The sequence below is a fragment of the Streptomyces sp. NPDC001604 genome (assembly GCF_042893475.1).
Taxonomy (GTDB): Bacteria; Actinomycetota; Actinomycetes; order Streptomycetales; family Streptomycetaceae; genus Streptomyces.
The window spans coordinates 1-54,998 of the sequence record NZ_JBIAUY010000030.1 but is presented as its reverse complement, the minus strand read 5'-3'; the positions used below and the strand labels follow the sequence as shown (position 1 = coordinate 54,998).

Below are 54,998 nucleotides of genomic sequence, written 5' to 3'. Positions count from 1 at the left end.
TATGCGGGCATCGCCTACACCTACGGCGTGACCTCCTTCGTCACCTGGTCCTTCCCGATCGCGCTGGGCATCGCCATCGGCTCGAAACTGTTCGCGCCGCGCATCAACCGGCTGCGCTCACGGCTCCATGTGGCCTCCCCGCTGGAGTACCTGAAGAACCGTTACGACCTGAAGACGCAGCAGGCGCTGGCCTGGTCGGGCATGCTGCTGAAGATCGTGGACGTGGGCGCCAAGTGGGCGGCGATCGCGACACTGCTGTCCGTCTTCACCGGCATCACCCTCAACCAGGGCATCCTCATCACCGGCGCGATCACCGCCGTCTACTGCACCATCGGCGGTCTGTGGGCGGACGCGCTGACCGAACTCGGCCAGTTCGTCATCCAGTTGCTGGCGGGCATCTCGATGTTCGTCGCCGTCGTACTGAAGCTGAACGACAAGGGCATCGGCTTCTTCGGCGCCTGGGACGAGCCGGCCCTGCATGGTCACGGGAAGCCGCTGGTCGGCCCGTACGGAACGGTGTTCCTGCTGGCGTTCCTCTTCATCAAGCTCTTCGAGTACAACGGCGGCATGCTCAACCAGGCCCAGCGCTACATGGCGACGGGCAGCGCCCGCGAGGCCGAGCGCTCGGCACGGCTGTCGGCGGCCCTGTGGCTGGTCTGGCCGGTGGTCCTCTTCTTCCCCATGTGGATGTCGCCGCTCCTGGTCCACGCCCAGAAGCCGGACGGCTCCGACTCCTACGGCCTGATGACCGAACAGCTGCTGCCGCACGGCCTGTTGGGCTTGGTCATCGTCGGCTTCTTCTCCCACACCATGGCCATGTGCTCCTCGGACGCGAACGCGATCGCGGCCGTCTTCACCCGGGACGCGGCTCCGGTGCTGTCCCGGCGGGCGCGGGAGTGGGGTCAGCGCTCCGGGCTGATCGCGGCCCGGGTGACCACGGTGGTCTTCCTGGCCCTGTCGATGGCGGTGGCGACGCAGGTCAACTCCCCCACCTTCAAGGACATCATCACGGTGGTCATCAAGTGGGTCGCCGGACTGATGGGCCCGATCGCCATCCCGATGATGCTGGGCCTGCTGCGCCCGTTCCGCCGCTCCGGCCCCACGGCCGCGCTGACCAGCTGGTCCATGGGCCTGCTCGCCTTCTGGCTGGTCAACTACCCCATCAACTGGAACGTCCACGGCGGAGTCCCGCTCCAGTACCAGGTCTCGATCCCGCTGGCGGTCTCCCTGCTCCTCTACATCCTCATCGGCTACCTCAGGCCCGAGGACACCCCGGAGCGCCTCGCCGTCATCGAACGCATCAACACGGACGACGACGGCACGGCCGCGGCGGCGATCCCCACTCCGGCGGGTCCTGCGGAGGACACCGTGGGCACGGCGGCGAAGGAGTAGCGCCGCAGAGCTAGGCTCGCGGATAGCGGGCGAGCCACCCGGGGGACGACCCCGCCGGCCCGTGCAGCGCGGGCCCCTGTGTCATCTCCATGGCGAAGTCGTCGGCCAGCTCCAGGAGCGTCGGACGGCCTTCCAGTTCGGCCAGCCAGGCCGGGGGGAGGGCCGTTTCGCCGTGCAGAGCGCCGAGGAGGCCGCCGGTGAGGGCGGCCGTCGCGCCCGAGGGGCCGTCCTGGTTCACCGCGAGGCACAGCCCGTGCCGGAAGTCCTCCCCCACCAGTGCGCAGTACACGGCGGCGGCCAGCACGCCCTCCGCCGACCCGTCCCCGGCCAGCTCCTCGACCCGCGCGGGCGTGGGCATGCCCTGCCGTACGGCGCCCAGCGCATGCTGCAGCGCGTCCGACACCGGCTGGTGCCCCGGCCGGGCGGCAAGCAGCGCGAGCGCCCGCTGTACGGCTCCGTCGAGGGTCTCGCCGCGGGCCAGTCCGTGCACGACCACGGCGTACGCGCCCGCCGACAGATAGGCCACCGGATGCCCGTGGGTCTGCGTCGCGCACTCCACCGCCAGCTGGGCCACCAGCTGCGGCTCCCAGCCGACCAGCAGCCCGAAGGGCGCGGAGCGGGCGGCCGCCTCGGGTCCGGTCTCACCGGGGCTCTTGGGCGCGTCCAGAGTCCCCATGTGCTCGTCCCCGAACCCGAGCAGCAGCGAACGCGCCGGGTCCCGCCGGGCGTACAGCCACTCCTCCCGGGCCAGCCAGCCGTCGTCCTTACGGCGCTCGTCGGGCCCCCAGTCGCGCTGGGTGGCCGCCCAGCGCAGATACGCCCGGTGCAGATCGGTCGGCGGATGCCAGGCACCGGTGTCGCGGCGCACCTGCGCCCGTATCAGCCCGTCGACGGTGAACAAGGTCAGCTGCGTGATGTGGGTGACGGCACCGCGTCTGCCGTATGCAAAGGCGAAGTCCGCGAGGCCCTCGGCCCCGTACGCCTCCCGGATCCCGTCGAGATCCAGCCCGTCGACGGGCGCCCCCAGCGCATCCCCCACTGCGGCCCCGAGCAGCGTCCCCCGCACCCGGCTCCGAAAGTCCTGCTGCTCGACACGGCCCCATATGGCCCCGGCTGGCGCATTCACCAAGACCTCCCCAATGGCTCCGCCCGTCGCATGACAGTTCAGCACTGTAATCGAACGGGAACGGTCGGTTTAGGGGGCGGAGGGGTATGCGAGACATGACAGGAGTGGTCCTGAGTGACCCTGAGTGCTCAGTTATCGGCTGATGCGGCAACCGATCGGGACCAGCCCGATCGAATGAGTCTGAGCAGTCAGGCCGAGCAGCCCGTCGTCACCCGTACCAAGTGACATTGCAGACGTAGATGCACTCGTGACGCGGTACGGCCAGGAAGCTGATGATCCGCGCCCTGCGAGGAGGTCGATTTCACGCAGCCCGCCCTCCCGATCGAAGGGCCTGCCAACCTTCACCGAGTCACGACCGAGGGCGGCCAGCTCCACGGACGGCGCGCAGCTCGCGTTCGCAGACGCCTCGGGGGCCGAGTTCGTTACGTACGCAGCGGAAGTTGAGTGCTGGGCGGGGCAGTTGGGCGTCCGCGCCGCCCCGTGAGGGAAGATGGCCGTCATGGCATCGACACCCCCACGCAGCGCACTCCACCTCAGCGCCACCCTTCTCACCGCGAGTGTCGCCCTCTACATCGCTCTCGTGGCCTTCGGCAACATCACCGACTTCGGTACCAATCAGGCGTTCGTGCAGCATGTGCTGGCCATGGACACGACGTTCAAGGACGACGACCTGATGTGGAGAGCCATCACCAGCAAGGGACTTCAGAACACGGCGTACGTCGCCATCATCATCTGGGAGACCCTTGCCGCACTCGTCCTCATATACGGCACCTGGCTCTGGGCCCGGCGTGACTACGCCCGCGCTCGCAGCATCTCCACCTACGGCCTGCTGATGCTCCTGCTGCTCTTCGGCGCCGGGTTCATCGCGATCGGCGGTGAGTGGTTCTCGATGTGGCAGTCGAAGACCTGGAACGGGCTGGAGGCGGCGACCCGCGTGATCGTGTTCACCGGGGTCGCACTGCTCGTCGTGCAGCTGACCGACCGGCGGACCGACTCGGCCACCTGACCAGGACCGCCCCGGCTACTCGACCACCGTCACCTTCGTCCCCGCCGAAGCGAACGTCCACAGTGCCGTCCCGTCGGCGACCCGCATCCGGATGCCGCCCGTCTGAACCCCCGAGGCGGGCGGCGGCGAAGCCCCGTCCACCGCGTTGGAGAAGGCGATGTTCACGCCGGATCTGACCGAGAAGTACACGATGTGTTCGATCTTCACGCCGTCGGAGCCGGTGATGGCGCCCCGGTTGCGGGCGCCGACCGTGTAGGTGCCCGGTTCCGGGCTCACCGTCCCGGGCCACACCGCGAACGCACGGCGGGCCGCGTCGCTCGCGTCGACCAGCCACACCGTCTTCTTCCCGAGGGAGTAGACGACGCGCCGCCCGGTCCCGGAGCCGCCCGGCACCGCGGCCGGGGCCGCGGACTTCGTCGGCGCGGGATGCGCGCCCGCCGACGCCGACGTGCTCGGCCGGGCGGCGACCACGTGGGGCTTCGGCCCCTTGTCGGCCTGTACGGCCAGGACGACGACAGCGGCGATCGCTCCCACCGTCAGACCGGTCACCCAGACCTTGGGGGCTGGCACGGCACGCATCTCCTCAGCTCCACATCCCCATGTCCTCGTGGAACAGGGGTCGGATCATCGTACTCAGTCCAGGACCGGCAAAAGTTCCGGCAAGTGCCCGTCCGAGACCGCCGCCGCCCGCTGCCGTTCCTCCGGCACCTCCCCGTACAGCGTCGTGCGCGGCTTCGCCGGCCGGCCGGCCGCGTCCGCCACCGCGATCAGGTCCTTGACCGACTTGTACGAGCCGTAGGAGGAGCCCGCCATGCGGGAGATCGTCTCCTCCATGAGGGTGCCGCCCAGGTCGTTGGCCCCGGAGCGGAGCATCTCGGCCGCGCCCTCCGTGCCCAGCTTCACCCAGCTGGTCTGGATGTTGGGGATGTACGGGTGCAGCAGCAGGCGCGCCATCGCCGTCACCGCGCGGTTGTCGCGCGTCGTCGGGCCGGGGCGTGCGATGCCCGCCAGGTACACGGGCGCGTTGGTGTGGATGAAGGGGAGCGTCACGAACTCCGTGAAGCCGCCCGTCTGCTGCTGGATGCGGGCCAGGGTCCGCAGATGGCCGAGCCAGTGCCGCGGCTGGTCCACATGGCCGTACATCATCGTCGACGAGGACCGGATGCCCAGTTCGTGCGCCGTCGTGACGACCTCGATCCAGGTCGCCGTCGGCAGTTTGCCCTTGGTCAGGACCCAGCGGACCTCGTCGTCGAGGATCTCGGCGGCCGTGCCGGGGATGGTGTCCAGACCGGCTTCCTTGGCGGCCGTGAGCCACTCGCGGACGGACATCCCCGTCCGCGTCGCGCCGTTCACGACCTCCATCGGCGAGAAGGCGTGGACGTGCATCCCGGGGACCCGGTACTTCACCGCTTTCGCGATGTCGAAGTACGCCGTGCCCGGCAGGTCGGGGTGGATGCCGCCCTGCATGCAGACCTCCACCGCACCCACGTCCCAGGCCTGCTGGGCGCGGTCCGCGACCTGCTCCAGGGAGAGCGTGTAGGCGTCGGCGTCCGTCCTGCGCTGCGCGAACGCGCAGAATCGGCAGCCGGTGTAGCAGACGTTGGTGAAGTTGATGTTGCGGGTGACGATGTACGTCACGTCGTCGCCGACGGCCGACCTCCGTACGTCGTCCGCGATGCGCGTGAGGGCGTCCAGTGCGGGGCCGTCGGCGTGCAGCAGGGCGAGGGCCTCCGCGTCCGTGAGGCGCGTCGGGTCGTCCGCCGCCGTCGCCAGGGCCGCCCGTACGTCCGTGTCGATGCGCTCCGGAAGCATGCCGGGCGCGGCCGCCTCGCGCAGGGCCGCCCAGTCGCCGTACACCTCGTCGAAGTCGTCGCGGCGGTCGGACGTACGGCCCTCGGTGTCGATGGAGGAGTGCAGGTCGGTGCGGCCGGAGGCGACGAACGCCTCCTCGGGCTCCTGCCACGGGTGGCCCTCGACGGCCGCGTCCGGTCGCGCGAGGCCGGTCTCCGGGTCGGCGAGGGCGCGGACGTGCGGGCGCAGCCGCGGGTCCAGCCAGGGCTCGCCGCGCTGGACGAACTCCGGGTAGACACAGAGGCGTTCACGCAACTCGAAGCCGACGGCGCGGGAGCGCTCGGTGAGTTCCTCGATCTGCGGCCAGGGGCGTTCCGGGTTCACATGGTCGATCGTCAGGGGGGACACTCCGCCCCAGTCGTCGATGCCGGCTCCGATCAGCCGCTCGTACTCGGAGTCGACGAGGTTGGGCGGGGCCTGGAGGTTGGCGGCCGGGCCCATGATGTGGCGGGCGACGGCCACCGTGGCGACGAGTTCGTCCAGCTCCGCGTCCGGCATGCCGCGCATCGCGGTGTCCGGCTTGGCGCGGAAGTTCTGGATGATCAGTTCCTGGATGGAGTGGTAGGCGCGGGAGATCCTGCGGAGCGCGAAGAGGGACTCCGCGCGCTCCTCGTACGTCTCTCCGATGCCGATCAGGAGGCCGGAGGTGAAGGGGACCGAGGAGCGGCCCGCGTCCTCCAGGACCCGCAGCCGTACGGCGGGCTCCTTGTCCGGGGAGCCGTAGTGCGGCCCGCCCGGTTCGGACCACAGGCGGGTGGCCGTGGTCTCCAGCATCATGCCCATGCTCGGCGCGACGGGCTTGAGCCGCTGGAAGTCCGTCCAGGACATCACACCGGGGTTGAGGTGGGGCAGCAGGCCCGTCTCCTCCAGGATGCGGATGGAGATGGCGCGGACGTAGGCGATGGTGTCGTCGTAGCCGTGCGCGTCGAGCCACTCGCGCGCCTCGGGCCAGCGGTCCTCGGGCTTGTCGCCCAGGGTGATCAGGGCTTCCTTGCAGCCGAGGGCCGCGCCCTTGCGCGCGATGTCGAGGACCTCGTCCGGGGACATGAACATGCCGTGACCGGCGCGGCGGAGCTTGCCGGGGACGGTGACGAAGGTGCAGTAGTGGCACTTGTCCCGGCACAGCCGGGTGAGGGGGATGAAGACGCTCTTCGAGTACGTGATGACGCCCGGACGCCCCGCCTGTTCGAGGCCGGCGTCCCGTACCCGGGCGGCGGACGCGGCGAGGTCGGTGAGGGCCTCGCCGCGGGCCTGGAGGAGGACGGCCGTCTCGGTGACGTCCAGGGCGACGCCGTCACGGGCGCGTTTGAGGGCGCGACGCATGGAGTTGTCGGTGGGGCCGGTTCCGGTCGCGGATGTCGTCATTCTTCGAGCATACGGTCGAGCCGATCAGTGCCCACGGGTCAGCCCAGCAGGGCCCCGTACTCGTCCAGCACCCGAAGCACCTCCGCCTCCCCCGCCGGCGGCAGCTGTACGACGACCTCCTCGACGCCGAGGTCCGCGTAGTGCGCCAGCTTGCCGGGAGTGGGGAAGACCGCGTACGGGACCACCTGCAGCGCCGCCGGGTCGCGGCCCGCGTCCGCCCACGCGGCGCGCAGCACCGGCAGCGACTCGGTCAGTCCGCGCCCGCCGATCGGCAGCCAGCCGTCGGCGTACTCGCAGATGTGGGAGAAGAGCTTGGGGCCGGCGGCCCCGCCGACGAGGGTGCGCGGGCCGACGACCGGGCCGCGCGGCTTCTGCACCGGCTTGGGGTGGGCGTACGAGGCCCGTACGCTCCCGAACTCCCCCTCGTACGCGACGGGTTCGTCACTCCACAGTGCCCGCATCAACGCCATCCGGTCCCGTACCAGCTCCCGCCGCGTACGCCACTCGACACCGTGGTCGGCGGCCTCCTCGACGTTCCAGCCGAAGCCGAGGCCGAGGGTGAAGCGGCCGCCGGAGAGGTGGTCGAGGGTCGCGATCTGCTTGGCGAGGTCGATCGGGTCGTGCTGGGCCACCAGCGTGACGCCGGTGCCGAGGCCGAGCCGCTCGGTCACCGCGGCCGCCTGGCCGAGCGCGACGATGGGGTCGAGCGTGCGGCCGTACTCGGGCGGCAGCTCACCGCCCGCGGGGTACGGGGTCGTCCGCTCGACCGGGATGTGCGTGTGCTCGGGGAGGTACAGGCCGGCGAAACCGCGCGCTTCCAGCTCCCGCGCGAGCCGGGTGGGGGTGACGGTCTCGTCGGTGAGGAAGATTGTCACGGCGATTCGCATGGGTCATCTGTACCGGGTACGGCCTCATATGTCGATACCGACCGGTCGGGATTCCGCATGAGGTGGGGGCTGGTTGATCGTTGTCGGCGAGTGCGGTGAGTGGGGGCTGGTCGCGCAGTTCCTCGCGTCCCTTGTGGGGGCTACGGTGAAGGCGTGGTGACAATGCGCGGGATGCTGCCCCCGGGCTCCCCGGACTACATATACGTGCCGATCGAAGTCCCGCCTGATGTAAGCGAGTTGAAGGTCTCCTACACCTACGACCGCCCCTCCGTCCCGCCCGGCACCCCCGGCAACGCGCTCGACATCGGCCTCTTCGACGAGCGCGGCACCGAGCTGGGCGGGGAGGGGTTCCGGGGGTGGTCGGGCGGGGCGCGTACGGAGTTCTTCGTTCGGGCGGACGACGCGACGCCCGGATACGTCCCCGGTCCGATCCGCCCCGGCACCTGGCATGTCGTGCTGGGCCCGTACACGGTGGCGCCGCAGGGGCTGTCGTACGAGCTCACGCACGGGGAGCCGGGCGAGACGCCTGAGCCGGTGTACCCACCCGCGCGGGCGAAGGGCCGGGGCCGTGCCTGGTACCGCGGCGACTGCCACCTCCACACCTGGTACTCCGACGGCCGCCGCACCCCGGCCGAGGTCGCGGCCCTCGCACGGGCGGCCGGGCTCGACTTCATCAACTCCTCGGACCACAACACCCACTCCTCGCACCCGCATTGGGCCCCGGAGGCGGGCGACGACCTGCTGATCATGCTCGGTGAGGAGGTGACGACGAGGAACGGCCACCTCCTCGCGCTCGGCACCGATCCCGGAACCTTCGTCGACTGGCGCTACCGGGCCCGGGACCAGCGCTTCGGCCGCTTCGCCGACCGGATCCGCGAGACGGGCGGCCTGGTCGTCCCCGCCCATCCGCACGGCACCTGCGTCGGCTGCGGCTGGAAGTTCGGCTTCGGCGAGGCGGACGCGGTCGAGGTGTGGAACGGGCCGTGGACACCGGACGACGAGGTGACGCTCGCGGAGTGGGACAACCAGCTGGTCACGTCCGTGCGCGAGGGGCGCGGGTGGCTGCCCGCCATGGGCAACAGCGACGCCCACCGCGATCCGGACACGGTGGGACTGCCGCAGACGGTCGTCCTCGCCGACGACCTGACCCGGGAGGCGATCCAGGAGGGGATCCGGGCGGGACAGTCGTACGTCGCCGAGTCCCGGAGCGTCTCGCTGGCCTTCACGGCCTCCGCCGACGGCCAGGTCGCCGGTCCCGGCGAGCGGTTGGAGGTCGTCGATCACGAGACGCCGGTGACCGTGCGCCTGGAGGCGACCGGCGCCCGGCGCTGCACGATCCGCTTCGTGACCGACCAGGGCGTCCTGTTCACGAGCGAACCGCTGCCGGTGACGGGCTCCGGGGTGGCGGAGTGGCGTACGACTGCCTCCTACGCGGCGTATGTCCGGGCGGAGGTGCGGCATGAGACGGCGGTGGGGCCGGTGCCGGGCGTGATGGCGGCGTTCACCAATCCGGTGTTCCTGGGGAGCGCGTGACAGCACCCTGGGACGGCGAGCGGCTCAGCACATCAGGGTGAGGGCGCCCCGCGCGGGACCCGGCATGACAAGCTGTGCTCACATTGCCCGAGCCGAGGAGGGTCATCATGACTACGGAGTCTGCACGGCAGGAGGGTTCGGAGCCGGCTGAGGCCGAGAACCCTGCCCTGGCGCCCGACGAGGACGGCCGGTACGACCTGAAGGGCAAGTTCCGGGAGGCCCTGGCGCGCAAGCGCGGCAAGCAGGAGGAGGCCGCGGCGGCTCTGACTGCGAACGCCGACGCGTCGAAGATTCGAGGCGCGCACGGCCCGGCCTCGAGTCAGCGGTCGTTCCGGCGAAAGAGCGGCGGCTGAGTTCACTCCTTCGGCTCCTCCCTCGTCAGCGGGAGGAGCGCCTTCGCACAACAGGAGACCAGGAAACATTGTCCCGTCACGCCGAGAGCAAGTACCGGGCCGCCACGGCCTTCCAGCGCAAGCTCAACGCGGTCATGCGCCGCCTGCCGCTCCAGACCCTCCTGGAGACCACCGGTCGCACCTCCGGCCTGCCCCGCCGCACGCCCGTCGGCGGGCGCCGGGTCGGCGACTCGTTCTGGCTGGTCTCCGAGTTCGGCGAGCGCTCGCAGTACGTCCGCAACATCAAGGCCGATCCCCGGGTACGGGTCCGCCTCCGGGGCCGCTGGCACCCCGGCACGGCCCACCTCCTGCCCGACGACGACACCGCGGCCAGACTGCGCGCCCTGCCCCGTCTCAACAGCGCGGCGGTACGGGTGATCGGCGTGGGACAGCTGACGGTGCGGGTGGATCTGGACGGATGAGCGCGGCGGGTGAGGCCGCCCGGCTCACCCCGGCCAGACTATCGCCTGCACCTCGCCGTACGCGTGCAGGGCGTACACGCCGACGTCCCGCCCCACCCCGCTCTTCTTGAACCCGCCGAACGGTGCCTCCATGTTGCGGCCCACCGTGTTGATCCCCACCCCGCCCGCCCGTAGCTGCCGGGCCACGCGGAAGGCTCGGGCCACGTCGCCCGACCAGACGTAGTCGATGAGGCCGTAGTCGGTGTCGTTCGCGAGGGCGATGCCCTCTTCCTCGTCCTCGAAGGGGATGACGGACACCACCGGGCCGAAGATCTCCTCGCGGGCCACGCGCATGTCGTTGGTGCAGTCGGCGAGGAGGGTCGGGGAGACGTAGAAGCCCCGGTCGTACGACGGCCGTTCACCGCCCGCGACCACGACCGCGCCCTCCTTGCGGCCCAGCTCGACGTACGACTCCACCCGCTCCCGGTGGACGGCAGAGATCATCGGGCCGACCACCGTGTCCGGCTCCCTCGGGTCGCCGACCTTCAACCGGCTTGCGTACGCGGCCAGTTGCCCGACGAGTCGGTCGTACACGCCCCGCTGTGCCAGCACCCGTGTCGGTGCCGTGCAGATCTGGCCGCTGTAGAAGGAGAAGGTGGTGCCGATGCCGGCCACCGCCGAGCCGACGTCCGCGTCGTCGAAGACGATCGCGGCGCCCTTCCCGCCCAGCTCCATCAACTGCCGTTTCATGGCACGGCCGCAGACCTCACCGATGCGCTGCCCGACCGCCGTCGATCCGGTGAAGCTCACCATGTCGACGTCGGGGGACGCGACCGCCGCCTCCCCCACGTCCACCGACTCGCCCGAGACCACATTGACGACCCCCGCCGGAGCACCCGCCGCCTCCAGCGCCTCCGCCATGCGGTACACCGACAGCGGGTCCTGCGGGGCCGGCTTCACCACCACCGTGTTGCCCATGGCCAGAGCAGGGGCGATCTTGCCGGCCGGGTTGGCCCACGGGTTGTTGTACGAGGTGATGCAGGTGACGACGCCGACCGGCTGGCGGACGGCCAGCGCACCCATCACACCCGCCTTCCCCATCGGCCCGGCCTCGTTGATCTGCGGCGGGACCGCCCACTCGGCGGGCTCCACGCGCGCGTACCGCCGGAACCGGGCCACGCCCACCCCGACCTGCATCGCCCGCGCCGTCCCCGTGGTCGCACCGGTCTCCGCCTGCGCCAGCTCGGCGTACGGCACGAAACGGCCGGCGATGATGTCCGCCGCGCGGCCGAGCACCGCCGCCCTTTCCTCCGGCGCCGTACGAGACCACGGCCCGAAGGCCTCGCGGGCCGCGGCACAGGCCGCGTGCACCTGATCCCGCGAGGCCTCCGGAGCCCACCCGACGGTCTCCTCTGTCGCCGGGTCGACGACCTCGTAGTGGCCGCCGTCCGGCTCGACCCACCGGCCGCCGACGAACAGCCGCTGCCCGTCCGCCCGTTGGTTCACCTGGTGCTCACCGTCCGGGTGTCCCGCCCCGACCGCAGCACCTTCCCGGGCACGGCGCCGCTCACCACGTCGTCCCGGATCGCCTCGACCCCGTTGACCCACACGGCCCGCACCCCGATCGCCTTGGCGTCCAGCCGTGGACTGTCACCCGGCAGGTCGTGCACCAGGGTGGCCGTGCCCGCGTCGATCCGCTCCGGGTCGAAGAGGACCAGATCCGCATGGAAGCCCTCCTCCACCCGTCCCCGCTCCCGCAGCCCGAAGAGCCGCGCCGGGTCGTCGGTCAGCATCTTCACCGCCTGCTCCAGACCGACCAGCTTCCGCCGGCGCAGACAGTCGCCCAGGAAGCGGGTGGTGTACGGGGCTCCGCACATGCGGTCCAGGTGCGCACCGGCGTCGGATCCGCCGAGCAGCACGTCCTCGTGCTGCCAGGTCTCGGCGCGCAGCGCCCAGGACGCGGGGTCGTTGTCGGTGGGCATGGGCCACAGGACCGTACGCAGCTCGTCGGCCGCGCAGATCTCGACGAGGCACTGGAACGGGTCCTGCCCCCGCTCCTGCGCGATCTCCTCGACGACCCTGCCCGTCAGCCCCTCGTTGGCCACGCTGTACGTGTCCCCGATGACGTACCGCCCGAAGTTCGTGAGCCGCCGGAAGACACCGGCCTCCTTGGACGTGGCGTGCTCCAGCATCTGCGCGCGTACGTCCGGGTCGCGCAGCCGGGCGATCCGCTCCGGCACCGGCAGCCCGAGGATCGGACCCCACTCCGGTATCAGGTTCAGCGCGCAGAAGGTGCCCAGCGACATGTTCATCGGCGTCAGGATCGGCATGGTCAGCGCGACCACCCGGCCGCCCGCCTTCCGCGCCTGCTCACTGGCGTACAGCTGCCGGGGCACGCGTTCGGGCACGGAGGCGTCGATGGTGAGGACGTTCCAGTTCAGGGGGCGTCCGGCCGTTGCGCTCATCTCCGCGAACAGGTCGATCTCCGCGTCGCTGAACTGGTCGAGGCAGCCGGCGACGATCGCCTCGATCTGCGTGCCCTCGTGCTCGCCCACGGCACGCGAGAGCGCCAGCAGCTCCGCCGGTTTCGCATGCCGGGAGGCGACCGGCTTCCCGTCGCCGTCCGAGTGGGTGGACGACTGGGTGGTGGAGAACCCCCAGGCCCCGGCATCCATGGCCTCGTGCAGCAACCGCACGATCTCCGCCAGCTGCTCCTCGCTCGGCTGCCCACCGACCGCATCCGGCCCCATCACATACCGGCGAAGCGCACAGTGCCCGACCATGAACCCCGCATTGACGGCGATACGCCCCTCGAGGGCGTCCAGATACTCCCCGAAGGAGTGCCAGCTCCAGGGCGCCCCCTCCTCCAGCGCAACCAGCGACATGCCCTCGACCTTGGACATCATGCGGCGCGTGTAGTCGGCGTCCTCGGGCCGGGACGGATTCAGGGGCGCGAGCGTGAAACCACAGTTCCCGGCCGCGACAGTCGTCACCCCGTGGTTGAGGGAGGGCGTCGCATACGGGTCCCAGAACAACTGGGCGTCGTAGTGGGTGTGCGGATCGACGAAGCCGGGCGCGAGAACCAGCCCGGATGCGTCCTCCGTCGTCCGGGCCTCCTCGGTGACAAGACCGATGACGGCAATACGCCCGTCCCGGATACCGACGTCGGCGGTGTAAGCGGGTGCACCCGTCCCGTCGACGACGGTCGCCCCCTTGATGACATGATCAAGCATGCGGTGACTCCTTGAGTTGCGTGGAGCATGCCTCCCTAGGGGCGCGGGGAACTGCGCGATCAACCCCCACAGACCCGCACCCCGCAACGGCGATCAAGCGGCAGCCCGGAACCGCGAAGTCCGGTGAACGGGATCCGTGTCGATCTTCGGAATGACGTGCTCCCCGATCAACCGAATCGTCTGCAGCGTCTCCTCCTTCGGCACCCCCACCGGCAACCCGAAGCTCAGCTGGTCCGCCCCCGCCTGCTCCCACCGCTTGCACTGCGTGAGCACCTCGTCCGGGTCCCCGCAGATCAGCAGCTCCTCCTCGATGAGGACTTCGACGAACTCGGGCGTGTACTCCGGCAGCGTCTCCGGCCACACCGGGAAGCCCTCGGGCCGCGGGAAGGTGTCGTGGTACCGGAACACCAGCGACGGCAGGTAGTGCAGCCCGCCGTTCACCGCGATCTCGATCGCCTCGGCGTGCGTCGGCGCACAGATGGCCGTCGTGGTGACCATCACGTTGTCGTTGACGAAGTCCCCGACCGGCTCGGCATTCACGATCGCCGTCTTGTACTGCTCCAGCACCCACTCCATGTCGGAGACCTTCTGGATGCTGAACCCGAGCACGCCCAGGCCCTTGCGGGCGGCCATGGCGTACGAGGGCGGCGACCCGGCGGCGTACCACATCGCCGGATGCGACTTCCCGTACGGCTTCGGCAGGACCTTGCGCGGTGGCAGCTGCCAGTGCTTGCCCTGGAAGCCGGCGTACTCGTCCTGGAGCCACATCTTCGGGAACTCGGCGATCGTCTCCTCCCAGATCTCCTTGGTGTAGTTCATGTCGGTCACACCAGGGATGAACCCGAGGATCTCGTGCGAGCCGGCGCCCCGCCCGCTGCCGAACTCGAAGCGGTTGCCGGTGAGATGGTCGAGCATGGCGACCTTCTCGGCGACCTTCACCGGGTGGTTCACCTGGGCCAGCGGGTTGAAGATGCCGGACCCCAGATGGATCCGCTCCGTCGCGTGCGCCAGGTAGCCCAGGAACACGTCGTTGGCGGAGAGGTGCGAGTACTCCTCCAGGAAGTGGTGCTCGGACGCCCAGGCGTACTTGAAGCCCGACTTGTCCGCCTGGATGACGTACTCGGTCTCCTCCATCAGTGCCTTGTGCTCGGCGAGCGGGTCGGTCTCGGCGCGCTTGCCCACGTATCCCTGTACAAAGAGCCCGAATTCCAAGGAGGTTCACCGTCCCCGGTTCTGAAGGTTTCTGACGCACCGTCAGTTTTGGATGACTGTTGCACCGCCCGCACGGAGGGTCAATAGCTGACGAGCAGTCAGATGACGCTGACCCCCGCCAGCCACCCGCCGTCGATCACGAACGGCTGCCCGGTGATGTACGAGGAGTCCTCGGAGGTCAGGAACAGGGCGAGCCGCGCGACCTCCTCCGGTTTACCGATCCGGCCGAGCGGCACGAGCTTGCGGTACAGCTCGTCCAGGGCCCGGCCGGTCTCCTCCGCGTCCGCCGCCGGGTCCAGCCGGGCCGGGTTGGACATGGCGGTGTCGATGGCGCCGGGGCACATGGCGTTGACGCGGATGCGCCGGTCGGCGAGTTCCAGGGCGGCGACACGGGTGAGGCCGAGGACGGCGTGCTTGGTGGCGGCGTACGTCCCGACGGCGGCCATGCCGGTCACGGCGGTGTAGGAGGCGGTGTTGACGATCGTGCCGCCGTCCTCCATCACCGGCGCGACGGTCTTGATGCCGAGGAAGCAGCCGACCTGGTTGACCTGTACGACCTGCATGAACTCGTCGAGGGGGGTGTCGAGCAGGGAGTTGAAGCGCAGGATCCCGGCGTTGTTGACCAGGCCGTCCACCCGCCCGAGGGAGTCCTTCACGGCACTGACGGCCGACCGCCACTGGTCCTCCTGACTCACGTCCAGGTGGACGTAGCGCGCGCCCAGTTCCTTCGCGAGGGCGCCGCCCTGGTCGTCGAGGACGTCGGCGATCACGACCTCGGCCCCCTCCGCTCTGAACAGGCGGGCCTCCTGCTCCCCCTGTCCGCGCGCCGCCCCGGTGACGATCACGACGCGTCCGTCCAGCTTGCCCATGCCATGACTCCTCAGAGAAGGGGCGCCACTTCGGCGCCGAAGGCCGCCATCTGGTCGGTGAGTTCGGTGCGGCTGCGGCTGCGGAACCGCACCTGGATCTGGTGCACGCCCATCGCGCGGTACGCCCGCAGGGACTCGGCGAGCGCGTCCGGGGGGCCGGTCAGGGTGCGGCGGCCGACGTCCCAGGCGGGTGCGCCGAGGTAGAGCGGCTCGGTGATGGCGCCGATCGTGAACGGCCCGTCCAGGCCCGCCTCGTCCCGCAGCCGCCGTATCCGCTCGATCTGCGCGGGCAGCCGGTCCCGGGGGTCGCCCTGCGGCAGCCAGCCGTCGCCCTTGAGGGCGGCCCGGCGTACGGCGGCGGGGGACGATCCGCCGACCCATACCGGCATGTGCTCCTGGGCCGGTCGCGGCTGCTGGCCGAGCCCCTCGAAGTCGTAGAGCTTGCCGTGGTGTTCGGGGAACTCGTCCGGGCCGAGGGCGGCGCGCAGGGCGTCGATCGACTCGTCGAGCACGGCCCCGCGGCGCTCGAAGTCGACCCCGAGCACCTCGAACTCCTCCCGCACGTGCCCGGCGCCGACGCCCAGGATCAGCCGGCCGCCCGACAGATGGTCGAGGGTGGCGTACTGCTTGGCCGTCAGCAGCGGATGCCGCAGGCCCACGACGGCTACGTGGCTGAGCAGCCGTATCCGCTCGGTCACGCCCGCCAGGAAGCCGAGGGTGGCGACGGGGTCGTACCAGACCGTGCTCATGGCGGGGGCCAGGCGGCGCGGGATCGCGACATGGTCGCAGCTCGCGAGATAGCCGAAGCCGGCGCGGTCGGCGGTGCGGGCGATCTGCACCAGGTCCTCGGGACCGGCGGTGGCCTCCCAGCCCTCGGCGTAGATGGTGCTCTGGGACTGGACGGGAAGCTGCATCCCGTACGAGAAGGTGCTCACCGCCAGAGTCCCTCAGGGGTGAGACCCAGCAGCTCGATGGCGTTCCCGCGCACGATCCGCTCCACCACCTCCGGCTCCAGGTGGCCCATCTGCGCCTCGCCGACCTGCCGGGACTTCGGCCAGGTGGAGTCGGAGTGGGGGTAGTCGGTCTCGTAGAGGACGTTGCCGACGCCGATCGCGTCGAGGTTCTTCAGCCCGAAGGCGTCGTCGAAGAAGCAGCCGTAGATGTGCTCGGCGAAGAGTTCGGACGGCGGGCGGTGGACCTTGTCGGCGACGCCGCCCCAGCCGCGGTTCTCCTCCCAGACGACGTCGGCGCGCTCCAGGATGTACGGGATCCAGCCGATCTGGCCCTCCGCGTACATGATCCTGAGGTTGGGGAAGCGTTCGAACTTGCCGCTCATCAGCCAGTCGACCATCGAGAAGCAGCAGTTGGCGAAGGTGATGGTGGAGCCGACGGCGGGCGGGGCGTCCTTGGACGTGGACGGCATACGGCTGCTGGAGCCGATGTGCATGGCGATGACCGTGCCGGTCTCGTCGCAGGCGGCGAGGAAGGGGTCCCAGTCCTCGGAGTGGACGGACGGGAGGCCCAGGTGCGGGGGTATCTCGGAGAAGGCGACGGCACGGACCCCGCGGGCGGCGTTGCGCCGGACCTCCGCCGCCGCGAGTTCGGCGTCCCAGAGGGGGATGAGGGTGAGGGGTATCAGCCGGCCCCGGGCCTGCGGCCCGCACCACTCCTCCACCATCCAGTCGTTGTAGGCCTGGACGCAGAGCAGGGCCAGCTCCTTGTCCTCGGCCTCGGTGAAGGTCTGGCCGCAGAAGCGCGGGAAGCTGGGGAAGCAGACGGAGGACTGGACGTGGTTGACGTCCATGTCGGCGAGGCGCTGCGGGACGTCGTACGAGCCCGGGCGCATCTGCTCGTAGGTGATGACCTCCAGCTTGATCTCGTCCCTGCTGTAGCCGACGGCGGTGTCCAGGCGGGTGAGGGGCCGCTGGAGGCCCTCGTACAGCCACCAGTCGCCGAGGGGGCCGTCTTCGCCGGGGGCGCCCATCACGGGACGGAAGCGGCCGCCCAGGAAGGAGATCTCCTTCAGCGGCGCGCGGACTATGCGGGGGCCGGTGTCGAGGTACTTCTTCGGCAGGCGGCTCTGCCAGACGTCGGCGGGCTCCACGGTGTGGTCGTCGACGGAGATGATCAGCGGGAAGTCCGGGAAGTCCTTCGTGGTCTCCATGGCGGTCACGGTAGCGCTGATCTGACGACCCGTCAGCTATGCGGGAGCCACCAGCGGTTCCACCGCGGGTGCGAAGAGCAGGTGAGGGCCTTGTGATATCCCGCGCGTCTGCCCGTACAAGCGCTCCCCACAGCTGACGCATCCGCCATGAACAAGGCAAACTGACGTAGGCCCTGTCGTTTGGATCAGGTCGGCTGCAGGGAACGGTGCCTGTCGGCCGCCCCGAGCGGGGTCTGGCGCGTGCAGCTGCAAGGCGGAGGAGGGCGTCGACGCGGAGCGTCGGCAACCGACGACAACGCCGCAGATGTGCGTGCCAGGGCCCGCGACGCTGAGCTGATCCAAACGGCAGGGCCTGCTTGCCCACTGTGTCTAGGGAGACGGCGATGGACGGTGTACCGCGAGTGCCGGAACAGAGGCGGGCCGGCTCCTGCGCGGAGCCTGCCCCGCTGAGCTTCGCCGTGCTCGGTCCGGTACGAGCCCGACGCGGATCGGAGCAGCTCAGCACCGGCTCCCCGCAGCAACGTGCCCTGCTCGCCGCCCTGCTGCTGCGCGAGGGCCGCACGGCCACCGCGGGCGAGCTGATCGACGCCGTGTGGGGCGAGGAGCCGCCCTCGCAGGCCCTCGCCGCGCTGCGGACGTACGCCTCCCGGCTGCGGAAGGTGCTGGACCCCGGGGTCCTGGTGAGCGAGTCCGGCGGGTACGCGGTGCGCGTGCCGGCGGAGGGCGCCCTCGACCTGGCCGTGGCGCAGGACCTGGCCGCCGAGGCGGAGAAGGCGAAGAGCGCCGGGGACCTCTGCCAGGCCCGTGAGCTGCTCGGCCGCGCGCTGGCGCTGTGGGACGGCGAGGTGCTGGCCGGAGTGCCCGGCCCGTACGCGGAGGCACAGCGGGTCCGCCTGGAGGAGTGGCGGCTGCAACTCCTCGAGTCCCGCCTGGACATGGACCTGGAGCAGGGCTGCCATGCGGAGGCCGTGTCGGAGCTGACCGCCCTCACCGCCGCCCACCCCCTGCGCGAGCGGCTGCGCGAACTGCTGATGCTGGCCCTGTACCGCAGCGGCCGGCAGGCGGAGGCGCTGGCGGTGTACGCCGACACCCGGCGGCTGCTGGCGGACGAGCTGGGCGTGGACCCGCGGCCGGGGCTGCGGGAGCTGCAGCAGCGGATCCTGCGGGCGGACCCGGGGCTGGCGGAACCGGCGTCCCCGCAGGCCGAGCCTGCCGCCGCCCCGGTCCGCCCTGCCCAACTCCCCGCCACCGTCCCGGACTTCACGGGCCGTGCGGCCTTCGTCCAGGAGCTCGGCGAGGTGCTGTCCTCGGCCGAGGGCCGGGTGATGGCGGTGTCGGCGGTGGCGGGCATCGGCGGCGTCGGCAAGACCACGCTGGCCGTGCACGTCGCCCACCAGGCCCGGACGGCCTTCCCGGACGGCCAGTTGTACGTCGACCTGCAGGGCGCGGGGGCACGGGCGGCGGAACCGGAGACGGTCCTGGGGTCCTTCCTGCGGGCCCTGGGCACCGCGGACTCGGCGATCCCGGACTCGCTGGAGGAGCGGGCGGCGCTGTACCGGTCCGTCCTGGACGGCCGCCGGGTGCTGGTCCTGCTCGACAACGCACGGGACGCGGCGCAGGTACGGCCGTTGCTGCCCGGCACGGAGGGCTGCGCTGCGCTGGTGACCTCGCGGGTGCGCATGGTCGATCTCGCCGGGGCCCATCTGGTGGACCTGGACGTGATGTCTCCCGACGAGGCGCTGGCGCTGTTCACGAAGATCGTGGGCGAGGAACGGGTGGCGAGCGAGCGCGAGGCCGCCCTGGACGTGGTGGCGGCCTGCGGCTTCCTGCCGCTGGCGATCCGTATCGCGGCCTCCCGGCTGGCGGCCCGCCGCACCTGGACGGTCTCCGTGCTGGCCGCGAAGCTGGCGGACGAGCGCAGACGCCTGGACGAACTGCAGGCCGGCGACCTGGCGGTCAAGGCCACCTTCGAACTCGGCTACGGCGCGCTGGAGCCGGCCCAGGCACGGGCGTTCCGGCTGCTGGGCCTCGCGGACGGGCCGGACATCTCGCTGGCTGCGGCCGCGGCGGTCCTCGACGTGCCGGTGGAGGAGGCGGAGGACCTGCTGGAGGCCCTCGTCGACACCTCACTCCTGGAATCGGCGGCCCCCGGCCGCTACCGGTACCACGATCTCGTACGCCTCTACGCGCGTGCATGCGCGGAGCGGGACGAGTGGCCGCCGAGCGAGCGGGACGCGGCGATGTCGCGGCTGCTGGACTTCTATCTGGCCACGGCGGCGGGCGTCTATCTGATCGAGCGGCCCGGGGACCGGCTGGTGGACCACCTGGCCGCCCCGGAGTACCCGGGGCTGGTCTTCGCCGACCGGCACCAGGCGCAGGACTGGCTGTACTCGGAGGCGGTCTGCCTGCTGGCCTGCGTGCGCCAGTCCGCCGGCTCCGGCTTCCTGCGGCGGGCGGTCGACCTGCTGTGGGCCGCCGTGGACCTCGCGGAGTCCGGTACCAACTCCAAGGCGTACGAAGGGGTCGCCTCGGCCCTGCGCGAGGCCGCGCGGGAGGCCGGGGACACCCGGGCGGAGGCGAGGGCGCTGATCACGCTGGGGTACGCGCACAGCGTGACGGGCCGCTTCGACCTGGCGGACGAGGAGGCGGCCCTGGCCCATGAGCTGATCGGCGCCGCGCCCGATCCGCTGGCCGGATGCTGGGCGTCCAACATCCTCGGCGTGATCGCGCTCTACCAGGGCCGCCACGAGGACGGCGAGACCTACATCAACCGCGCCATCGAGGGCTTCCGCGCCTGCGACGACCGGGCGGGCGAGGCGGCCGTGCTGTGCAACCTCTCCCGGATCCACCTGGCCACCGGGCGGACCGACAGCGCGGTGTCCCTGGCCCGGCAGGGCATGGAGATGTACGACGCCATGGGGCATGCGCTCAAGGGCGCCAACGGCCGTTACGCGCTGGGGCTCGCGCTCACCGAGCACGGCGAGCTGCCCGAGGCGGCCGCCCGCCTCCAGGAGGCCCTGACCGTGTTCCGGGACAGCCGGCAGCGGCTGTGGGAGGGCATGTCCCTGTTCCGGCTGGCCGAGGTCGACCTGGCCGCCGGGCGCCCGGCGCAGGCCGCGGCCAACGCCGAGAGCGCCCTCACCGTGCTGCGCGGCATCGGCGGAGACTGGCGCCGGGCGGGCGTCCTGGTCACCCTCGGCCACGGGCTGAGCGGCATCGGCCAGTCGGGGCGCGCGCAGGTCTGCTGGCGCGAGGCCCTGGAGCTGTTCGAGGCGCTCGGCGCCCCGGAGGCCGAGACGGTCCGCGCGCTCCTCACTCCGCTGACTCTCGCCTGAGCGCCCCGCCGATGTCACGGGCCCCCGGGCGGCCGGTTGCGGGCGTTCATCGTTCGTTTATCGCCGACCGGCACTCTCGTCCTGTCGTTCCGTCGCGTCGGGGGGCAGACGGGTCGACCTGGACCGTTGCACTACGGTGAGCGGTCACGAAGCCGGCCCGGCGGTCCTCGGGGGAGTCGCCGGGCCGGTCGCCACATCAAGAGACCCGAACTGTCAGGGGAGGCAGTCGTCATGAGCGACGAGAACACCACGGACAACCTGCACGCCACGGACGTCAAGGACGGCACCGAGGTGAGCCCGGACAACCTGCACGCGACGAGCGAACCGCTCACCGGGGTGAACCCGCTCAAGGCGGACAGCGGCACCGCCACCGTCACGCCGGACAACCTGCACGCCACGGACCAGAAGGCCTGACGCCCAAAGTCCTTCCTCCCCGCGGGGATCGGCCGCGGCAGCCCGGAGGGGAGCTGCCGCGGCCGAGGCGTTTTCAGGATCTGCGCAACTCCCCCTTCACCACCTTCCCGCTCGCGTTCCGCGGCAGCTCCGCCACGAACTCCACCCACCTCGGCACCTTGTAGTTCGCCATCTCCCGCCGGGCCCAGGCGATCAGGTCGTCTGAGGTCATCGAGGAGTCCGGACGGCGCACCACGTACGCCTTCCCGACCTCGCCCAGCCGCGCATCCGGTACGCCGATCACCGCGACGTCGGCCACATCCGGGTGGAGGCCCAGGAGTTGCTCTATCTCCGCCGGGTAGGCGTTGAAGCCGCCGACGATGAACATGTCCTTGATCCGGTCGGTGATCCGCAGGTTGCCGTCGGCGTCCAGGACGCCCACGTCCCCGGTGCGCAGCCAGCCGTCCTCCGTCAGGACCTCCGCCGTGCCCGCCTCGTCCTCGTAGTAGCCGCGCATGACGTTGAAGCCGCGGACCAGCACCTCGCCGGGCTCGCCGACCTCGGCCTCGACCCGTACCTCCGTGCCGGGGATCGCCCGGCCGGAGGTCGAGGCGATCACCGTGGGGTCGTCGCCGCGCCGGCACATGGTCACGATGCCGCTGGCCTCCGAGAGGCCGTACGCCGTCAGGACCGTCTCCACGCCCAGCTCCCCGCGCAGCCGCTCCACGAGTTGCAGTGGCACCACCGCCGCGCCCGTCACCACCAGCCGCAGCGCCGAGAGGTCATGGGCGTCGCGGGCGGGGTGGTCCAGCAGGGACTGGTGGAGGGTCGGCGGGCCCGGCAGCACCGACACCCGTTCCGCGGCGATGTTGGCGAGGGCCGTGTCGATGTTGAACACCGGCTGGGGGATCATCGTCGCGCCGCGCATCAGACAGGCCAGGACCCCGGCCTTGTAACCGAAGGTGTGGAAGAAGGGGTTCACGACGAGGTAGCGGTCTCCCTGCCTCAATCCCGCGAGGTCGCACCAGATCTCGTACGCCCGCAACGTCTGCGCATGCGTGATCACCGCGCCCTTGGGGCGGCCCGTCGTACCGGACGTGAAGACGATGTCCGACGGCCAGGAACCCTCCACCGCCGCCGAACGCGCCCGCACCTCGGCCGGTCCGACGCCGTCCCCGCCCGCGAGGAAGTCCTTCCAGGTACGGAAGTCCTCGGGCGCGTCGTCCGACAGCACCACCACCTGGTCGAGATCCGGCAGCCCGGGACCCCGGGCGACCGCCCGCCGCAGCGAGGCCACGTACGACGTGCCCAGGAACGTGCCCGTGATGAAGAGCAGCCGCGCCCCGCTCCTGCGCAGGACGTCCGCCGCCTCCGCCCCCTTGAAGCGCGTGTTGATCGGCACGAGCACCGCTCCGGCCGACACCGCGCCCAGCGCCGCCACGATCCAGTCCAGTGAGTTCGGGGCCCAGATGGCGACCCGGTCGCCCGGCGAGACGCCCGCCGCCATACAGGCCGCCGTCGACCGTTCGACGCGGGCGCCCAGTTCGGCGTACGAGATCCGGGTGCGGCCCTCCACCACCGCCTCGGCGTCCGCGTACCGCTCGGCCGCCGAGCGGACGAGTCCCGGAATGCTGCCCCACTCCACGTCACCGCGCACAACAGCCCCCTACCTTCCCCACCTCTCAACTCCGTTCGAGCCGGGGAGACCCCATTGCTGACTACCCGTCAGATTAGCTGTAGCCTGACGCCCTGTCAGCTGAGGGGACTGCATGCGGAGGTGCACCAGCATGGCCGGAATCACCGGGATGAAGGACGCCACCGCGATCGCAGGCATCGGGCAGACCCCCTTCGCCAAGCGCCTCGACGAGGACGAGCGGACCCTCGCCTGCCGTGCCGTCCTCGCCGCTCTCGACGACGCCGGTGTCGCACCGGGCGAGGTCGACGCGCTCGCCTCCTACACCATGGAGGAGACCGACGAGGTGGAGCTTGCGAAGGCCGTCGGCTTCGGTGACCTCACCTTCTTCAGCAAGGTCGGATACGGGGGCGGCGGTTCCTGCGCCACCGTGGCCCATCTCGCGGCCGCCATAGCCTCCGGTCAGGCCACCGTCGGCGTCGCCTGGCGCTCACGCAAGCGGGGCAGCGGCCCCCGCCCGTGGAAGAACACCACCGTCCAGCTGCCCACCCCCGCCCAGTGGACCCGCCCCTTCGGCCTGCTGCGCCCCGCGGACGAGATCGCCATGCTGACGCGCCGCTACATGCACGAGTACGGCGCGACCCGCGACCACCTCTTCAACGTCGCCCTCGCCTGCCGCAACCGCGCCAACCAGAACCCGGCCGCGGTCATGTACGAGCGGCCCCTGACCCGCGAGATGTACATGACCTCCCGCTGGATCAGCGAGCCGCTCTGCCTCTTCGACAACTGCCTGGAGACGGACGGCGCGTTGGCGTGCGTGGTCGTGTCGGCCGAGCGGGCGCGGGACTGCCGGCACCGGCCCGTCTACGTCCACTCCGCCGCCCAGGGCCTGCCCGCCCAGCACCACGGCATGGTCAACTACTGGAACGACGACCCGCTCACCGGCCCCGCCTGGACCGCCGCCCGGCACCTCTGGAAGCACGCCGACTTCACGCCCCAGGACGTCGATGTCGCCCAGATCTACGACGCGTTCACCGCGCTCATACCGCTCTCCCTGGAGGGCTACGGCTTCTGCGGCCGCGGCGAGGGCGGCGCGTTCACCGAGCAGGGCGCCCTGGAGATCGGCGGCCGGCTGCCCCTCAACACCAGCGGCGGCGGGCTGAGCGAGGCCTATGTCCACGGGTTCAACCTCATCACCGAAGGCGTACGGCAGCTCCGCGGCACCAGCACCGCCCAGGTCCCGGACGCCGCCACCTGCCTGGTCACGGCAGGGGAAGGCGTCCCCACCTCCGCTCTCCTCCTGAGGAGTTGACCCATGCTCGATCCCGTCATCGACTCCGACGGCGCCCCCTTCTGGGGCTACGCCCGCCAGGGCGAACTCCGCGTCCAGGCCTGCGCCGACTGCGGAGAGCCCCGCTTCCCGCCGCGGCCCTGCTGCCCGCACTGCCAGTCCTTCGCGAGCGAATGGCGGGAGGTCGCCGGACACGGCCGTATCTGGTCGTACGTCGTGCCCCACCCGCCGCTCCTGCCCGACTACGCGGAGCAGGCCCCGTACAACGTGATCGTCGTCGAGCTCACCGACGCCCCGCGGATCCGTCTCGTCGGCAACCTCGTCGCCGAGGCCGGTGCGCGACTCGACTCGGTGCCGGCCGGACGCATTCGGATCGGTGCCAGGGTGCAGGTGGTGTTCACCGGCGAGGGTCTTCCGCAGTGGGTTCTGGAGCGCCCATGAACGTGAAGGTGCTGACCGACAAGGACACCGGCGTCGCGGTCGTCACCCTCGACCGGCCCGAGCGGCTCAACGCCGTCGACCTGGCCATGCGGGACGAACTGCAGGAGACCTGGCGGGGGTTGCGGTTCGACGACTCGGTACGCGCCGTCGTCCTCACCGGCGCCGGTGAGCGCGCCTTCTGCACGGGCCTCGACCGGAGCGCCGTCGTCCCACAGCCCGACTCCCCCTACATGGCGGACGACCCGCTTCTGCGCGTCGGCCCCAAGGCGAACGACCTGTGGAAGCCGGTCATCGCCGCCGTGCAGGGCATGGCCTGCGGGGGCGCCTTCTATCTCCTCGGGGAGTCGGACTTCGTCGTCGCCGACACCACCGCCGCCTTCTTCGACCCGCACACCACCTACGGCATGGTCAGCGCCTACGAGTCCGTGCTCATGGCACAGCGGATGCCGCACGGGGAGGTCGCGCGGATGATGCTGATGGGGGCGGCGGAGCGGATCGGGGCCCGACGGGCGTACGAGATCGGGCTGGTCTCCGAAGTCACCGAGCCCGGCGGGGCGTTGGCGGCCGCGACGGAGTGCGCCACGGTGATCGCCGGGTATCCGGCCGAGGGGGTCCAGGGGACGGTGCGGGCCTTGTGGGCGGCGAAGGAGGGCGCCGTCGCCGCGGGGTTCGCGCAGGCGGCCCACCTGGTCGCGCTCGGCAACCTGCCGGAGGAACGGCAGGCGGAGCTGTTCGCCGGGCGCCGGAGGTCGTTCCGAACGCGTTGATTCGCCCCCGCCGCTGGTTTGATCTTTTCAGCCCGTCCGGCGTTTGAGGACGAGGCCGTTCAGGCCGAAGCGGGGGTCTGGGGGCGGCAGCCCCCAGGGGGCGGAATCACCGCCTGGCGCCCCCCGCGCACCCGGCGTAGCGTCTAGGTGGGACGGCCGCCGTCCGCACCCTTCCGTGACACCGGTACGACGGCCGTCACCCGGCAGCTCAGGCGGGCCGCGCGGTCCCCGTCCCCTTCTCCGCGTCCAGCGCGTACACACAGCGGTCCTTGCTGCACGCGTACACGACGCCGTCCTTCACGACCGGGGAGCCGGTGATCTCGCCGCCGGTCGCGAGTTTCCAGCGCAGCCGGCCGTCGTCGGCCTTCAGGGTGTAGAGCAGGTGGTCCGTGGAGCCGAAGTGGATGCGGCCCTCCGCCACCGCGGGGGCACCCACGATGTCGCCGCCCGCCTGGAAGCGCCACTTGGGCGTGCCGGTGACCGCGTCCAGGGTGTACAGGCCCTTGCCGCTGCCCACGTGGACGTGCCCGGCGGCCACCAGAACGGGGTCGATCGACGCCCGGGACTCGGTTGCGATGCGCCAGCGGTCGCGGCCGTCGGTGGCGTCGAGGGCGTACACCGTGCCGAGGTAGTCGACCAGGTAGATGCCGCCGCCGGTGACCGCGGGGCCGGGCGCGAAGGTGGGCGGGCACAGGAAGACCGCGGGGGCCTCGAAGTGCCACTTCACATGGCCGGTCGCCACGTCGATCGCCAGGACCCGGGTGCCGGCGGAGACGTACACGTATCCGTCCGGGGCGTTAGTCACCCGTACCGGCACGCCGCCGCAGGAGGCCGCGTCGCCGATCGGGTAGGACCAGCGCTCCTTGCCGCTGCGGGCGTCCAGGGCGCGCAGCCGGGCGTCCTGCCAGACGTAGACCGTGCCCTCGTGGACGGCGGGCCCGGCCTCCGGGGACTCGAAGTCGGTCTGCGCCCCGGTCAGTTCCCACAGCTTCTGGCCGTTCGAGGCCTCCCAGGCCTGGACGCCTCCGCCGCGGGTGCCGGTGACGACGGTGCCACGGTCGGCCTTGAGGGAGTAAACCCATGCGTCCGTGGACAGCCGCCACAGGTCGGCGCCCTCACGGCAGTCCAGTGCGAACAGCGTCGGCCCGTCGGAGGCGTGGATACGGCCGTCGGCGACCGCCATCGACCAGGCCACGTCCCGTGTCTTGAAGCGCCGGCGGCCGGTGGCCACGTCCAGGGCGTGCACCTCGAAGGAGGTGACGTAGACGAGGTCGCCGGAGACCGACGGGGTGCCCCATACGTCGTTCGACATGCGGAAACGCCAGGGGCGCCAGCCTGTCGTGGCCTCAGGGGGCGACGAAGGCACGACGGGGTCCGCGCCGTTGACGCCGGGGCGCGGCTTGGACCAGGAGGCGGCGAGGGCGGCCTCCGGAGGTGGTGCCTTCACGGCGGCGGCACGGACGTCGGAGACCCGCGGTCCCGGGCCGATGGGCACCTGGGCGCCGGCCAGCCGGACGGGGCCGGTGTCGGGGGCGCCGACGGGCACGGGGGACGCCGGTACGACGGGGTCGTGCGAGGGCGGGGGCGGCAGGGGGGCGGGGCGGGCGCCGCCGCCGCTGCGGCCGCCGCCCTGGCCCGGCTTGGCCGCCGGGCGGCCGTTGCGGCGCGCCTCGATCAGGCTGACCGCACGCTCGGGCAGCCAGGCCGAGGCCGTACCGCTGTCGTCGGTGCCGGAGCCGAACAGGTGCGGGGCCAGCTGGGCCTGGAGGTCGGCCGGGTTGGGGCGGTTCGTCGCCTCCATCTGCATGCAGGACTCGATGAGCGGGCGCAGCTCGTCCGGGAGGCCCTCCAGGTCCGGGCCCTCCCGCAGCAGCATGAAGACCGTCTCGACCGGGTTGGCGCCGTGGAAGGGCGGGTGCCCGGTCGCTGCGAAGACCAGCATCGAGCCGAGCGAGAAGACGTCGCTCGCACCGGTCACGGAGCGCGAGTCCTTCGCCTGCTCCGGCGACATGTAGGCGGGCGTACCCACCGCCACGTTCGTCATCGTCAAACGGGTGTTCGAGACGCCGGAGGCGATACCGAAGTCGATCACCCGGGGGCCGTCCTCGACGACGAGGACGTTCGAGGGCTTCAGGTCCCGGTGCACCAGACCGGCGCCGTGGATCGACTGCAGCGCCTCGGCCACACCCGCCGCGAGCCAGCGCACCGCCTGGGCCGGGAGCGGCCCGCACTCGTTCACTATCTCTTCGAGGGAGGGCGCGGGCACGTACGCGGTGGCCAGCCACGGCACGGCGGCGCGTGCGTCGGCGTCGACCACGGCCGCCGTGTAGAAGCCCGAGACCGCCCGGGCGGCCTCGACCTCGCGCGAGAAGCGGACGCGGAACAGCTGGTCCTCGGCGAGTTCCGTCCGGACGGTCTTGATCGCCACGCGTCGGCCGGACGCCGAGCGTGCGAGATAGACCAGCCCCATGCCGCCGGCACCGAGCCGCCCCAGCACCTCGAACGGACCGATACGCCGCGGATCGTGCTGTGTCAGCTGATCCACCACTTGCCTGCCACCTCCCCGTACGGGCCGCGCCGGCCACATCTCTACGCGACCCCGTGCAGCGTCTCACCACCGCACCGCCATGGCGGCACGCACCCTGATTCTTCCTGTCCCGGGCACTGGTTGCGAACCCGGGACCGAGTCGGGATGCCTCACCCCAAAACGGTATGTTTCACCGCACGATCTGTTTCAGTAGGTCTATTTCAGCAGTTTTCAGTCAGCAGTTTTCAGTCGGTCTGCTTGCGTCGTTCCAGCACCGCGAACGACGCCCCCTGATTGTCGGTGACGACGGCCACCCTTCCGTACGACGTCTCGAATACTGGCGCCCAGATCCGGCCCCCGAGACGGCTCACGGTCCCGAGTGCCTCGTCACAGTCCGCGACGCCGAAGTGCACCAGGAAGTGGGGCGGCATCTCGGCCGGGAAGACCTCCGAGACGGCCGCCCGCCCGAAATCGGGCCTGGCCTCCGGCCCGAACAGGGCGTCGTGGAAGAGATCGCCGTAGAAGGTGTTGGCGACCTCCACGTCACGGGCGTACAGCTCGGCCCATGCGAAGGTGCCGGGCTCGTGCCGTCGGCCGAAGCCGGGGTGGCTGCCCGGCTGCCAGAGCCCGAAGACGGCACCCTCGGGGTCGGTGACCAGCGCGACCGTGCCCAGCTCCGCGACCGGCGTGGGCGCCGTGACGACCTGCCCGCCGGCCGCCCAGATCCGGTCGGCCAGCGCCTCGGCGTCCGGCGTCGCGAAGTACACGGTCCACACGGTGGGCAGCCGCCCGTCCGTCTTGCGTGCGAGCGCGGCGACCGGCTCCCCCTCCTTACGGGCCCATACGAAGCCGCCGGGCACCTCCGTCCGGTCCTCGAAGGTCCACCCGAAGAGCTCGCCGTAGAACCGCTTGCCCGCCTCCACATCGGGAAGCTGCGCGTCCACCCAGCACGGGACGCCCTCTCCGTACGCGGATGCCCTGTTTTCGGCCATACCGCCAAGCTAACGGCGACTCACGCACCCCGCAGGACCAGGCACGCCAGTCTCCGCCCTCTCGTGCACCCCATTTGCAGTCGGCCGAATCGCGCTCCCATCACCCCTCGGTAAGCTGACGACATGACAGGACAAGTGCGTACCGTCGACGGCCGCGTGGCCGGTCGGCGTGGGCAGGCGACCCGGCAGAAGCTGCTCGACTGCCTCAGCGAGATGCTCAGCTCCTCCCCTTACCGGGACGTCAAAGTCATCGATGTCGCCCGGAAAGCGGGGACTTCGCCCGCGACCTTCTACCAGTACTTCCCGGACGTCGAGGGCGCCGTCCTGGAGATCGCCGAGCAAATGGCCACCGAGGGCGGCCAGTTGACCGCGCTTCTCGAGGGCCGCTCCTGGGTCGGCAAGGCCGGTTGGCAGACCGCGCAGGAACTCGTGGACGGGTTCCTCGAGTTCTGGCGCAGGAACGACGCGATCCTGCGCGTCGTCGACCTCGGTGCGGCCGAGGGCGACAAACGCTTCTACAAGATCCGCATGAAGATCCTCAACTCGGTGAACAACTCCCTCACCGACTCGATCGCAGAACTGCAGTCCAAGGGCAGGGTCGACAAGGACGTGAACCCGGCGGCGGTCGCCGGTTCACTGGTCGCGATGCTCGCGGCGGTCGCCTCGCACCAGAAGGGATTCCAGACCTGGGGCGTCAAGCAGGCCGAACTCAAGCCGAACCTGGCGCTGTTGGTGCACCTGGGCGTGACCGGCAAGAAGCCGACGAAATAGATCTCGCCACGGATCTCTTCACAGATCTCTTTTTCGAGTCTCTTTTTCGAGGCCCAAGTCCTGTCTGGCAGGCGGTGGTTCACCCGATGGTGAGCCGCCGCCTGCTGCGCTATGCGGGCAGCGGACGGTCCCGCACCACGTGCTTCATCACCAGCGTCGAGGTCAGCCGCTGCACTCCCGGCAGCGTCGCCAGCCGCTCGTCGTACAGCCGCTGGAAGGCGGCGAGGTCGGCGGTGGCCACCCGCAGCAGATAGTCGGGCTCACCGAACAGCCGCTGTGCATCCAGGACATGGGGGATGTCCGCGAGGGCCCGCTCGAACTCGGCGACCGTGTCCCGGTCCTCCTGCCGCATGGAGACGAAGACCAGAGCCTCGAAGGTGAGACCCACCGCGCCCGGGTCCACCACCGCCCGGTACCCGCTGATCGCCCCCGACCGCTCCAGCTCCCGCAGCCGCCGGTGACACGGCGAGACACTCAGCCGCACCCGCCCGGCCAGCTCGGTCACGGTCAGTCGCCCGTCCTGCTGCAGCTCGGCAAGGATTTTCCGATCAACGTCGTCCATGGAGTGGATCCTTCCACGAACCGGGGCTGAGTGAGCAAAATACGGGAACACTTTCGGGACATTCAGGCCTAATCTCGCTCGCATGAACACCGGACTGCTGCTTTCCTTCCTCGCCCTCGATCTTCTGCTGGTGTGCGTGCCGGGCGCCGACTGGGCGTACGCGATCTCGGCCGGACTGCGCGGGCGTTCCGTCGGGTGGGCGGTGGGCGGTCTGGTCGCCGGGTACGCAGTGCACACGGCGCTGGCGACGGCAGGACTCGCGGTGCTGGTGGCGGGCGAGCCGCGGCTGCTGACCGCGCTGACGGTGGCGGGGGCCGGGTATCTGGTGTGGCTGGGATGGGGGGTGCTGCGCAGCCCCGGGGCGCCGGGGACGGCGGACGAACCGGCGGACACCTCCCGCGCCCGCGTCTTTCTGCGCGGCGCGACGATCAGCGGTCTGAACCCCAAGGGGCTGCTGCTGTACCTGTCGGTCCTGCCGCAGTTTCTGACCCCCCACGGGAGCCTGCCGGTCCCCGTCCAGACCGCCACCCTCGGCCTGCTCCACATGGCGTGCTGCGCCGCCGTCTACCTCACGGTGGGGCTGGGCGCCCGGGCCATCCTGGGCACCCGCCCGTCCGCGGCGCGGGCGGTGACGCGGACGTCGGGGGCGGCGATGCTGGGGATCGGGGCGTTTTTGCTGGTGCAGCGGTTGGCGACGTTGTAGCTCGGCTCATTGAACACTCTGCGACCGGTTTGCGTAGGTATGGGTACGTACTCCGCACATGCCTCACGAGAGGAGAGGCGATCATGAAGCTTCTGAAGCGTGCGGCCGTCGGTGTGGCGTCGGTGGCCCTGATGGCCGGAGGCGCGGGCGTAGCCTTCGCGGCCCAGCCCGGCGCGTCCTGCGAGGAGACCCCCAATCCTCCGGGGAACTCAGCCACTGCGCCCGGCTCCGCCTTCAACCCCGACGGCAACGCCGGCACTCACTACGCCGGCGAACAGCCCCAGAACTCCAAGAACGCGCACTCGGTCTCCCAGTACGACGTGGCCTGCACCCATAACCAGTCGTCCCGCTGACACCGACTACCTGCGCACAACCCTGAACACCCGTATCTCCCGCTCCACCCGAGCCTGATACGTCGCATACGGCGGCCAGAAGGCCAACAACGCCTTCCAGGCCGCCGCCCTCTCCTCACCCTCCAGCAACCGGGCCGTGACCGGGATGTCCTGGCCCTTCCAGCTGATCTCGGCGTCGGGATGGGCGAGGAGGTTGTGCGTCCAGGCGGGATGGTCGGTACGGCCGAAATTGGAGCCTATGAGGAGCCAGCCGCCCTCCTCCGGCATACAGGCGAGTGGCGTACGACGACGGACGCCGCTCCTCGCACCCGTGGTCGTAAGGATCACTCCGGGCAGCATCTGTGCGCTGAGCAGGTATTTTCCGCGCGTCAGCCGGTGTACGGCCTTGTCGAGCGGCGGCACGACGTGCGGCGCCACCTTCGCGAAGCCCCTCGTGGAGGACACCTTCTGCACCAGCCGTTCGCCGATCACACCGCCACCTCGCGACCCTGCTCGAAGAGATGCGCCGCGTCGGCGGCGTGCGCCCGCAGCCGGTGCACCGGCCCGAACAGCAACTCGTCTCCCGCGGCGCGCTTGAAGTACAGATGCGCCTCGTGTTCCCAGGTGAAACCGATGCCGCCATGCAACTGGATCCCTTCGGCGGCGGCACCGCGCAGCGCATCGAGCGCCTGCGCCAGGGCGAGCCCGCCCACCCGCCCACCCGTCTCCCGCCCCCGCCCTTCCAACGAGGCGCTTCGCGCCCCACCTCCTGATTCGTGGCCGGCGGCCCAGGCGGCGTAGTAGGCGGCCGAGCGTGCCGCCTGGACCTGGACGTACACGTCGGCCAGCCGGTGCTTCACGGCCTGAAAGGAGCCGATCGCCCGGCCGAACTGCTCGCGTTGCTTGACGTATTCGACGGTCCGCTCCAGCGCGTGGTCGGCGGCCCCGACGGCTTCGCAGGCCAGCACGGCGGCCGCCGTGCCCCCCACTGCGGAGAGGGCGGCGAGAACCTCACCGCCGTCTTCCGTACCCAGCAACTCGGCTTCCACGTCCCGTAGTTGGACACGCGCCTGCGGGCGGGTCGCGTCGAGCGCGGTCTGGCGTATGCGTACGAGCCCGGCCGCGTCCCCCGTCACAAGGAAGAGGAGGGTGCGCGAGCGGGCGAAGCCGCCGGTGTGGGCGGCGACCAGCAGGAGCTGCGCGCTGTGGCCGTCCAGCACCTGGTCGATCTGCCCGTACAGCCGCCAGCCGTCGCCCGCCCGCCTGGCCTGGACGCCCCCCGCGCGACCCCCGCCCGCCCAGTCGCCGTCGCCGGTGCCGGTGAGGGCGAGGGCGGTGGCGAGGGCCGGGCCCGGGACGGCGAGGGCGGCCGTGAGGGTGCCGTCGGCGATGCGGGGCAGCAGGTCGGCGCGTTGGGTGTCGGTGCCGAGGGCGAGGATCAGGGGTGCGGCGAGCGCACAGGTCGCGAGCAGCGGGGAGGGGGCGAGGGCCCTGCCCGTCTCCTCGGCCGCCAGGGCGAGTTCGGTCGTGGAGCAGCCGATTCCGCCGTACGCCTCCGGGAGGGCGAGTCCGGGCAGGCCGAGTTGGTCGGCGAGGGCGGTCCACAGGGCCGGGTCGTGTCCGGCGGGGGCGTCGAGGGCGGCGCGCAGTTCCGCGGGGCCGCAGCGTTTGCGGAGCAGTTCGCGCAGGGCACGGCGGATCCCGTCCTGCTCGGCCGTGAAGCCGGCGTCCATGGCTGTCCCCCACTCTCTTCCTTCAGGATCTGACGGTCCGTCATATTAGGAGCGGCGCAACGAGATGCACAGAGGCAGGAGGCCTCGCATGACATACGTGACTCCCCGGAGCCGGAAAGTCGCCGTGGTCGGCGTGGCCCTCTCCGACTGCGGCCGCGTGGACGAGGCGACCCCGTACACCCTGCACGCCCAGGCGGCCCGTCGCGCACTGGCCGACGCGGGGCTGGGCCGTGAGGTGGTGGACGGCTTCGCCTCGGCGGGCACGGGCACCCTCGCGCCCGTCGAGGTGGCCGAGTACCTGGGCCTGCGCCCCACCTGGGTCGACTCCACGGCGGTCGGGGGCTCGACCTGGGAAGTAATGGCGGCCCACGCGGCGGACGCGATAGCGGCGGGGCATGCGAACGCGGTCCTGCTGGCCTACGGCTCGACGGCCCGCGCGGACATCAAGGCGGGCCGCCGCACCGGCAACCTGTCCTTCGGCGCGCGGGGCCCGCTGCAGTTCGAGGTGCCGTACGGCCACACGCTGATCGCCAAGTACGCGATGGCGGCCCGCCGCCACATGATCGAACACGGCACGACCATCGAGCAGTTGGCGTCCGTCGCCGTACAGACGAGGGCGAATGCCGCGCTGAACCCGGACGCGATGTTCCGCACCCCGATCACCGTGGACGAGGTCCTCTCCGGCCCGATGATCGCGGACCCCTTCACCAAGCTGCACTGCTGCCTGCGTTCCGACGGCGGGGCGGCGGTCCTGCTGGCCGCCGAGGAGTACGTACGGGACTGCCGTACCGCTCCGGTCTGGGTGCTCGGCACCGGGGAGCACGTCTCGCACGCCGCGATGTCCGAGTGGCCCGACTTCACGGTGTCGCCGGCGGCGGTGAGCGGACGGCTGGCGTTCGAGCGGGCCGGGGTCGGGCCCTCGGAGATGGACTTCGCGCAGATCTACGACGCCTTCACCTACATGACCCTGGTGACGCTCGAGGATCTCGGGTTCTGCGGGAAGGGGGAGGGCGGGGCGTTCGTGGAGAAGGGGCGGCTGAGGGTCGAGGGCGGGGAGCTGCCGGTGAACACGGACGGCGGCGGGCTGTCGGCCCAACATCCCGGGATGCGCGGGTTGTTCCTGCTGGTGGAGGCGGTACGGCAGTTGCGGGGGGAGGCGGGGGCGCGGCAGGTGCGGGCTTCGGACGGGGAGTTGCCCCGGCTGGGGGTGGCCTCGGGCACCGGGGGCTGGTTCTGCTCCTCGGGGACGGTGGTGCTGGGCAGGTGATCGGCTTGCGGTGCTACTGGGCAGCCAGGGCCTCGCGCATCGCACGTGCGGTGGAGGCGGGGTCGTAGTCCACGGGGACGCCCTCGACCAGGATGATGTCGCCGTCGATGTGCCGCGAGCGCAGCGGCGCGATTTCCTGGTAAGCGGGCGAGTCCCACCAGGCCCGCGCCTCGGCGATCCCCGGAAAACCGATGACGACCACGTGCCCGGGCCAGCTGCCTTCCCTGACCTCGTGCTGCGTGGCGTGCACCAGGAAACGGCCGCCGTACGGCTCGAAGGTGCCGGCGATCCGCTCGATGTACTCGGCGATCTCCGGGTGCGGGGCGGCTTCCTGCAGGTGGGCTATGGCGTAGGCGGTCATGGCGTGTTGCCGTCCTTCCGGTCGGTCGGGGTCCGTATGCCGACGATCGTGGCAGGGGCGGCGCGGTGGGGTCGATGACCTGAGAGGTAAGGGGCCAAGGGAGCGTCATCATCGCGTCTTGAACCCGCAAACAGTCCTTTTGAACCCGCAAACAGCCCTTCCCGGCGGATCACCGCCTCCGGTACTGCTGGTGCCTGCTCATGTACTCAACAACGGGGGAGCGGTAATGAGCCAGTTCGGTGTCGACCCCGACACGCTGAACGAGCTTGCCGGGAAGTTCGACAGGGAAGCGAAGGACCTGGCGAAACCGATCGACGCCTTCGCGGCGACCGCGTCTCAGATCGGAGAGGCCTTCGGCCTGCTCGGTGCCTGCGACGGTGCGGCGCAGAAGTACCAGACGCTGCTGACCGGCACCCTCAAGGCGCTCGGGCAGCTGCCCGCCGTTTTCACCAGCGACGGCGACCGGCTGCGTCTCAACGCCACCAACTACAAGAACTCGGACCAGACCGCCATCGAGCACCTACGCGCCGCGACCCGGCCGGCAGGAGGCCCGGCGTGAGCATCAACAGCTGGATCGACGGCAAGGTTCTGGACATCCTGCAGGCCTGCGGAGTGGAGCTCCCGGGCGGCAACGGCGACACGCTCCGTACGATCGCCGGTGCCTGGGACACCATGGGCAAGGAGCTGACCGAGGTCGCGCACGCCCTCGACGTGCAAATCCAGGGCGTCGACAAGCAGGGCTGGCACGGCGAGGCCCGCGATGCCTTCGAGAAGCACTGGGCGGAGCAGAAGCGCGTCATCGACGACGTTGCGCACAACTTCCACCAGGTGGCCGACGGGCTGCGGGCGTACGCCGACGAGATCGACAAGATCAACGAGGAGATCATCGACATCTGCGTCGAGATCGCCGAGATGGAGATCGCGGGCGCCGCGCTCTCCTTCTTCACCGGTTTCCTCTCCGACCTCGTCGCGAACACGGCCGTGGCCACCCGGGTCGCCAAGATCGTCGACCTGGTGAAGCTGTTCACGTCGGCTGCGGAGAAGGTGGCGGCGCTCCTGGAGCGGTTCGGCAAGCTCAGCGAGGAAGGGGCGGTGAAGCTGGCGAAGGTTGCCGAGTTCGCCGCGAAGTTCCTCAAGAAAGGCGCCGAGAGCTTCGTCACGAACTTCGTGGCGGACTCGGGCAGCACGATGCTCAACCAGGCCGTCAACGGCCAGCCCGTGACGGTCGGAGACGACCTCGCCAGCGGCGCTTGGGCCGCCGGCGGAACAGCCGTGTTCACCGGAGGCGGCGCGGCGCTCGCGGACACGGCCGGACTGACCGGGGTGGCCGGCAACATCCTGAGGGGAGACGGCCTGCTGGGCACCACCGTCAACGGTGCAGCGGGCAACGTGGCCGGTGGGCTCACGACTGACATCGCCAACGACCGGGATGCCTCGACGATGGGCCAGAACGCCCTCACGAACGCCGCAACCGGCGCCTTCGGGAACGCCCAGAACCACGGTGTCAACCATGCCTTGGAGCAGCACGGGAGTCTCGGCGGCAAGAACCTCAGTGACCGGGGCGAGCTGGCCGACAGCGCGTTCAAGAACACCGTGGGAACCACCTTGAACACGGGCGTCTACGCTGCCGGCTCAGGCATCGAGACGGATGTCCAGGATCTGGCGAAGGACGAGTGAGCATGATCGGCGACGTGCGGCTTGCGGCCGTTTCGAACCCCAACCCGGACCACCCCGCCACCTGGGCCGGCTTCTTCTGGGCGCTCCTCGGGGTTGGCGGATGCCTGATCGCCGTCGTCGGCGCCGCCCTGACCGTCGCTCTCTGGAACGTCAGCGATCAGAAGAAGTTGGGCAACTACGTTCTCGGGCCGGTGATCCTCGTGATCGGTCTTGCCATCGCCGGCTGGAGCTTCGGGCTGTTGTGACAGTGCACGAGCGGCACTTCGACCCACGAGGCCCCGCATACCCGCGTCACGTCGGGCGACCAGGGACCGGTACCGCTCCCGTACCGGACCAGTGAGATGTGGGCGACATGAGACTTGCGGCTGTCTGGACTCCGAACCCGCATCACCCGTTCACCTGGGAGCGTTTCTTCGGGCTGCTCGTCGTAGCGGTCGGGGGCATGCTCATCCTTGCGGGAGTGTTCGCGGTCGTCACGACGTGGCGCAGCGCCGAGGAGCCGCGTTACCGAGGCCAGTGGCGTGTACTCCTCGGCACGTTGGGTTGCCTCACGGTCGTGGGTCTCACGATCATCGCCTTGGGCGTATGGCTGTACTGAGCCGCACACCCCGGCCCGCACCGGCAGGGCTGGACCACGCCGAGCAGCAAGCCTGCCACCGGACCTGGAGCAATCCGACCAAGGTTGTCGAGAAAGAAGACGAGTGATCTGTGCGCAATGAGCTCGGGGACGTGATCCTGGCAGGGGTCGCGCACAACAACCCGAACTACGACCCGGGCTGGGCTCCCTTCTTCGGGGTGCTCCTTGTGGCCGCCGGGTGCGCGCTCATCCTTGCGGGAGTGCTCGCGGCCGTGACCACGTGGCGCAGCCCCGAACAGCCCCGTCACCTGGAGCTTTGGCGTGTGCTCCTCGGCACGATGGGGTGCTTCACGGTTGTCGGCCTTGCGATCATGGCCCTCGGCGTCTGGCTGTACTGAGGAGCACGTCGTGGTGGTGCTCGCCGTCGCACGGCACCTCGTTGGCGTTCCATCCGGCGTCGACTTCCTCGGAGTTCCGGACGGCGTGCCCGCGGGAGCGGGAAGTCTGCCGGTACCAGTGGCATGGTTCGGCGCAATTGTCGCGCCGTCGTGCGCTGTTGCTGCGATGAGCGCGTACAGCGCCGTTTGCCGCGATAGCGCTTTCATGCGCCTGTTGAAGCATCAACTGAGTGGGCCGCAGCATGTGAGGAGGTTCGGTCGCCGCTCTGGTGGAAGAGGGGGTGCGGTGATGGGAGTCGTCGTTCGCGGCGGTGCAGAAAGGGTCCATGGCCTCTCGGCCCCCGGGTCTCACCCCGGCGGGGAACGACGCGGCAGCCCGGCCACCGCACGTGAGAGCGGGGACCGGTGCGGCGCAGGCAGTCGGCCTCGCGCCGGGCCCGGCCGTTGCGGAACCTTCGGCGCGTTCAACGTGCTTGAGTCCGGGGTCACTTCGGCTGGTGGTGTTCGGTGGCGTGTCCCGGCGCGGGCTCCATGAGGACGACACGCGGGCTCGCACCGCAGCCTGCGACGTGGGGGACGTATGTCACACGATGTTGCTTCGGTGATCTGCGGGGTCGGTGCCCGCCGCGCGCATCGTGGGCTACACCAACGACATCCTCTCCGGCCCCCGCGAACTGGCCTGGCCCGGCGCCCTGAACCTCATCAACTGCATCGCCCAGGAACGGCATTGCCCTCTACCACAGGCACTGGAAGCCGCCGTCGACCTCCACAAGGCGGAGACAGCCGCCTTCCTCCACCAGGCCGACCAGGTCGTCCGCCATCACGACGATGTGCGGACACGCACCTACATCGACGGACTGCGCACCTGGATCCGCGGCAACCTCGACTGGAGCCTGGCCACCGACCGCTACACCGTCGAGGCGCCCACCGGCCGAGCGCCGCGAAACCTCAGAATCTGACAACGTACGGCCGAACCACGTCGTCGGCGGCTTCCCAGAGAGGCATGCCGGTGCCGGAGTGCACGGGGATGGGCCAGCAGTCCTCGTCGCGCGGAAACGGCAGCCGGTGGCCGGCCTCGCGGTTGCGGCGGGCCCAGCGGCGCCAGCGGGCGTCGTACGGGCTCGGAAGCCGCCAGACGTACGGGTCCGGTGCTCGGGTCTCCTGAGCGAGGGCCCATTTGCTGGGCACGGGGCGGGCGTTGGCGTGTGACCGGCTGAACAGGCGGACGGCGTGGTCATAAAACAGCCGGAACATGCCCCGTCCTCTCCGGCCGCTCCGGGAGCATGAACCGCGCCCACACGCACTTCGTGTACGGCAGCTGCCCGTGGCCCCAGCCGTGGGCCAGCAGCCTCACCAGGGTGAGCCCGCGCCCGCGCCCGCCCTCGGCGTCGGGGCCGGAGTCATGCGGCTCGGGAAGCCGGTCCCGGTCGGGGTCGTGGACCTCCAGGAAGAGGTACGGCTCCCGAAGCGTGAGGGTGACCTTGATCTGGGCGCAGGAGACCCGGCAGTGGGTCACGGCGTTGGTCACCAGCTCGTTCGTCGAAAGGGTCACGTCGTCGGCGAGTCCGCCCGTGATTCCCCAGTCCGCGAGGACCTTGCCGACGCGCTGACGTGCGGCGGGGACGTGCCTTCTGTGCTTGGGGATGCGGAAGGTTTCGGTTTCGGGCATGGGGGTGCCGTACCTCCTGACGTGCCGTCAAGGTGCGCTTGATTGAGGCGCCTTCACGAAGCTACGGCCGTATTCGACACACACGCAATCCACTCAAGTGAATACATGCACTCGTCCACTCGATCGAGTGATGCGCTCTCAGGAGGCGACGGCCCTGTGGCATCGTTGCCGCTGGAGAGGGAGGTCCTATGCCCGCAGGTGGACGGCCGACGGTGCGCAGCAGGCGTCTTGGCATGGCGCTCAGGCAGTACCGGCAGGCTGCCAATTTCGATCAGCCGCAGGCCGCCGAGGTCATCGCATCAAGTCAGGCCAGGATCAGCCGCCTTGAGAGCGGACACGTCACTGCGCGCGTCATCGAGGTACGACTGCTGCTGGAGGCGTACGGCGTGACGGACCCGGAAGTGCGGGACAAGCTGGAGGAGTTGGCGAAGCACTCCAAGAACCGGGGCTGGTGGCTCGAACATGCTGAGCACCTGCGGCCGGACTACGTCGATCACATCGCATTGGAGGACGACGCGACCTACATCCGCGAGTGGCAGCCGGTCATGATGCCGGGGCTCCTTCAAACTCCGGCCTATGCGGAGGCGGTTATCGCCCACGGCCCCCACTACATCGAACCGGAGCGGGCCGCCCAATTGGTGAAGGTGCGCCTGGGGCGGCAAGCGAAGATCGAAGAGGGTGGAGCGTCGTACACGGTCATCCTCTGGGAAGGGGTCCTCGCGCAGCCGCTGGTGAGCGTTGAGATTCACCAGGAGCAGTTGTCCGCGATCCTGGAGATCGGCAAGCGGAAGAACGTCACTGTGCAGGTGCTGCCGTTCAGCGCGGGCATCCTGGCCGGTTACTCCTCCGCTTTCTACTCCTTCAGCTTTGACGAGGAGCCGACGGTCGAAGCGGTCGCCATGGACAATCTGCGGGGCACGTCGGTCCTTGAAGGGGCCGAGGACCTTGCCGCTTACGCCAATGCGTTCGACCTACTACGATCGTCAGCGCTGACGCCGGACGCGAGCGCGAAGCTCATCCGGGGCATACTCCGGAGCATCAAGGAAGCCTGATCGTGACCGAGGTCGTAAGCCCCTTCTGGAAGTCGTCGTACTCGGGGCAGGAGAACGCTTGCGTAGAGGTCGCCAACACAGCCCCCGGCGGCCGAGCCGTCCGCGACAGCAAGCAGCCGGACGGCCCCCTCGTCACCGTCTCCCGTGACAGCTGGCAGGCCTTCATCCGGCAGTTCGGCCAGCGCGGATCCGGCAGGTGATACTCGACCCATGGGAACGGATCTTCACGAACTGCTGAGGTCGCTGCGGGTGTGGGACCCGGAGGTCACCGAGCTGCGCCCGTTTGACCCGGCCACCGCCCCCGCCGATCCGCTCGCCCTCTTCACGGCGTGGTTCGCGGACGCGGTGGCGGCCGGGCAGAAGGAGCCGCACACCATGTCGCTGGCCACGGCGGACGCGGACGGCCACCCGGACGTACGGATCGTGATGCTGCACGGCGCCGACGCCGACGGCTGGGCCTTCGCGACGCATGCGACGAGCCGCAAGGGCGGGCAGCTGGCGGCCCGGCCGTATGCGGCCCTCGGCTTCTACTGGCCGGCGCTGGGCCGCCAGGTGCGGGTACGCGGGCCGGTCACCGCCGCCCCGGCCCAGGAGTCCCAGGGCGACCTCCACGCCCGCTCGACCGGCGCCCTCGCCGCCGCCCTCACCGGCCGACAGAGCGAAGTCCTGGGCTCCTTGGAGGAGTTGGCGCGAGCGTCCGAGGCCGCCTGGGAACGGGCCCAGCAGGAGCCCGACGCTCCGGTGCCGTCCTGGACCCTGTACCGGCTTCGGCCGGACGAGGTGGAGTTCTTCCAGGGGGATGAGCAGAGACAGCATGTACGGCTGAACTATCGCCGGGAAGAGAGCGGTTGGGTCAGCCAGTTGTTGTGGCCGTGAGGCCGGTGCACTGCGGCCTGGTCACACAGGGACGACGAGGACCGCACTCTCAAGCCCCTTGAAGTCCCCGGCGTTCCGGGTGAAGAGCGGCAGCCCCCGAACCGAGGCGACAGCAGCGATCATCAGATCCATGCGGCGCGGGCGGGGGTCCCTGTTGGCCGCGGCTGTCAGTGCGACCAAGGTGCCGTACCTGGCGGCGGCATCCCCGTCGAACGGCAGAGGCTCGAAGTCGGCGACAGCAACTCCCAGCTTTTCCATTCGCGCCGCACGCACCACGGGATCCTTGGCCATGGCCACTCCCTGCTGCAGCTCCGCGAACGTGACAGCCGTCAGCTCCGGCATGACGGGAAGGCTCTGCGGGCTGAGCAAGCCGAGATCGATATAGGTGCAGGTGTCGAGGACGCCCACCTGGTGCCGTTCAGCCACGCTCTCGCTCCCACGGGTCTTCTTCCACCCGTTCCTCGCTCCCGAAGAACTCGTCCGCCTCGTCACGCATCTGCGCATAGTCGACTCGCGGAAGGTTCCGATGTTTGGCCACGAGTTCGTCGGCACTCAGCCTGCGCCGACGCGCCAGCGGGCGCAGCTCGGCCACCTCTATGCCGTTGCGAGTGATGTGGTAGGTCTCGCCAGCCTCGACCGCGTCCATGACAGCGGCGGAGTTGTTCCGTAGCTCGCGCTGCGTGATGGTCTTCATCAGACCAGTGTAGCCCTGCGTGTCCCGCTGTGCTACAGCTCTGGGGCCCACCTCAGTCCGTGAAGTCGTACACCCCGAACTCCGCCACCGACCGGTACCCGATCCGCTGGTACAGCGCGTTGCTCGTCGGGTTGGCGAGGTCCGTGAACAGCAGCACCTCGGACGCGCCCGCCGCGAGGGCCGCCCGGCTGACCTCGGCCGTGACCGCCCCGGCATATCCGCGGCCGCGCAGGTGGGCGGGGGTGTAGACGGGGGCGACCCGGATCTGCCCGGCGACCATCGGTGTCACGCCTGCCATGGCCACCGGGGTCCCGTCGGGGGCCTCCCAGAAGGTCGTCCCGCCGTAGGAGATGCGCGAGTCGGCCCACCTCTCCGCAGGCTGCGCGCCGCTCTCGCCGATGGCCTTCATGAACTCGTCGTACCACCGCACCAGTTGCTCCCGGTCGGCGGCGTCGGCGATCCGCGCCCGCCCCTCGGGCACCGGCTGCGGGGCGGTCAACGCGGCGAGACGGTAGAGCCGTTGACGCTGGTGCAGCGTCGTCGTCGCGCCGGTGCTCCGCTCCCAGGACCGGGCCAGGGCCTCGACCGTGGAGCGCTCACCCGAGACTCCCGGAACCGGGCGACCCAGACCGGCCAGGTGAGCGGCGAGGGAGTCGGCCTCCTCGGGCGTGAGGGACGTGACGCACAGCCGGTAGGGAGGCGTGCGGAAGTAGACCGCCCGGACCGCGCCTTCCGACTCCAGTACGCCGAAGTAGGGGGCCTCGGCGCCGTAGTACCGCGAGCCGCGCGTCCGCAGGCCCTCGGTCACCGTCAGCGGGACGGTGTGCAGGGCCGGGCGGGAGCGGAGGAAGCCCCCGGCGCGCGTCAGGAAGGTGTCCAGGTCGTCGGTGAGGTACCAGTCATCGGGACGCATGCCCCATGATCCCGCGCACCCTCACCCCGACGCCTTCGAATTACGGGACCCACGGCCCCCGTCACCGGATGTGCGGCTCCGGGTCCGTGGCGATCCGCCCGTGCAGATGCACGTCCCGGAACGCGTCGTACCGCCCCGCCTCGAACATCGCGCCCCGCAACGTCCCCTCGTAACGGAAGCCGCACCGCTCGGCGATACGGCACGAGGCCTCATGGCCGAGGGCATGACCGAGCTCGAGCCGGTGTATCCCCAGATCGGTCAGCGCCCAGCGGGAGGCCACCGCCAGAGCCCGGACGGCGACTCCCTGCCCCCGGGCCTCGGGCAGCACCCAGTACCCGACGCGGGCAACGCTCAGGACGGTGTCGATCGCATTGACGCCGATGTGCCCCAGCACCGCACCGCTCGCCGCGTCGGTCACGCAGTACGACGCCCCCGAACCGTCCGCCGAGGCCAGCACCTTGCCCCGCAGCGACTCGCGCGCGCCGGCAAGGTCGTCCACCTGCTTGAGCGGGGTGTTCCAGCGCCGGAACTCGGGGTCCGTGAGCCCGCGCAGCCAGGCCTCGACATCGGCGTCCGAGTCCGCGTCCCACGGGCGCAGACGGATGCCATGGCCGTACAGATCGGGGAAGCAGAAGGAGGACGAGGAAGACGAGGAAGACGAGGAAGGCGAGGAAGGCGAGGAAGGTGGGTAAGGAGAAGGGGATGGCGAATGCGGGTCTATGTGCTGCGCGTCCACAGAGCTCATCAGCCCATTCAAACCCGTACGCCTCACTTGCGCGGCCGGAATACCGGCACCCCTTCCCCGTACACCTCACTTGCGCGGCCGGAATACCGGCACCCCTTCCCGGAACGCCACCTCCAGCTCGGCCCCCGCCCGCAGCTCACCCGCCCCGCACCCCACCACCTCCGTCATCATCCGCGGCCCCTCCGCCAGGTCGACGACCGCGGCCACGTAGGGCGTCCGCTCGCCGAAGGGCGGCAGGTCGTTCCGGTGGACCACGGACCAGGTGTAGAGCACCGCCCGGCCGCTCGCCCGCTCCCAGTCCACGTCCTCGCTCCAGCAGTGCGGGCAGAACTCGCGCGGGTAGTGATGGGCCCGCCCGCACGCCCCGCAGCGGCGGATCAGCAGCCTGCCCTCGGCGGCCGCGTCCCAGTACGTCCGGGTGAAGGCGTCGGCCTCGGGGACGTCGTGGCGCGTGGTCACCCGAACCACCCCACCACGGCGTCCAGCGACCACGTCTGCCACGACATCCCGAACAGCGCGACCACCGACATCAGCGCCATCATCGAGTTCTGCCCCTGCTCCGCCACGTCGTGGATCATGAGCGTGAAGTAGAGGACGTTCAGGAGCAGCCCTCCGACCAGCGCGATCGGGCTCAGGAACCCGACGACCAGCCCCAGCCCGATCGCCAGCTCCGCGTACACCACGACGTACGCCATCGTCCGCGGGCGCGGCGCCACCATGACCTCGAAGCCGGACCGGACCGCGTTCCAGCGGTGCTTCGCGGCGATGCCCGCCGCCCATGCGATCCCGGTCCCGCGCTCGAACCAGGCCTTGCGGTCCTTGTGCCGCCAGCTCTCCAGCCACCACAGCCCGAGTCCGATGCGCAGCACGCCCAGCCATTCCGCGCCCGTGAGCCAGATCGCATCCATGAATCTGACGGTACGTCAGATAGTGCGATCCGGGAAGCGCCGTGCACCCCCACCCCCGGAACCCGGCCCGGGAGGGCCGGACGGCACTCGCCGAATGATCACAACCGAGTGCTCTACGTCACCAGTCCCACCCACCCCTCCTACAGGCGTGATCAATCCGCAACCAATTCCGGGCTTGACCGAGACCCATCAACCCGGTGCGTGATTACGCTCGCGCTCATGGCCGACTCCTCTCCGTCCGCAAGCGCACCGGACCGCCGACGCCCCGTCTACGTCATCGGCGGCGGCCCGGCCGGGCTCTCCGTCGCGTATGCGCTGCGGGCCCGGGGCATACGCGCCGTCATCCTGGAGAAGTCCGACGAGGTGGGTGCGGCCTGGCGGCGGCACTACGACCGGCTCCACCTGCACACCACCCGCCGCCTGTCGGCCCTGCCCGGGCTGCCGATGCCACGCCGGTTCGGGCGGTGGGTGGCCCGGGACGACATGGTGCGCTACCTGGAGAAGTACGCCGAGGTGCACGCACTGGAGATCGTCACCGGCGTCGAGGTCTCCCGCGTCGAGCGCACCCCCGACGGCGAGGGCTGGCTGCTGCACGCCACGGGCGGCCGCGAACTGGCCGGCGCCGCGGTCGTCGTCGCCACCGGCTACAACCACACGCCGTACGTCCCCGACTGGCCCGGCCTCGACGCCTACACCGGCGAGTTCCTGCACGCCGGCGAGTACCGCAACCCCGCGCCCTACGCCGGCCGCGACGTCCTCGTCGTCGGTGTCGGCAACACAGGCGCCGAGATCGCCGTGGACCTGGTGGAGGGCGGCGCCTCGCGGGTGCGGCTTTCGGTGCGGACGGCCCCGCACATCGTGCGCCGCTCGACCGCCGGATGGGCCGCCCAGTACACGGGCGTGCTGGTACGGCGGCTGCCGACCGGGCTCGTCGACCGGCTCGCGCGGCCGATGGCGAAGCTCAGCGTCCCCGATCTCTCCGCACAGGGGCTGCCCCGCCCCGACACCGGCCTGTACAGCCGGGTCAAGGAGGGCGCCATCCCGGTACAGGACGTCGGTCTCATCGACGCCGTCCGCAAGGGGCGGGTCGAGGTCGTCGCCGCCGTCGACGGCTTCGAGGACGGCAAGGTCGTCCTCGCCGACGGCACCCGCGTCTCCCCGGAGGCCGTGATCGCCGCCACCGGCTACGTGCGCGCCCTGGAAGGCCTCGTCGGTCACCTCGACGTGCTCGACGCGCAGGGCAGACCCGTGGCGCACGGCGCCCGCACCCCGCAGCACGCCTCAGGTCTGCACTTCACCGGCTTCACCACCCCCATCAGCGGCACGCTCCGCGAGTTGGCGATGGACTCCGAGAAGATCGCGAAGACCATTGTGAAGAACGGCGGGGACGCGCTGTCCCGTCTGCCCGGATGACCTAGAAGCCCTCACCCCCAAAAAGACCTCAACGCCCTCCAAAACCCTCAACTCCCTTCCCTGGCACTCTCGTTACACACGAGTCAGATGTGACGGGAGCGTTGAAGCGTGCCGCTGTCCGGGGCCAGAATGTGAACGCTGCTCACTTTCTGGCTCCATACTCTCCCCACACTCTCTCCATACGGAGGACGCACGTGGCACGCGAAAGACAGCACCATCCGCAAGCCCTCTCCCGACGCTCCCTGCTCGGCGGTGCCGCCGCCGCTGCCGGAGCCGTCACCCTCACCGCCACCGCCGCCGGCACGGCCTCCGCCGCGACCACGCGGGACGTGGACGTCGCCATAGTCGGCGGCGGGCTCGCCGGGCTGACGGCGGCCCGCGACCTGGTAGCCGCCGGCCGGACCGTGGCCGTCCTGGAGGCCCGCGACCGCGTGGGCGGCCGGGTCGTCAACCTGTCCCTGGCGAACGGCGGTTTCACCGAGGGCGGCGGCGAGTTCATCGGCCCCACCCAGGACCGCATCAAGGCCCTCGCCGACTCCCTGGGCGTGGCGACCTTCACCACCTACAACACCGGCAAGAACCTCCTCTACAAGGACGGCACCCGGACCCCCTACGCCACCGACGGCATCCTCGGGTCCGTCCCACCCGTCGACGCGGCCGGGCTCGCCAACGCCGCGATCGTGCAGGCCTCGCTGGACGACATGGCCAAGAAGGTCCCGGTCGACGCGCCCTGGACCGCCGCGAAGGCCGCCGAGTGGGACAAGCAGACCTTCGAGAGCTGGCTGAACGCCAACGCGGTCATCCCGTCCGCCAAGTTCCTGCTGGACGTGGCGTGCACGTCCATCTTCTCGGCGCAGCCCCGTGAGCTCTCCCTCCTCTTCGTGCTCTTCTACATCGCGGCCGCGGGCAACGAGTCCAATCCCGGCACCCTGGAACGCCTCACCGACACCGCGAACGGCGCCCAGGAGTCCCGCTTCGTCGGCGGCTCCCAGCAGGTGCCGATCAAGCTGGCCGCCTCGCTCGGCGACCGGGTGGTGCTGAGCGCGCCGGTACGCTCGATCGCGCAGTCGGGCGGCAAGTACGTGGTGACCGCGGACGGGGTGACGGTGACGGCGAAGAAGGTCGTCGTCGCCGTACCGCCGCCGCTGGCCGCGCGCATCACCTTCGACCCGCTGCTGCCGGCCTCCCGGGACCAGTTGAGCCAGCGGCTGCCGATGGGCTCGATCGGCAAGGCGATCGCGGTCTACGACACCCCTTTCTGGCGGGCCGACGGCCTCAACGGCCAGGTCGTCAGCGACTCCGGCGTGGTCCGCTCGACGTTCGACAACTCACCGCCCGACGCCTCCTACGGCGCTCTGATGGGCTTCATCGAGGCCGACGAGATGCGGGCGTACGACGGGTCGAGCGTCGCCGAGGTCAAGGCCGCCGTGCTCAAGGACTACGTCAACTACTTCGGCGACAAGGCCAAGTCACCCACCTCCTTCGTGCTGCAGCGCTGGGACAACGAGGGCTTCTCCCGCGGCGGCCCGGTCGCCTATGCCCCGCCCGGCGTCCTGACCGAGTACGGGGCCGCCCTGCGCAAGCCGGTCGACGGCATTCACTGGGCGGGCACCGAGACCTCCACGTACTGGAACGGGTACATGGACGGGGCCGTGCGGTCGGGGGAACGGGTGGCCAAGGAGGTGCTCGCGGAGCTGTGAGGCCCCCCGCCGGGGGCGATCGGCCACCCGTCCGGCCTTGGATGCCCGTTCAACTTTGCGCGCAAGCCCGTTCCTGACATGACGTCAGTTCAGTAATCTGACAGTACGTCAGATTACTGGCGGCGTCTCAGAGCTGTCTCAGAGGAGCGGGCGGACCGATGCTTGGATCAACCCACGGCACCCTCACCACCGACTCCCGCCGGGCCCGGGTCATCGCCTGTGGCGAGCAACCCGGGCCCGCCGTCCACGGCAGGCCCGTCGAGGCCGACGACCTCGACGTCAGCGGCCTGCCCCTGTACGCCGACGTACTCGATCTGGACCGGTTCTTCCGGCCCGAGACCGTCGCCGTGGTCGGCGCCTCGGACACCGAGGGGCGACCCAACACCGGTATCACCCGGCAGCTGGTGGCCTGGGCCGAGCGGGTCGGGGCGCGGCTGCACCCCGTCCACCCGAGCCGCCCGTCGGTCTTCGGCATACCCTGCTCCCCTTCCGTCGCCGACCTGCCCGAGCAGGTCGATCTCGCCGTACTGCTGCTCGCCGACCCTCTACCGGTGCTCGAGGAGCTGGCCGAGGCCAAGGTGAAGTTCGCGGTGGTCTTCGCCTCCGGGTTCGCGGAGACCGGTGCGGAAGGTTCAGCCGCGCAGGAGCGTCTGGCGGGGGCCGTACGCCGTTCCGGTATGCGGCTGCTCGGGCCCAACACCAACCTCAACGCCTTCGAGCGGTTCCGAGAGGACCTCGACGGACCGGCCATCGCCCTCATCACCCAGTCCGGCCACCAGGGCCGGCCCGTCTTCGCCCTCCAGGAACTCGGCATCCGGCTCTCCCACTGGGCGCCCACCGGCAACGAGGCCGACCTGGAGACCGCCGACTTCATCTCCTACTTCGCCGAGCGGCCCGAGGTCGGCGCCATCGCCTGCTACGTCGAGGGCCTGAAGGACGGCCGGTCCTTCCTGCTCGCCGCCGACCGGGCCGCACGGCGCGGCGTGCCGGTCGTCGCCGTCAAGGTGGGCCGCACCGAGACGGGCGCCCGCACGGCCGCCTCACACACCGGAAAGCTGACCGGCGCGGACACGGTGGTGGACGCGGCGATGCGGCAGTTCGGAGTGATCCGGGTGGACGGGCTCGACGAACTCCAGGACACCGCGGCCCTGTTGGCACGCGCCCGGCCGCCGCGCGCGGAGGGCGTCGTCGTGTATTCGATCTCGGGCGGCACGGGCGCGCACTTCGCCGACCTGGCGACCGAGGCGGGGCTGCGGCTGCCGGTTCTCTCGGAGGCCAAGCAGGCCGAGCTGCACCAGTGGATACCGGACTATCTGAGCGTGGCCAACCCGGTCGACAACGGCGGGCATCCGGTCGGCGACTGGCGCGGCCGGAGGATCATCGAAGCGATCCTGGACGACCCCGAGGTGGGCGTCCTGATCTGCCCGATCACCGGCCCCTTCCCTCCCCTCAGTGACAAGCTGGTCCAGGACCTGGTGGACGCTGCCGAGCAGACGGACAAGCTGATCTGCGTGGTCTGGGGATCCCCGGTCGGCACCGAACCGGCGTACCGCGACGTCCTGTTGGGCTCCTCCCGGGTGGCCACCTTCCGTACCGTCGCGAACTGCATCACCGCGGTCCGCGCCTACCTCGACCACCACCGCTTCACCACCGGCTACCGCTCCCCCTTCGACGAGGCCCCCCGCACCACCTCGCCCTCCTTCCGCAAGGCGCAGGCACTGATGCGCCCGGGCAAGCAGCTCAGCGAACACGCGGCGAAGCAGCTGCTGCGGGCGTACGGGATCCGCGTGCCGCGCGAGCAGTTGGTGACCAGTGCGGCAGCGGCCGTACGCGCGGCGGGCCAGGTGGGCTACCCGGTGGTGATGAAGGCCTCCGGCGGGCAGATCGCCCACAAGACGGAGCTGGGACTGGTCAAGATCGAGCTCACCTCCGCGAGCCAGGTCCGGGACGCCTACCGGGAGCTGACCGACATCGCGCGCTACGAGGGCGTCTCCCTGGACGGCGTCCTGGTGTGCCAGATGGTCGAGCGGGGCGTGGAGATGGTCGTCGGCGTCACGCACGACGAGCTGTTCGGGCCGACCGTGACCGTCGGGCTCGGCGGGGTGCTGGTGGAGGTGCTGCACGACGTCGCCGTGCGCGTGCCGCCCTTCGGTGAGGAGCAGGCCCGGGACATGCTCTGCGACCTGCGTGGGCGGGCTCTGCTCGACGGGGTCCGGGGGCGTCCCCCGGCCGACCTCGACGCGCTCGTCGAAGTCGTCCTGCGGGTGCAGCGCATGGCGCTGGAACTCGGGGACGAGCTCGCGGAGCTCGACATCAACCCGCTGATGGTGCTGCCCAGGGGGCAGGGAGCCGTGGCGCTGGACGCGCTGGCGGTGTGCCGCTGAGATGAACATGCGTAGTGAGATGAACATGCGTAATGAGATGGACATGCCTGAATCCCCCCGTACCGGCGTGAAGAGTTCCGAGCCGGAAATTTCCACTGAGTCATTGGTACAGCACGCCACTGACAACCAGGTCTGCCGCATCACGCTCAACCGCCCCGAAGCCCTCAACGCCATCACTCCTGACCAGCGCGAACGCATCATCCAACTGCTCGGCGAGGCCTCCGCGGACCCGGAGGTACGAGCCGTCGTCATCACCGGAACCGGGCGTGGATTCTGTGCGGGAGCCGATCTGCGGGGCGGCTCGGGCGCCGGTGAGCGGGTCGCAGGGGACGTGGCCCGCGTCCTGCGCCTGGGCGCCCAGCGTCTGATCGCAGCCGTACTGGACTGCGAGAAGCCGGTGATCGCGGCGGTGAACGGCACGGCGGCCGGCCTCGGCGCCCATCTCGCGCTCGCCTGCGACCTCGTACTGGCCGCGGAGTCGGCCAGGTTCATCGAGGTGTTCGTACGGCGGGGGCTCGTCCCGGACGGCGGCGGGGCGTATCTCCTCCCCCGGCTGATCGGCCCGCAGCGCGCCAAGGAGCTGATGTTCTTCGGTGACACACTGTCCGCGGCCGAGGCCGAACGCCTGGGCCTGGTCAACCGGGTCGTCCCGGAGGCCGAGCTGGACAGGACGGCCCGTGAATGGGCGGCCCGCCTGGCCGCGGGTCCAACCCGCGCCCTCGCCCTGACCAAACAGCTGGTCAACGCCTCCCTGGACGCCGACCGGGCGACGGCCTTCGCCGCCGAGGCGGCCGCACAGGAGATCAACATGACGACCGGGGACGCACAGGAAGGCGTACGGAGCTTCATGGAGCGCAGAAGCCCCGAGTTCAAGGGCCGCTGACCTTCCTATCTGACGCACCGTCAGCTTCAATGGAGGGGTGATGGGACACGCAGGGGCGGCCGCGGCCGCCGTCCGCTACCTCAGGTCGGCCGGGACCCCGGCCCCCGTAGAAGCGCTGCCGCGCCCGGAGCTGCGCTGCGTCGGCGCGGACGAACGGGCGCCGGTCGACCCGACCGAGTTCCGCCGCGTCCTCGGCACCTTCGCGACGGGCGTCACCGTCGTCACCGCCCCCGCCGTCGACGGGGAGTCCACTCCCGCCGGCTTCGCCTGCCAGTCCTTCTCGTCCCTCTCCCTCGACCCGCCACTGGTCGCCTTCATGGTCGGCCGTACGTCGACGACCTGGCCGCGCATCGCCCGCGCGGGCGTCTTCTGCGTCAACGTGCTCGGCGCCCACCAGGGCGATCTGTGCCGCGGCTTCGCGGTGAGCGGCGCGGACAAGTTCACGGGGGTGGCGTACGACGCGGCACCGGTCTCGGGCTCACCGCGGCTGACGGGCGCAGCCGCCTGGATCGACTGCACGATCCACGCCGTGCATACCGGAGGCGACCATCTGATCGTGGTGGGGCGGGTGGATGCCCTGGGAACGGTCGAGGCCGCCGACGGACCGTTGATCTTCCATCGGGGGGCGTTCGGTCGTCTCGACGGCTCCTGAGACGACGGCCGACCGCCGCACTGACGTGACGCCGTACGGCCACGGGTATGCGGCAGCCGGCCGTGGCACGGTTCGAGGCAGGCGGGACCATGCCCACCCTGCCTCTGCCCGAACGGCTCGCCGTCGCTCTCGGCATGCGTCTCCACGTCGGATTCGAGCCCCTCGACCGCGCGAGCTGAGGCACGGCACTCAAGCTGAAACCGCTATGGGGACGACCGGCCTCCGCCGGATCACCAACGCCATCAGCGCCGCCACCGCGCACAGCGCCCCGGATGCGTACCAGACCATGTCGTACGAGCCGAAGACGTCACGCGCCACACCCCCGAGGAAGGCCACCAGTGCGGCGCCGACCTGGTGGGAGGCGAGGACCCAGCCGAAGACGATCGCGCTGTCCTCGCCGTACTGCTCCCGGCACAGGGCGACGGTCGGCGGGACGGTGGCGACCCAGTCCAGGCCGTAGAAGACGATGAAGAACAGCATCGGGGGGTGGACCGACGGGGCCAGGAGCATCGGCAGGAAGAGCAGGCTGATGCCGCGCAGGGCGTAGTAGACCGCCAGCAGCCGGCGCGGTTCGAAGCGGTCCGTGAACCAGCCGGAGGCGATCGTGCCGACCACGTCGAACACTCCGATGACCGCGAGCAGCGAGGCCGCCGCGGTGACGGGCATGCCGTGGTCGTGGGCGGCGGGCACGAAGTGGGTCTGGATCAGCCCGTTGGTGGAGGCGCCGCAGATCGCGAAGGTGCCGGCCAGCAGCCAGAAGGTGCCGGTGCGGGACGCCGAGAACAGGACGTTCACTGCCCGGCGGGCGGCCCCCACCGCGGGCTCCGGCTTCGGCACGAACTCCTCGGCGCCGTACGGCTTCAGGCCCACGTCCGCCGGGTGGTCGCGCAGCAGCAGCCAGACGAAGGGGACGACCGCGAGGGCGGTGAGGGCCACCGTGACGGCCGCCGGGCGCCAGTTGTGGTGCTGGACGATCCAGGACAGCAGCGGCAGGAAGATCAGCTGGCCGGAGGCCGAGGCGGCGGTGAGGATGCCCGTGACCAGGCCGCGGCGCTCGGTGAACCAGCGGTTGGTCACGGTCGCGGCGAAGGCGAGGGCCATCGAGCCGGAGCCGAGGCCGACCAGCAGACCCCAGCACAGCAGGAGCTGCCAGGCGGCCGTCATCCACACCGTCAGGCCCGAGCCGAGCGCGATCACGGTCAGGGCCACGGCCACGACCTTGCGGATGCCGAAGCGGTCCATCAGCGCCGCCGCGAACGGGGCGGTGAGTCCGTACAGCGCGAGGTTGACGGAGACCGCGGCCCCGACCGTGCCGCGCGACCAGCCGAACTCCTGGTGCAGCGGGTCGATGAGCAGGCCGGGAAGCGAACGGAAGGCGGCCGCGCCGATGATCGTCACGAAGGTGACGGCGGCGACGAACCACGCCCGGTGGAGACGAGGGGATCGCCCGGACTCGGGGGCCGTTTCGACTGCTGCGGGTTCGGTTGTCTGGGTCACGACATAGAGCATCCTGGCCGGAACCGAACGCATCCACTGGCCCGAAGGCCAGCATTCGCTAGGATCGGGCCATGAGCAGTGAGCCGGCAGACCCTGATTTCCGCCCGCACCGCGTGGTCGTCCTCGCCCTCGACGGCCTGCTCCCCTTCGAACTGGGTATCCCGCACCGCATCTTCGGGCGCCCCAAGGACGCCCGGGGACGGCATCTGTACGAGGTCGTGACCTGCTCGATCCGGCCACCGGGCCCGGTGGAGACCGACGCCGACTTCGCCATCCAGATCGAGAACGGCCCGGAGACCCTGGCCACCGCCGACACGGTCATCGTCCCGGCGTCGTACGAACTCGGCCCGGTCTTCGAGGAGGGCGTCCTCACCGAGGAGCTGGCCGCCGCCCTCGCCCACATCCGGCCCGGCACCCGGCTCGCCTCCATCTGCACCGGCGTGTTCGTGCTCGCCGCGGCCGGCTATCTCGACGGCCGCCCCGCGACCACCCACTGGGCGGAGACCGACCAGCTGCAACGCCTCTTCCCGAAGATCGACGTCGACCCGAACGTGCTGTTCATCGACGACGGCGACGTCCTGACCTCGGCCGGCGTCGCGGCCGGCATCGACCTGTGCCTGCACATGGTGCGCCGCGACCACGGCAGCGCCGTCGCCAACGAGATCGCCCGCCGCACGGTCGTACCCCCGCACCGCGACGGAGGCCAGGCACAGTACATCCAACGCCCGGTCCCCGAGCCCCAGTTGGCCACCACGACGGCCGCCCGCGCCTGGGCCCTGGGCCGCCTGCACGAGCCGATCCAGCTCCGCGACATGGCCGCGCAGGAGTCCATGTCGGTACGCACCTTCACCCGCCGCTTCCGCGAGGAGACCGGCGTCAGTCCCGGCCAGTGGCTCACCCAGCAACGCGTGGAGCGTGCCCGACACCTCCTGGAGTCGACCGACCTGTCCGTCGACCAGGTGGCCCAGCAGTCAGGCTTCGGCACGGCCCAGTCGATGCGCCAGCACCTACAGACACTCCTGGGGGTCACACCCACCGCGTATCGCCGTACTTTCCGTGCCGGGGAGGGCCGCGACAGGTCCACCGGCAGCCGTTCCGGGCATTACGGCGGTGTCGGCGCCGTGAGATGACCGCCGGGCGCGGCGGACCTCGCCCCACCAGCCGAGCGCGGTCAGCACCAGGGTCAGAGCCACACCGCAGAGGATCGCCGTGGAGGGCGCCGTCACCCGCAGCAGGGCGCCGGCAAGAGAACCCGTGACGGCATAACCCGCGCCCGAAGCCGCGTACATGACCGAGTAGCCGGCCGCCTGTGCGCCGGGCGGAAGCGCCTCGCGCAGCGCCAGGGTGCGGACGAGCAGCACCGCCGACTGGAGCATGCCGCCGACGACCAGCGCGACCGCGATGCCCGCCGGGTCCGGTATCAGCGCGACGAGCGTCACGCATGCCATCACCGCGACCATCAGCACGGCACTGCGGGTGCGCAGCAGCCCGGGCCAGGCGCGCAGGCCGTGCAGAAACGCGCCGAGCGCGCCGCCCGCCGCCAGTCCGGTCAGCATCGGCCCGGACCATCCGACGCCCGTGCCCCGCTGTTGCAGGAGAGCAGGCAGGACGAGCTCGGCCAGACCGAGCAGGGCGAGGCCCGCCGCGCCCGTGACGAACAGCGGCCAGGCACCGGCCAGCAGCCGGAGTTGGGACTTCTCCGCCCGCCCCTCACCGCCCTCCTCCCCTGTGTTCCGTGTGTCCCAGCCGGCCGGCAGCAGGCACAGGCCCGCGACCGACGACGCCATGAGGGCAGCCGCGAGCAGCAACGGGGCGCGCGGTGCGACGCCGAGGGCGAGGCCGGTGACGGCGGACGGGGAGACGGCCCATACGCCCGACACCAGCATCGACTCGGCGGACAGCGCCTGCGACGCGGCCCGTTCGGGAACCAGGCCGGTGAGCAGCGCACGTAGTCCCCCGGCCGCGGCGGCCGGCGCGGCACCGGCGAGGAACGCCAACGCACACAGAACCGCGGGCTGCGCCTCGGGAAGCGCCCCGATTCCCGCGAAACTGCCCGCTCCGACGCCGAGCCCCGCCGCCAGTTGGGGACGGGCACGATCGGGACGCAGCCGCATGCCGAGGAGGGGCGCACCGATGATCTCGCCGAGCACATAGACAGCGGCGACGGCCGCGCCCAGCGCATACCCCCCGGGGCGTTCGCGCACCAGGAAGACCAGGGCCAGCGGTGCCATCGCCACCGGCATCCGGGCGCCGACGGACGTGCAGGCCCAGACCAGCACCTGTTTGGAGGCGACATCGCGGTAACTCATGCGAAGACCGTAGGGGGCGCCACTGACATTGATCCTGATACTCAGGTTCCGGTGGTCGTGACTCTGCCACTGACTGACGTCCTGCTGGACTGTCTTCTGGCTGTTCTGTCCG

Annotated in this window: 55 protein-coding genes and 1 pseudogene (1 of these 56 running past the window's edge); 29 read left to right on the top strand and 27 right to left on the bottom strand. The window is 70.8% G+C overall.

Annotated features, from left to right (window positions below):
* Positions 1–1,392, top strand: the 3' portion of a protein-coding gene (locus tag ACFY1E_RS45865; RefSeq protein WP_389088007.1) for a sodium:solute symporter family protein. It extends 183 nt beyond the left edge of the window; only the last 1,392 of its 1,575 coding nucleotides appear in the window; the start codon falls outside the window, past its left edge; the stop codon is at positions 1,390–1,392.
* A gap of 10 nt (positions 1,393–1,402) precedes the next feature.
* Here the strand turns inward: ACFY1E_RS45865 and ACFY1E_RS45860 are convergent, their stop codons facing one another.
* Positions 1,403–2,518, bottom strand: coding sequence for an ADP-ribosylglycohydrolase family protein (locus ACFY1E_RS45860; protein WP_389088004.1), 1,116 nt, complete (start codon positions 2,516–2,518; stop codon positions 1,403–1,405).
* Between the two features lie 499 nt (positions 2,519–3,017).
* Between ACFY1E_RS45860 and ACFY1E_RS45855 the strand changes: the two genes are divergently transcribed.
* A complete protein-coding gene (locus ACFY1E_RS45855; protein WP_389088002.1) occupies positions 3,018–3,524 on the top strand; it encodes a DUF2165 domain-containing protein in 507 nt (168 codons plus the stop codon).
* Between the two features lie 15 nt (positions 3,525–3,539).
* Here ACFY1E_RS45855 and ACFY1E_RS45850 read toward each other — a convergent pair whose 3' ends face one another.
* The 3 genes from ACFY1E_RS45850 to ACFY1E_RS45840 are packed head-to-tail and all read right to left on the bottom strand — an operon-like array spanning position 3,540 to position 7,627.
* A complete protein-coding gene (locus ACFY1E_RS45850) occupies positions 3,540–4,103 on the bottom strand; it encodes a hypothetical protein (protein WP_389087999.1) in 564 nt (187 codons plus the stop codon).
* A 54-nt stretch (positions 4,104–4,157) separates the two neighbouring features.
* Positions 4,158–6,740, bottom strand: a complete 2,583-nt coding sequence (locus ACFY1E_RS45845) for a bifunctional FO biosynthesis protein CofGH (protein WP_389087997.1) — start codon at positions 6,738–6,740, stop codon at positions 4,158–4,160.
* A 38-nt stretch (positions 6,741–6,778) separates the two neighbouring features.
* Positions 6,779–7,627 carry an LLM class F420-dependent oxidoreductase gene (locus ACFY1E_RS45840; RefSeq protein ID WP_389087994.1) on the bottom strand — a complete coding sequence of 283 codons (849 nt, stop codon included), beginning with the start codon at positions 7,625–7,627 and terminating at the stop codon, positions 6,779–6,781.
* A gap of 162 nt (positions 7,628–7,789) precedes the next feature.
* Between ACFY1E_RS45840 and ACFY1E_RS45835 the strand changes: the two genes are divergently transcribed.
* The 3 genes from ACFY1E_RS45835 to ACFY1E_RS45825 all read left to right on the top strand — a co-directional run bounded on the left by ACFY1E_RS45835 (position 7,790) and on the right by ACFY1E_RS45825 (position 9,974).
* Entirely contained in the window at positions 7,790–9,160 is a 1,371-nt protein-coding gene (locus tag ACFY1E_RS45835; RefSeq protein WP_389088051.1) for a CehA/McbA family metallohydrolase, read from the top strand.
* A gap of 107 nt (positions 9,161–9,267) precedes the next feature.
* The gene (locus tag ACFY1E_RS45830) at positions 9,268–9,513 is read left to right on the top strand and encodes a DUF5302 domain-containing protein (protein ID WP_389087991.1); all 246 of its coding nucleotides are present in this window, start codon (positions 9,268–9,270) and stop codon (positions 9,511–9,513) included.
* A gap of 68 nt (positions 9,514–9,581) precedes the next feature.
* Entirely contained in the window at positions 9,582–9,974 is a 393-nt protein-coding gene (locus tag ACFY1E_RS45825; RefSeq protein WP_389087989.1) for a nitroreductase/quinone reductase family protein, read from the top strand.
* Positions 9,975–9,998: 24 nt separating this feature from the next.
* Here the strand turns inward: ACFY1E_RS45825 and ACFY1E_RS45820 are convergent, their stop codons facing one another.
* The 6 genes from ACFY1E_RS45820 to ACFY1E_RS45795 all read right to left on the bottom strand — a co-directional run bounded on the left by ACFY1E_RS45820 (position 9,999) and on the right by ACFY1E_RS45795 (position 17,431).
* The gene (locus tag ACFY1E_RS45820) at positions 9,999–11,459 is read right to left on the bottom strand and encodes an aldehyde dehydrogenase family protein (protein ID WP_389087986.1); all 1,461 of its coding nucleotides are present in this window, start codon (positions 11,457–11,459) and stop codon (positions 9,999–10,001) included.
* Positions 11,456–13,246 carry an amidohydrolase family protein gene (locus ACFY1E_RS45815; RefSeq protein ID WP_389088048.1) on the bottom strand — a complete coding sequence of 597 codons (1,791 nt, stop codon included), beginning with the start codon at positions 13,244–13,246 and terminating at the stop codon, positions 11,456–11,458. Before ACFY1E_RS45815 ends, ACFY1E_RS45820 begins: the two co-directional genes overlap by 4 nt.
* Before the next feature lie 33 nt (positions 13,247–13,279).
* The gene (locus ACFY1E_RS45810) at positions 13,280–14,398 is read right to left on the bottom strand and encodes an LLM class flavin-dependent oxidoreductase (protein WP_389087984.1); all 1,119 of its coding nucleotides are present in this window, start codon (positions 14,396–14,398) and stop codon (positions 13,280–13,282) included.
* 98 nt (positions 14,399–14,496) lie between these two features.
* Positions 14,497–15,267: an SDR family NAD(P)-dependent oxidoreductase gene (locus ACFY1E_RS45805; protein WP_389087981.1), complete on the bottom strand. Its 771-nt coding sequence runs from the start codon at positions 15,265–15,267 to the stop codon at positions 14,497–14,499.
* Between the two features lie 11 nt (positions 15,268–15,278).
* Positions 15,279–16,181, bottom strand: coding sequence for an LLM class F420-dependent oxidoreductase (locus ACFY1E_RS45800; protein ID WP_389088046.1), 903 nt, complete (start codon positions 16,179–16,181; stop codon positions 15,279–15,281).
* A 17-nt stretch (positions 16,182–16,198) separates the two neighbouring features.
* Positions 16,199–17,431, bottom strand: a complete 1,233-nt coding sequence (locus ACFY1E_RS45795) for an amidohydrolase family protein (protein ID WP_389087979.1) — start codon at positions 17,429–17,431, stop codon at positions 16,199–16,201.
* Positions 17,432–17,814: 383 nt separating this feature from the next.
* On the opposite strand from ACFY1E_RS45795, the gene ACFY1E_RS45790 reads away from it, so the two are divergent.
* Positions 17,815–20,766: a BTAD domain-containing putative transcriptional regulator gene (locus ACFY1E_RS45790; RefSeq protein WP_389087976.1), complete on the top strand. Its 2,952-nt coding sequence runs from the start codon at positions 17,815–17,817 to the stop codon at positions 20,764–20,766.
* A 231-nt stretch (positions 20,767–20,997) separates the two neighbouring features.
* Positions 20,998–21,180, top strand: a complete 183-nt coding sequence (locus ACFY1E_RS45785) for a hypothetical protein (protein ID WP_389087974.1) — start codon at positions 20,998–21,000, stop codon at positions 21,178–21,180.
* Between the two features lie 73 nt (positions 21,181–21,253).
* Here the strand turns inward: ACFY1E_RS45785 and ACFY1E_RS45780 are convergent, their stop codons facing one another.
* Entirely contained in the window at positions 21,254–22,816 is a 1,563-nt protein-coding gene (locus tag ACFY1E_RS45780) for a FadD3 family acyl-CoA ligase (RefSeq protein WP_389087972.1), read from the bottom strand.
* Positions 22,817–22,946: 130 nt separating this feature from the next.
* Between ACFY1E_RS45780 and ACFY1E_RS45775 the strand changes: the two genes are divergently transcribed.
* Genes ACFY1E_RS45775 through ACFY1E_RS45765 form a run of 3 tightly spaced genes read left to right on the top strand, consistent with a single transcriptional unit; the run spans position 22,947 to position 25,291 of the window.
* A complete protein-coding gene (locus tag ACFY1E_RS45775; RefSeq protein WP_389087969.1) occupies positions 22,947–24,104 on the top strand; it encodes a lipid-transfer protein in 1,158 nt (385 codons plus the stop codon).
* Between the two features lie 3 nt (positions 24,105–24,107).
* Positions 24,108–24,524, top strand: a complete 417-nt coding sequence (locus tag ACFY1E_RS45770; protein WP_389087967.1) for a Zn-ribbon domain-containing OB-fold protein — start codon at positions 24,108–24,110, stop codon at positions 24,522–24,524.
* A complete protein-coding gene (locus tag ACFY1E_RS45765; protein ID WP_389087964.1) occupies positions 24,521–25,291 on the top strand; it encodes an enoyl-CoA hydratase/isomerase family protein in 771 nt (256 codons plus the stop codon). Before ACFY1E_RS45770 ends, ACFY1E_RS45765 begins: the two co-directional genes overlap by 4 nt.
* A gap of 208 nt (positions 25,292–25,499) precedes the next feature.
* Here ACFY1E_RS45765 and ACFY1E_RS45760 read toward each other — a convergent pair whose 3' ends face one another.
* Both ACFY1E_RS45760 and ACFY1E_RS45755 read right to left on the bottom strand, forming a co-directional pair.
* The gene (locus tag ACFY1E_RS45760) at positions 25,500–27,839 is read right to left on the bottom strand and encodes a PQQ-binding-like beta-propeller repeat protein (protein WP_389087962.1); all 2,340 of its coding nucleotides are present in this window, start codon (positions 27,837–27,839) and stop codon (positions 25,500–25,502) included.
* A gap of 224 nt (positions 27,840–28,063) precedes the next feature.
* Positions 28,064–28,810: a VOC family protein gene (locus ACFY1E_RS45755; RefSeq protein WP_389087960.1), complete on the bottom strand. Its 747-nt coding sequence runs from the start codon at positions 28,808–28,810 to the stop codon at positions 28,064–28,066.
* A gap of 135 nt (positions 28,811–28,945) precedes the next feature.
* Between ACFY1E_RS45755 and ACFY1E_RS45750 the strand changes: the two genes are divergently transcribed.
* The gene (locus ACFY1E_RS45750) at positions 28,946–29,581 is read left to right on the top strand and encodes a TetR family transcriptional regulator (protein ID WP_389088043.1); all 636 of its coding nucleotides are present in this window, start codon (positions 28,946–28,948) and stop codon (positions 29,579–29,581) included.
* A 109-nt stretch (positions 29,582–29,690) separates the two neighbouring features.
* Here ACFY1E_RS45750 and ACFY1E_RS45745 read toward each other — a convergent pair whose 3' ends face one another.
* Positions 29,691–30,143, bottom strand: a complete 453-nt coding sequence (locus ACFY1E_RS45745) for an Lrp/AsnC family transcriptional regulator (RefSeq protein ID WP_389087958.1) — start codon at positions 30,141–30,143, stop codon at positions 29,691–29,693.
* Positions 30,144–30,225: 82 nt separating this feature from the next.
* On the opposite strand from ACFY1E_RS45745, the gene ACFY1E_RS45740 reads away from it, so the two are divergent.
* Positions 30,226–30,846 (top strand): LysE family translocator, encoded by a 621-nt coding sequence (locus ACFY1E_RS45740; protein WP_389087956.1) that lies wholly within the window; start codon positions 30,226–30,228, stop codon positions 30,844–30,846.
* A gap of 83 nt (positions 30,847–30,929) precedes the next feature.
* On the top strand, positions 30,930–31,199 hold the full coding sequence (locus tag ACFY1E_RS45735; protein ID WP_389087953.1) for a hypothetical protein: 270 nt from the start codon (positions 30,930–30,932) through the stop codon (positions 31,197–31,199).
* 6 nt (positions 31,200–31,205) lie between these two features.
* Here the strand turns inward: ACFY1E_RS45735 and ACFY1E_RS45730 are convergent, their stop codons facing one another.
* Both ACFY1E_RS45730 and ACFY1E_RS45725 read right to left on the bottom strand, forming a co-directional pair.
* On the bottom strand, positions 31,206–31,670 hold the full coding sequence (locus tag ACFY1E_RS45730; protein WP_389087951.1) for a nitroreductase family deazaflavin-dependent oxidoreductase: 465 nt from the start codon (positions 31,668–31,670) through the stop codon (positions 31,206–31,208).
* Positions 31,667–32,911, bottom strand: coding sequence for an acyl-CoA dehydrogenase family protein (locus tag ACFY1E_RS45725; protein WP_389087949.1), 1,245 nt, complete (start codon positions 32,909–32,911; stop codon positions 31,667–31,669). Before ACFY1E_RS45725 ends, ACFY1E_RS45730 begins: the two co-directional genes overlap by 4 nt.
* A 97-nt stretch (positions 32,912–33,008) precedes the next feature.
* Between ACFY1E_RS45725 and ACFY1E_RS45720 the strand changes: the two genes are divergently transcribed.
* Entirely contained in the window at positions 33,009–34,178 is a 1,170-nt protein-coding gene (locus ACFY1E_RS45720; protein ID WP_389088041.1) for an acetyl-CoA acetyltransferase, read from the top strand.
* A 13-nt stretch (positions 34,179–34,191) separates the two neighbouring features.
* Here ACFY1E_RS45720 and ACFY1E_RS45715 read toward each other — a convergent pair whose 3' ends face one another.
* Positions 34,192–34,539: a DUF1330 domain-containing protein gene (locus ACFY1E_RS45715; RefSeq protein WP_389087946.1), complete on the bottom strand. Its 348-nt coding sequence runs from the start codon at positions 34,537–34,539 to the stop codon at positions 34,192–34,194.
* Positions 34,540–34,765: 226 nt separating this feature from the next.
* Here ACFY1E_RS45715 and ACFY1E_RS45710 point away from each other — a divergent pair, with 226 nt between their 5' ends.
* The 6 genes from ACFY1E_RS45710 to ACFY1E_RS45685 all read left to right on the top strand — a co-directional run bounded on the left by ACFY1E_RS45710 (position 34,766) and on the right by ACFY1E_RS45685 (position 38,150).
* Entirely contained in the window at positions 34,766–35,098 is a 333-nt protein-coding gene (locus ACFY1E_RS45710; RefSeq protein ID WP_389087944.1) for a type VII secretion target, read from the top strand.
* A complete protein-coding gene (locus ACFY1E_RS45705; RefSeq protein ID WP_389087941.1) occupies positions 35,095–36,216 on the top strand; it encodes a WXG100 family type VII secretion target in 1,122 nt (373 codons plus the stop codon). Before ACFY1E_RS45710 ends, ACFY1E_RS45705 begins: the two co-directional genes overlap by 4 nt.
* A 2-nt stretch (positions 36,217–36,218) precedes the next feature.
* Positions 36,219–36,461 carry a hypothetical protein gene (locus ACFY1E_RS45700; RefSeq protein WP_389087939.1) on the top strand — a complete coding sequence of 81 codons (243 nt, stop codon included), beginning with the start codon at positions 36,219–36,221 and terminating at the stop codon, positions 36,459–36,461.
* Between the two features lie 107 nt (positions 36,462–36,568).
* Positions 36,569–36,814 carry a hypothetical protein gene (locus ACFY1E_RS45695; RefSeq protein ID WP_389087936.1) on the top strand — a complete coding sequence of 82 codons (246 nt, stop codon included), beginning with the start codon at positions 36,569–36,571 and terminating at the stop codon, positions 36,812–36,814.
* A 110-nt stretch (positions 36,815–36,924) separates the two neighbouring features.
* On the top strand, positions 36,925–37,191 hold the full coding sequence (locus tag ACFY1E_RS45690) for a hypothetical protein (protein ID WP_389087934.1): 267 nt from the start codon (positions 36,925–36,927) through the stop codon (positions 37,189–37,191).
* Positions 37,192–37,808: 617 nt separating this feature from the next.
* The gene (locus ACFY1E_RS45685) at positions 37,809–38,150 is read left to right on the top strand and encodes a hypothetical protein (RefSeq protein WP_389087932.1); all 342 of its coding nucleotides are present in this window, start codon (positions 37,809–37,811) and stop codon (positions 38,148–38,150) included.
* Here ACFY1E_RS45685 and ACFY1E_RS45680 read toward each other — a convergent pair.
* Both ACFY1E_RS45680 and ACFY1E_RS45675 read right to left on the bottom strand, forming a co-directional pair.
* On the bottom strand, positions 38,140–38,445 hold the full coding sequence (locus ACFY1E_RS45680) for a hypothetical protein (RefSeq protein WP_389087931.1): 306 nt from the start codon (positions 38,443–38,445) through the stop codon (positions 38,140–38,142). The genes ACFY1E_RS45685 and ACFY1E_RS45680 overlap by 11 nt on opposite strands.
* Entirely contained in the window at positions 38,426–38,860 is a 435-nt protein-coding gene (locus ACFY1E_RS45675; RefSeq protein ID WP_389087929.1) for an ATP-binding protein, read from the bottom strand. Before ACFY1E_RS45675 ends, ACFY1E_RS45680 begins: the two co-directional genes overlap by 20 nt.
* Before the next feature lie 188 nt (positions 38,861–39,048).
* On the opposite strand from ACFY1E_RS45675, the gene ACFY1E_RS45670 reads away from it, so the two are divergent.
* Genes ACFY1E_RS45670 through ACFY1E_RS45660 form a run of 3 tightly spaced genes read left to right on the top strand, consistent with a single transcriptional unit; the run spans position 39,049 to position 40,788 of the window.
* A complete protein-coding gene (locus ACFY1E_RS45670) occupies positions 39,049–39,912 on the top strand; it encodes a helix-turn-helix domain-containing protein (protein ID WP_389087927.1) in 864 nt (287 codons plus the stop codon).
* Positions 39,913–39,914: 2 nt separating this feature from the next.
* Positions 39,915–40,112 (top strand): DUF397 domain-containing protein, encoded by a 198-nt coding sequence (locus ACFY1E_RS45665; RefSeq protein WP_389087924.1) that lies wholly within the window; start codon positions 39,915–39,917, stop codon positions 40,110–40,112.
* Positions 40,113–40,122: 10 nt separating this feature from the next.
* A complete protein-coding gene (locus ACFY1E_RS45660) occupies positions 40,123–40,788 on the top strand; it encodes a pyridoxal 5'-phosphate synthase (protein ID WP_389087922.1) in 666 nt (221 codons plus the stop codon).
* 21 nt (positions 40,789–40,809) lie between these two features.
* Here the strand turns inward: ACFY1E_RS45660 and ACFY1E_RS45655 are convergent, their stop codons facing one another.
* The 6 genes from ACFY1E_RS45655 to ACFY1E_RS45630 all read right to left on the bottom strand — a co-directional run bounded on the left by ACFY1E_RS45655 (position 40,810) and on the right by ACFY1E_RS45630 (position 44,048).
* The gene (locus ACFY1E_RS45655; protein ID WP_389087920.1) at positions 40,810–41,130 is read right to left on the bottom strand and encodes a PIN domain-containing protein; all 321 of its coding nucleotides are present in this window, start codon (positions 41,128–41,130) and stop codon (positions 40,810–40,812) included.
* 76 nt (positions 41,131–41,206) lie between these two features.
* Positions 41,207–41,482 (bottom strand): type II toxin-antitoxin system Phd/YefM family antitoxin, encoded by a 276-nt coding sequence (locus ACFY1E_RS45650; protein ID WP_389087918.1) that lies wholly within the window; start codon positions 41,480–41,482, stop codon positions 41,207–41,209.
* 52 nt (positions 41,483–41,534) lie between these two features.
* Positions 41,535–42,395: a GNAT family N-acetyltransferase gene (locus ACFY1E_RS45645; RefSeq protein ID WP_389087915.1), complete on the bottom strand. Its 861-nt coding sequence runs from the start codon at positions 42,393–42,395 to the stop codon at positions 41,535–41,537.
* A gap of 61 nt (positions 42,396–42,456) precedes the next feature.
* A complete protein-coding gene (locus tag ACFY1E_RS45640; RefSeq protein ID WP_389087913.1) occupies positions 42,457–43,140 on the bottom strand; it encodes a GNAT family N-acetyltransferase in 684 nt (227 codons plus the stop codon).
* A gap of 66 nt (positions 43,141–43,206) precedes the next feature.
* Positions 43,207–43,599, bottom strand: coding sequence for a Zn-ribbon domain-containing OB-fold protein (locus ACFY1E_RS45635; protein ID WP_389087911.1), 393 nt, complete (start codon positions 43,597–43,599; stop codon positions 43,207–43,209).
* Positions 43,596–44,048: a DoxX family protein gene (locus tag ACFY1E_RS45630; RefSeq protein ID WP_389087909.1), complete on the bottom strand. Its 453-nt coding sequence runs from the start codon at positions 44,046–44,048 to the stop codon at positions 43,596–43,598. The genes ACFY1E_RS45635 and ACFY1E_RS45630 overlap by 4 nt, the downstream gene beginning before the upstream one ends.
* 219 nt (positions 44,049–44,267) lie before the next feature.
* On the opposite strand from ACFY1E_RS45630, the gene ACFY1E_RS45625 reads away from it, so the two are divergent.
* The 5 genes from ACFY1E_RS45625 to ACFY1E_RS45605 all read left to right on the top strand — a co-directional run bounded on the left by ACFY1E_RS45625 (position 44,268) and on the right by ACFY1E_RS45605 (position 51,080).
* Positions 44,268–45,461: a flavin-containing monooxygenase gene (locus tag ACFY1E_RS45625; protein WP_389087907.1), complete on the top strand. Its 1,194-nt coding sequence runs from the start codon at positions 44,268–44,270 to the stop codon at positions 45,459–45,461.
* 194 nt (positions 45,462–45,655) lie between these two features.
* Entirely contained in the window at positions 45,656–47,161 is a 1,506-nt protein-coding gene (locus tag ACFY1E_RS45620; RefSeq protein WP_389087905.1) for a flavin monoamine oxidase family protein, read from the top strand.
* 158 nt (positions 47,162–47,319) lie between these two features.
* Positions 47,320–49,545: an acetate--CoA ligase family protein gene (locus tag ACFY1E_RS45615; protein ID WP_389087903.1), complete on the top strand. Its 2,226-nt coding sequence runs from the start codon at positions 47,320–47,322 to the stop codon at positions 49,543–49,545.
* Between the two features lie 43 nt (positions 49,546–49,588).
* A complete protein-coding gene (locus tag ACFY1E_RS45610) occupies positions 49,589–50,428 on the top strand; it encodes an enoyl-CoA hydratase/isomerase family protein (RefSeq protein ID WP_389087901.1) in 840 nt (279 codons plus the stop codon).
* A gap of 40 nt (positions 50,429–50,468) precedes the next feature.
* A complete protein-coding gene (locus ACFY1E_RS45605) occupies positions 50,469–51,080 on the top strand; it encodes a flavin reductase family protein (RefSeq protein ID WP_389087899.1) in 612 nt (203 codons plus the stop codon).
* Between the two features lie 189 nt (positions 51,081–51,269).
* Here ACFY1E_RS45605 and ACFY1E_RS45600 read toward each other — a convergent pair whose 3' ends face one another.
* Positions 51,270–52,577, bottom strand: coding sequence for an MFS transporter (locus ACFY1E_RS45600; RefSeq protein WP_389087897.1), 1,308 nt, complete (start codon positions 52,575–52,577; stop codon positions 51,270–51,272).
* Positions 52,578–52,648: 71 nt separating this feature from the next.
* On the opposite strand from ACFY1E_RS45600, the gene ACFY1E_RS45595 reads away from it, so the two are divergent.
* Complete coding sequence (locus tag ACFY1E_RS45595) at positions 52,649–53,707, top strand: GlxA family transcriptional regulator (RefSeq protein ID WP_389087894.1); 1,059 nt, start codon at positions 52,649–52,651, stop codon at positions 53,705–53,707.
* Here ACFY1E_RS45595 and ACFY1E_RS45590 read toward each other — a convergent pair.
* Positions 53,597–54,886 (bottom strand): annotated as a pseudogene (locus ACFY1E_RS45590) (MFS transporter); the annotation flags it as partial. The gene ACFY1E_RS45595 and the pseudogene ACFY1E_RS45590 overlap by 111 nt on opposite strands.
* Between the last annotated feature and the right edge of the window lie 112 nt (positions 54,887–54,998).

Excerpts from the sequence above, each read along its gene's own strand:
- ACFY1E_RS45855 (WP_389088002.1), top strand. The coding sequence starts at position 3,018 with ATGGCATCGACACCCCCACGCAGCGCACTCCACCTCAGCGCCACCCTT.
- ACFY1E_RS45850 (WP_389087999.1), bottom strand. The coding sequence starts at position 4,103 with ATGCGTGCCGTGCCAGCCCCCAAGGTCTGGGTGACCGGTCTGACGGTG.
- ACFY1E_RS45845 (WP_389087997.1), bottom strand. The coding sequence starts at position 6,740 with ATGACGACATCCGCGACCGGAACCGGCCCCACCGACAACTCCATGCGT.
- ACFY1E_RS45840 (WP_389087994.1), bottom strand. The coding sequence starts at position 7,627 with ATGCGAATCGCCGTGACAATCTTCCTCACCGACGAGACCGTCACCCCC.
- ACFY1E_RS45835 (WP_389088051.1), top strand. The coding sequence starts at position 7,790 with ATGCGCGGGATGCTGCCCCCGGGCTCCCCGGACTACATATACGTGCCG.
- ACFY1E_RS45830 (WP_389087991.1), top strand. The coding sequence starts at position 9,268 with ATGACTACGGAGTCTGCACGGCAGGAGGGTTCGGAGCCGGCTGAGGCC.
- ACFY1E_RS45805 (WP_389087981.1), bottom strand. The coding sequence starts at position 15,267 with ATGGGCAAGCTGGACGGACGCGTCGTGATCGTCACCGGGGCGGCGCGC.
- ACFY1E_RS45800 (WP_389088046.1), bottom strand. The coding sequence starts at position 16,181 with ATGCAGCTTCCCGTCCAGTCCCAGAGCACCATCTACGCCGAGGGCTGG.
- ACFY1E_RS45795 (WP_389087979.1), bottom strand. The coding sequence starts at position 17,431 with ATGGAGACCACGAAGGACTTCCCGGACTTCCCGCTGATCATCTCCGTC.
- ACFY1E_RS45790 (WP_389087976.1), top strand. The coding sequence starts at position 17,815 with ATGGACGGTGTACCGCGAGTGCCGGAACAGAGGCGGGCCGGCTCCTGC.
- ACFY1E_RS45785 (WP_389087974.1), top strand. The coding sequence starts at position 20,998 with ATGAGCGACGAGAACACCACGGACAACCTGCACGCCACGGACGTCAAG.
- ACFY1E_RS45775 (WP_389087969.1), top strand. The coding sequence starts at position 22,947 with ATGGCCGGAATCACCGGGATGAAGGACGCCACCGCGATCGCAGGCATC.
- ACFY1E_RS45770 (WP_389087967.1), top strand. The coding sequence starts at position 24,108 with ATGCTCGATCCCGTCATCGACTCCGACGGCGCCCCCTTCTGGGGCTAC.
- ACFY1E_RS45765 (WP_389087964.1), top strand. The coding sequence starts at position 24,521 with ATGAACGTGAAGGTGCTGACCGACAAGGACACCGGCGTCGCGGTCGTC.
- ACFY1E_RS45755 (WP_389087960.1), bottom strand. The coding sequence starts at position 28,810 with ATGGCCGAAAACAGGGCATCCGCGTACGGAGAGGGCGTCCCGTGCTGG.
- ACFY1E_RS45745 (WP_389087958.1), bottom strand. The coding sequence starts at position 30,143 with ATGGACGACGTTGATCGGAAAATCCTTGCCGAGCTGCAGCAGGACGGG.
- ACFY1E_RS45740 (WP_389087956.1), top strand. The coding sequence starts at position 30,226 with ATGAACACCGGACTGCTGCTTTCCTTCCTCGCCCTCGATCTTCTGCTG.
- ACFY1E_RS45735 (WP_389087953.1), top strand. The coding sequence starts at position 30,930 with ATGAAGCTTCTGAAGCGTGCGGCCGTCGGTGTGGCGTCGGTGGCCCTG.
- ACFY1E_RS45725 (WP_389087949.1), bottom strand. The coding sequence starts at position 32,911 with ATGGACGCCGGCTTCACGGCCGAGCAGGACGGGATCCGCCGTGCCCTG.
- ACFY1E_RS45715 (WP_389087946.1), bottom strand. The coding sequence starts at position 34,539 with ATGACCGCCTACGCCATAGCCCACCTGCAGGAAGCCGCCCCGCACCCG.
- ACFY1E_RS45710 (WP_389087944.1), top strand. The coding sequence starts at position 34,766 with ATGAGCCAGTTCGGTGTCGACCCCGACACGCTGAACGAGCTTGCCGGG.
- ACFY1E_RS45700 (WP_389087939.1), top strand. The coding sequence starts at position 36,219 with ATGATCGGCGACGTGCGGCTTGCGGCCGTTTCGAACCCCAACCCGGAC.
- ACFY1E_RS45695 (WP_389087936.1), top strand. The coding sequence starts at position 36,569 with ATGAGACTTGCGGCTGTCTGGACTCCGAACCCGCATCACCCGTTCACC.
- ACFY1E_RS45680 (WP_389087931.1), bottom strand. The coding sequence starts at position 38,445 with ATGTTCCGGCTGTTTTATGACCACGCCGTCCGCCTGTTCAGCCGGTCA.
- ACFY1E_RS45675 (WP_389087929.1), bottom strand. The coding sequence starts at position 38,860 with ATGCCCGAAACCGAAACCTTCCGCATCCCCAAGCACAGAAGGCACGTC.
- ACFY1E_RS45670 (WP_389087927.1), top strand. The coding sequence starts at position 39,049 with ATGCCCGCAGGTGGACGGCCGACGGTGCGCAGCAGGCGTCTTGGCATG.
- ACFY1E_RS45660 (WP_389087922.1), top strand. The coding sequence starts at position 40,123 with ATGGGAACGGATCTTCACGAACTGCTGAGGTCGCTGCGGGTGTGGGAC.
- ACFY1E_RS45655 (WP_389087920.1), bottom strand. The coding sequence starts at position 41,130 with ATGCCGGAGCTGACGGCTGTCACGTTCGCGGAGCTGCAGCAGGGAGTG.
- ACFY1E_RS45650 (WP_389087918.1), bottom strand. The coding sequence starts at position 41,482 with ATGAAGACCATCACGCAGCGCGAGCTACGGAACAACTCCGCCGCTGTC.
- ACFY1E_RS45645 (WP_389087915.1), bottom strand. The coding sequence starts at position 42,395 with ATGCGTCCCGATGACTGGTACCTCACCGACGACCTGGACACCTTCCTG.
- ACFY1E_RS45640 (WP_389087913.1), bottom strand. The coding sequence starts at position 43,140 with ATGAGCTCTGTGGACGCGCAGCACATAGACCCGCATTCGCCATCCCCT.
- ACFY1E_RS45630 (WP_389087909.1), bottom strand. The coding sequence starts at position 44,048 with ATGGATGCGATCTGGCTCACGGGCGCGGAATGGCTGGGCGTGCTGCGC.
- ACFY1E_RS45625 (WP_389087907.1), top strand. The coding sequence starts at position 44,268 with ATGGCCGACTCCTCTCCGTCCGCAAGCGCACCGGACCGCCGACGCCCC.
- ACFY1E_RS45615 (WP_389087903.1), top strand. The coding sequence starts at position 47,320 with ATGCTTGGATCAACCCACGGCACCCTCACCACCGACTCCCGCCGGGCC.
- ACFY1E_RS45610 (WP_389087901.1), top strand. The coding sequence starts at position 49,589 with ATGCCTGAATCCCCCCGTACCGGCGTGAAGAGTTCCGAGCCGGAAATT.
- ACFY1E_RS45605 (WP_389087899.1), top strand. The coding sequence starts at position 50,469 with ATGGGACACGCAGGGGCGGCCGCGGCCGCCGTCCGCTACCTCAGGTCG.
- ACFY1E_RS45595 (WP_389087894.1), top strand. The coding sequence starts at position 52,649 with ATGAGCAGTGAGCCGGCAGACCCTGATTTCCGCCCGCACCGCGTGGTC.